The sequence below is a fragment of the Jidongwangia harbinensis genome (genome assembly GCF_020216025.1).
Taxonomy (GTDB): domain Bacteria; phylum Actinomycetota; class Actinomycetes; order Mycobacteriales; family Micromonosporaceae; genus Actinoplanes; species Actinoplanes harbinensis.
The window spans coordinates 1-56,564 of the sequence record NZ_JAIWNC010000034.1; the positions used below are offsets into that span (position 1 = coordinate 1).

At 72.8% G+C, this 56,564-nt stretch carries 56 protein-coding genes and 1 riboswitch (1 of these 57 running past the window's edge); of the genes, 33 read left to right on the plus strand and 23 right to left on the minus strand.

The features are described from left to right. The 6 genes from LDL48_RS32490 to LDL48_RS32515 all read left to right on the plus strand — a co-directional run. Positions 1-290: integrase core domain-containing protein (locus LDL48_RS32490; protein WP_225258952.1), on the plus strand; the 290-nt coding region annotated here is incomplete at its 5' end. Positions 291-1,113: 823 nt separating this feature from the next. Next, positions 1,114-3,630, plus strand: a complete 2,517-nt coding sequence (locus tag LDL48_RS32495) for a primosomal protein N' (RefSeq protein ID WP_225259043.1) — start codon at positions 1,114-1,116, stop codon at positions 3,628-3,630. A 104-nt stretch (positions 3,631-3,734) separates the two neighbouring features. Then, on the plus strand, positions 3,735-4,292 hold the full coding sequence (gene def, locus LDL48_RS32500) for a peptide deformylase (protein ID WP_225258953.1): 558 nt from the start codon (positions 3,735-3,737) through the stop codon (positions 4,290-4,292). A 2-nt stretch (positions 4,293-4,294) separates the two neighbouring features. Then, positions 4,295-5,221, plus strand: a complete 927-nt coding sequence (fmt, locus tag LDL48_RS32505) for a methionyl-tRNA formyltransferase (RefSeq protein ID WP_225259044.1) — start codon at positions 4,295-4,297, stop codon at positions 5,219-5,221. Next, the gene (locus LDL48_RS32510; RefSeq protein WP_225258954.1) at positions 5,218-6,711 is read left to right on the plus strand and encodes an RsmB/NOP family class I SAM-dependent RNA methyltransferase; all 1,494 of its coding nucleotides are present in this window, start codon (positions 5,218-5,220) and stop codon (positions 6,709-6,711) included. The genes fmt and LDL48_RS32510 overlap by 4 nt, the downstream gene beginning before the upstream one ends. Before the next feature lie 44 nt (positions 6,712-6,755). Next, positions 6,756-7,379, plus strand: a complete 624-nt coding sequence (locus LDL48_RS32515) for a sulfotransferase family protein (protein ID WP_225258955.1) — start codon at positions 6,756-6,758, stop codon at positions 7,377-7,379. A gap of 3 nt (positions 7,380-7,382) precedes the next feature. On the opposite strand, the gene LDL48_RS32520 is transcribed toward LDL48_RS32515, so the two are convergent. Then, on the minus strand, positions 7,383-8,231 hold the full coding sequence (locus LDL48_RS32520) for a septum formation family protein (protein WP_225258956.1): 849 nt from the start codon (positions 8,229-8,231) through the stop codon (positions 7,383-7,385). 1 nt (position 8,232) lies between these two features. Beyond that, positions 8,233-9,129 carry a septum formation family protein gene (locus tag LDL48_RS32525; protein ID WP_225258957.1) on the minus strand — a complete coding sequence of 299 codons (897 nt, stop codon included), beginning with the start codon at positions 9,127-9,129 and terminating at the stop codon, positions 8,233-8,235. Positions 9,130-9,233: 104 nt separating this feature from the next. Here LDL48_RS32525 and rpe point away from each other — a divergent pair, with 104 nt between their 5' ends. The 6 genes from rpe (at position 9,234) to ribH (ending at position 14,966) form a co-directional block, all read left to right on the plus strand. Then, complete coding sequence (rpe, locus tag LDL48_RS32530) at positions 9,234-9,911, plus strand: ribulose-phosphate 3-epimerase (protein WP_225258958.1); 678 nt, start codon at positions 9,234-9,236, stop codon at positions 9,909-9,911. A gap of 257 nt (positions 9,912-10,168) precedes the next feature. Next, on the plus strand, positions 10,169-11,176 hold the full coding sequence (locus LDL48_RS32535) for a GGDEF domain-containing response regulator (protein WP_225258959.1): 1,008 nt from the start codon (positions 10,169-10,171) through the stop codon (positions 11,174-11,176). Positions 11,177-11,242: 66 nt separating this feature from the next. Further along, positions 11,243-11,444, plus strand: a riboswitch (FMN riboswitch). 129 nt (positions 11,445-11,573) lie between these two features. Further along, a complete protein-coding gene (ribD, locus tag LDL48_RS32540) occupies positions 11,574-12,647 on the plus strand; it encodes a bifunctional diaminohydroxyphosphoribosylaminopyrimidine deaminase/5-amino-6-(5-phosphoribosylamino)uracil reductase RibD (protein WP_225259045.1) in 1,074 nt (357 codons plus the stop codon). After that, complete coding sequence (locus tag LDL48_RS32545; protein ID WP_225258960.1) at positions 12,648-13,250, plus strand: riboflavin synthase; 603 nt, start codon at positions 12,648-12,650, stop codon at positions 13,248-13,250. Next, positions 13,240-14,445, plus strand: coding sequence for a bifunctional 3,4-dihydroxy-2-butanone-4-phosphate synthase/GTP cyclohydrolase II (locus LDL48_RS32550; RefSeq protein WP_225258961.1), 1,206 nt, complete (start codon positions 13,240-13,242; stop codon positions 14,443-14,445). The genes LDL48_RS32545 and LDL48_RS32550 overlap by 11 nt, the downstream gene beginning before the upstream one ends. A gap of 47 nt (positions 14,446-14,492) precedes the next feature. Continuing rightward, positions 14,493-14,966 (plus strand): 6,7-dimethyl-8-ribityllumazine synthase, encoded by a 474-nt coding sequence (ribH, locus tag LDL48_RS32555; protein WP_225258962.1) that lies wholly within the window; start codon positions 14,493-14,495, stop codon positions 14,964-14,966. 45 nt (positions 14,967-15,011) lie between these two features. On the opposite strand, the gene LDL48_RS32560 is transcribed toward ribH, so the two are convergent. The 4 genes from LDL48_RS32560 to LDL48_RS32575 form a co-directional block, all read right to left on the minus strand. Next, a complete protein-coding gene (locus LDL48_RS32560) occupies positions 15,012-16,463 on the minus strand; it encodes a hypothetical protein (protein WP_225258963.1) in 1,452 nt (483 codons plus the stop codon). 114 nt (positions 16,464-16,577) lie between these two features. Further along, on the minus strand, positions 16,578-17,318 hold the full coding sequence (locus LDL48_RS32565) for an amino acid ABC transporter ATP-binding protein (protein WP_225258964.1): 741 nt from the start codon (positions 17,316-17,318) through the stop codon (positions 16,578-16,580). Beyond that, positions 17,318-18,163, minus strand: a complete 846-nt coding sequence (locus LDL48_RS32570) for an amino acid ABC transporter permease (protein WP_225258965.1) — start codon at positions 18,161-18,163, stop codon at positions 17,318-17,320. Before LDL48_RS32570 ends, LDL48_RS32565 begins: the two co-directional genes overlap by 1 nt. After that, on the minus strand, positions 18,160-19,038 hold the full coding sequence (locus tag LDL48_RS32575; protein WP_225258966.1) for an ABC transporter substrate-binding protein: 879 nt from the start codon (positions 19,036-19,038) through the stop codon (positions 18,160-18,162). The genes LDL48_RS32570 and LDL48_RS32575 overlap by 4 nt, the downstream gene beginning before the upstream one ends. Before the next feature lie 78 nt (positions 19,039-19,116). On the opposite strand from LDL48_RS32575, the gene LDL48_RS32580 reads away from it, so the two are divergent. The 7 genes from LDL48_RS32580 to LDL48_RS32610 all read left to right on the plus strand — a co-directional run bounded on the left by LDL48_RS32580 (position 19,117) and on the right by LDL48_RS32610 (position 23,324). Next, positions 19,117-19,380, plus strand: a complete 264-nt coding sequence (locus LDL48_RS32580; RefSeq protein ID WP_225258967.1) for a phosphoribosyl-ATP diphosphatase — start codon at positions 19,117-19,119, stop codon at positions 19,378-19,380. 47 nt (positions 19,381-19,427) lie between these two features. Next, the gene (gene hisG, locus LDL48_RS32585; RefSeq protein WP_225258968.1) at positions 19,428-20,270 is read left to right on the plus strand and encodes an ATP phosphoribosyltransferase; all 843 of its coding nucleotides are present in this window, start codon (positions 19,428-19,430) and stop codon (positions 20,268-20,270) included. 17 nt (positions 20,271-20,287) lie between these two features. Then, positions 20,288-20,725, plus strand: a complete 438-nt coding sequence (locus LDL48_RS32590) for a PH domain-containing protein (protein ID WP_225258969.1) — start codon at positions 20,288-20,290, stop codon at positions 20,723-20,725. A 311-nt stretch (positions 20,726-21,036) separates the two neighbouring features. Next, the gene (gene infC / locus LDL48_RS32595; protein WP_225259046.1) at positions 21,037-21,681 is read left to right on the plus strand and encodes a translation initiation factor IF-3; all 645 of its coding nucleotides are present in this window, start codon (positions 21,037-21,039) and stop codon (positions 21,679-21,681) included. 22 nt (positions 21,682-21,703) lie between these two features. Next, the gene (gene rpmI / locus LDL48_RS32600) at positions 21,704-21,898 is read left to right on the plus strand and encodes a 50S ribosomal protein L35 (RefSeq protein WP_071807036.1); all 195 of its coding nucleotides are present in this window, start codon (positions 21,704-21,706) and stop codon (positions 21,896-21,898) included. Between the two features lie 37 nt (positions 21,899-21,935). Beyond that, a complete protein-coding gene (gene rplT, locus LDL48_RS32605; protein WP_184991627.1) occupies positions 21,936-22,328 on the plus strand; it encodes a 50S ribosomal protein L20 in 393 nt (130 codons plus the stop codon). Positions 22,329-22,541: 213 nt separating this feature from the next. Next, positions 22,542-23,324 (plus strand): TrmH family RNA methyltransferase, encoded by a 783-nt coding sequence (locus tag LDL48_RS32610; protein ID WP_225258970.1) that lies wholly within the window; start codon positions 22,542-22,544, stop codon positions 23,322-23,324. Positions 23,325-23,492: 168 nt separating this feature from the next. Here the strand turns inward: LDL48_RS32610 and LDL48_RS32615 are convergent, their stop codons facing one another. Further along, positions 23,493-24,929 carry an alpha/beta fold hydrolase gene (locus LDL48_RS32615; RefSeq protein ID WP_225258971.1) on the minus strand — a complete coding sequence of 479 codons (1,437 nt, stop codon included), beginning with the start codon at positions 24,927-24,929 and terminating at the stop codon, positions 23,493-23,495. A gap of 29 nt (positions 24,930-24,958) precedes the next feature. Between LDL48_RS32615 and LDL48_RS32620 the strand changes: the two genes are divergently transcribed. From LDL48_RS32620 to pheT, 3 genes are all read left to right on the plus strand, one after another. Beyond that, positions 24,959-26,002: a zinc-dependent alcohol dehydrogenase family protein gene (locus LDL48_RS32620; RefSeq protein WP_225258972.1), complete on the plus strand. Its 1,044-nt coding sequence runs from the start codon at positions 24,959-24,961 to the stop codon at positions 26,000-26,002. 196 nt (positions 26,003-26,198) lie between these two features. Continuing rightward, a complete protein-coding gene (gene pheS, locus LDL48_RS32625) occupies positions 26,199-27,260 on the plus strand; it encodes a phenylalanine--tRNA ligase subunit alpha (protein WP_225258973.1) in 1,062 nt (353 codons plus the stop codon). 4 nt (positions 27,261-27,264) lie between these two features. After that, complete coding sequence (pheT, locus tag LDL48_RS32630; RefSeq protein WP_225258974.1) at positions 27,265-29,742, plus strand: phenylalanine--tRNA ligase subunit beta; 2,478 nt, start codon at positions 27,265-27,267, stop codon at positions 29,740-29,742. Positions 29,743-29,748: 6 nt separating this feature from the next. Here pheT and LDL48_RS32635 read toward each other — a convergent pair whose 3' ends face one another. The 11 genes from LDL48_RS32635 to LDL48_RS32685 all read right to left on the minus strand — a co-directional run bounded on the left by LDL48_RS32635 (position 29,749) and on the right by LDL48_RS32685 (position 39,725). Beyond that, complete coding sequence (locus LDL48_RS32635; protein ID WP_225258975.1) at positions 29,749-30,264, minus strand: hypothetical protein; 516 nt, start codon at positions 30,262-30,264, stop codon at positions 29,749-29,751. A gap of 180 nt (positions 30,265-30,444) precedes the next feature. Further along, positions 30,445-31,071, minus strand: a complete 627-nt coding sequence (locus tag LDL48_RS32640) for a lytic polysaccharide monooxygenase auxiliary activity family 9 protein (protein ID WP_225258976.1) — start codon at positions 31,069-31,071, stop codon at positions 30,445-30,447. 327 nt (positions 31,072-31,398) lie between these two features. Further along, a complete protein-coding gene (locus tag LDL48_RS32645; RefSeq protein ID WP_225258977.1) occupies positions 31,399-32,175 on the minus strand; it encodes an SAM hydrolase/SAM-dependent halogenase family protein in 777 nt (258 codons plus the stop codon). Between the two features lie 39 nt (positions 32,176-32,214). Beyond that, positions 32,215-32,958: an SDR family oxidoreductase gene (locus tag LDL48_RS32650; protein WP_225258978.1), complete on the minus strand. Its 744-nt coding sequence runs from the start codon at positions 32,956-32,958 to the stop codon at positions 32,215-32,217. Between the two features lie 155 nt (positions 32,959-33,113). After that, positions 33,114-33,584 carry a mycothiol transferase gene (locus LDL48_RS32655; protein WP_225258979.1) on the minus strand — a complete coding sequence of 157 codons (471 nt, stop codon included), beginning with the start codon at positions 33,582-33,584 and terminating at the stop codon, positions 33,114-33,116. Beyond that, positions 33,581-34,360 carry an SAM-dependent methyltransferase gene (locus tag LDL48_RS32660; RefSeq protein ID WP_225258980.1) on the minus strand — a complete coding sequence of 260 codons (780 nt, stop codon included), beginning with the start codon at positions 34,358-34,360 and terminating at the stop codon, positions 33,581-33,583. The genes LDL48_RS32655 and LDL48_RS32660 overlap by 4 nt, the downstream gene beginning before the upstream one ends. Further along, entirely contained in the window at positions 34,357-34,653 is a 297-nt protein-coding gene (locus LDL48_RS32665) for a putative quinol monooxygenase (protein WP_225258981.1), read from the minus strand. The genes LDL48_RS32660 and LDL48_RS32665 overlap by 4 nt, the downstream gene beginning before the upstream one ends. A 41-nt stretch (positions 34,654-34,694) precedes the next feature. Further along, entirely contained in the window at positions 34,695-36,086 is a 1,392-nt protein-coding gene (locus LDL48_RS32670; protein WP_225258982.1) for a M20/M25/M40 family metallo-hydrolase, read from the minus strand. A 38-nt stretch (positions 36,087-36,124) separates the two neighbouring features. Then, on the minus strand, positions 36,125-36,478 hold the full coding sequence (locus tag LDL48_RS32675) for an ArsR/SmtB family transcription factor (RefSeq protein ID WP_225258983.1): 354 nt from the start codon (positions 36,476-36,478) through the stop codon (positions 36,125-36,127). A 19-nt stretch (positions 36,479-36,497) separates the two neighbouring features. Continuing rightward, on the minus strand, positions 36,498-37,457 hold the full coding sequence (locus LDL48_RS32680; RefSeq protein WP_308016519.1) for a phosphotransferase: 960 nt from the start codon (positions 37,455-37,457) through the stop codon (positions 36,498-36,500). A 27-nt stretch (positions 37,458-37,484) separates the two neighbouring features. After that, positions 37,485-39,725: an exo-beta-d-1,3/1,6-glucosidase gene (locus LDL48_RS32685; protein WP_225258984.1), complete on the minus strand. Its 2,241-nt coding sequence runs from the start codon at positions 39,723-39,725 to the stop codon at positions 37,485-37,487. Positions 39,726-39,854: 129 nt separating this feature from the next. On the opposite strand from LDL48_RS32685, the gene LDL48_RS32690 reads away from it, so the two are divergent. The 9 genes from LDL48_RS32690 to argH all read left to right on the plus strand — a co-directional run bounded on the left by LDL48_RS32690 (position 39,855) and on the right by argH (position 49,497). Next, positions 39,855-40,577, plus strand: a complete 723-nt coding sequence (locus LDL48_RS32690) for a GAP family protein (protein WP_225258985.1) — start codon at positions 39,855-39,857, stop codon at positions 40,575-40,577. A 619-nt stretch (positions 40,578-41,196) separates the two neighbouring features. Further along, entirely contained in the window at positions 41,197-42,195 is a 999-nt protein-coding gene (gene argC / locus LDL48_RS32695) for an N-acetyl-gamma-glutamyl-phosphate reductase (protein WP_225258986.1), read from the plus strand. Continuing rightward, entirely contained in the window at positions 42,192-43,361 is a 1,170-nt protein-coding gene (argJ, locus tag LDL48_RS32700; protein ID WP_225258987.1) for a bifunctional glutamate N-acetyltransferase/amino-acid acetyltransferase ArgJ, read from the plus strand. The genes argC and argJ overlap by 4 nt, the downstream gene beginning before the upstream one ends. A gap of 85 nt (positions 43,362-43,446) precedes the next feature. Beyond that, the gene (gene argB, locus LDL48_RS32705; protein WP_225258988.1) at positions 43,447-44,313 is read left to right on the plus strand and encodes an acetylglutamate kinase; all 867 of its coding nucleotides are present in this window, start codon (positions 43,447-43,449) and stop codon (positions 44,311-44,313) included. Then, complete coding sequence (locus LDL48_RS32710) at positions 44,310-45,455, plus strand: acetylornithine transaminase (RefSeq protein ID WP_225258989.1); 1,146 nt, start codon at positions 44,310-44,312, stop codon at positions 45,453-45,455. Before argB ends, LDL48_RS32710 begins: the two co-directional genes overlap by 4 nt. Continuing rightward, entirely contained in the window at positions 45,452-46,381 is a 930-nt protein-coding gene (argF, locus tag LDL48_RS32715) for an ornithine carbamoyltransferase (protein WP_225258990.1), read from the plus strand. The genes LDL48_RS32710 and argF overlap by 4 nt, the downstream gene beginning before the upstream one ends. Then, the gene (locus LDL48_RS32720) at positions 46,378-46,878 is read left to right on the plus strand and encodes an arginine repressor (protein WP_225258991.1); all 501 of its coding nucleotides are present in this window, start codon (positions 46,378-46,380) and stop codon (positions 46,876-46,878) included. The genes argF and LDL48_RS32720 overlap by 4 nt, the downstream gene beginning before the upstream one ends. Then, positions 46,875-48,077, plus strand: a complete 1,203-nt coding sequence (locus tag LDL48_RS32725; RefSeq protein WP_225258992.1) for an argininosuccinate synthase — start codon at positions 46,875-46,877, stop codon at positions 48,075-48,077. Before LDL48_RS32720 ends, LDL48_RS32725 begins: the two co-directional genes overlap by 4 nt. Further along, a complete protein-coding gene (argH, locus tag LDL48_RS32730; RefSeq protein WP_225258993.1) occupies positions 48,070-49,497 on the plus strand; it encodes an argininosuccinate lyase in 1,428 nt (475 codons plus the stop codon). Before LDL48_RS32725 ends, argH begins: the two co-directional genes overlap by 8 nt. Positions 49,498-49,939: 442 nt before the next feature. Here argH and LDL48_RS32735 read toward each other — a convergent pair whose 3' ends face one another. Continuing rightward, complete coding sequence (locus LDL48_RS32735; protein WP_225258994.1) at positions 49,940-50,935, minus strand: sulfite exporter TauE/SafE family protein; 996 nt, start codon at positions 50,933-50,935, stop codon at positions 49,940-49,942. 85 nt (positions 50,936-51,020) lie between these two features. Next, the gene (locus LDL48_RS32740) at positions 51,021-51,641 is read right to left on the minus strand and encodes a maleylpyruvate isomerase N-terminal domain-containing protein (protein WP_225258995.1); all 621 of its coding nucleotides are present in this window, start codon (positions 51,639-51,641) and stop codon (positions 51,021-51,023) included. Between the two features lie 102 nt (positions 51,642-51,743). Here LDL48_RS32740 and LDL48_RS32745 point away from each other — a divergent pair, with 102 nt between their 5' ends. Together LDL48_RS32745 and LDL48_RS44285 are read left to right on the plus strand one after the other, a co-directional pair. Then, positions 51,744-52,523, plus strand: coding sequence for an FkbM family methyltransferase (locus LDL48_RS32745; protein ID WP_225258996.1), 780 nt, complete (start codon positions 51,744-51,746; stop codon positions 52,521-52,523). A 256-nt stretch (positions 52,524-52,779) separates the two neighbouring features. After that, complete coding sequence (locus LDL48_RS44285; RefSeq protein WP_272493112.1) at positions 52,780-53,781, plus strand: LysR family transcriptional regulator; 1,002 nt, start codon at positions 52,780-52,782, stop codon at positions 53,779-53,781. Positions 53,782-53,897: 116 nt separating this feature from the next. On the opposite strand, the gene arfA is transcribed toward LDL48_RS44285, so the two are convergent. The 3 genes in view from arfA to LDL48_RS32770 are tightly spaced (at most 9 nt apart) and all read right to left on the minus strand, a layout consistent with a single transcriptional unit that may run on beyond the window. Then, positions 53,898-55,397, minus strand: a complete 1,500-nt coding sequence (gene arfA, locus LDL48_RS32760; protein ID WP_225258997.1) for an arabinosylfuranosidase ArfA — start codon at positions 55,395-55,397, stop codon at positions 53,898-53,900. Between the two features lie 9 nt (positions 55,398-55,406). Next, positions 55,407-56,258, minus strand: a complete 852-nt coding sequence (locus LDL48_RS32765) for a carbohydrate ABC transporter permease (RefSeq protein ID WP_225258998.1) — start codon at positions 56,256-56,258, stop codon at positions 55,407-55,409. A 3-nt stretch (positions 56,259-56,261) separates the two neighbouring features. After that, on the minus strand, positions 56,262-56,564 hold the 3' portion of the coding sequence (locus LDL48_RS32770; RefSeq protein WP_225258999.1) for a carbohydrate ABC transporter permease. 636 nt of this gene lie beyond the right edge of the window; only the last 303 of its 939 coding nucleotides appear in the window; its start codon lies off the right edge, out of view; the stop codon is at positions 56,262-56,264.

The window sequence follows — 56,564 nt, forward strand, 5'->3', positions numbered from 1 at the left end:
GCGCCCAGCACGCCCGCCTCGCCGCCCGCAACGGGGTACGGCTCTCGGTCGGCCGGCGCGGCCAGTGCTGGGACAACGCCGTCGCGGAGTCGTTCTTCGCCACCCTCAAAACCGAACTCATCCACCGCCAGGCCTGGCCCACCCACACCGCCGTCCGACAGGCGATATTCGCCTACATCGAAGGCTGGTACAACACCAGACGACGACACTCCAGCCTCGGCTACCAAAGCCCCGCCACCTACGAGGACAACACCAACCTCCGACCGCTGACCGCGCTCAAGGTAGCTTGACGATCAACACATAGACCCTGTCCGCCGAATCGGGTCAAGCCCACCGCGTGTGTGGTTTTCGGGTGCGTGGGGCGCCGCAACTCCGCACGTCGGCTCGGGCGTCGCCGCGTGTGTGGTTTTCGGGTGCGTGGGGCGCCGTAACTCCGCACGTCGGCTCGGGCGTCGCCGCGTGTGTGGTTTTCGGGTGCGCGGGGCGCCGTAACTCCGCACGTCGGCTCGAGCGTCGCCGCGTGTGTGGTTTTCGGGTGCGCAGGGCGCCGTAGCTCCGCACGCTGGGCTCGGGCGGTAGAGGAGCGTCGAGTTGCGGCACGCAGCGGGCCACTGTTCCACACGCCATAGCCGACGTGAGGAGGCGGTTGATCCCCATGTCGGACGGGGTTTATCAGCCGCTGACCGTCCCCGGCCAGAGGGAGGCGAAGTCGTGCGGCTGTGGTCGCAATACGACCCCGACTTCACAAGATCTACCGGCAACACGCCACGGTCGGCCGCGCACGGGCGACGAGGCCGACTGCGGTGAGAGCGGACGCGATGGCGCGGACCTCCTGCAACCGCAACCCGCCCCCTGCACCGCTCCTCGCGGCCAACGTCACCCACCAAGATTCCCAGGCGGGATGTCCGATTTAGGGCTTGGTGTGCTCCGGATGGCCGAACCGTGTGGAGCCCGGTGGTCGGCGACCCCTCCGAGAGCCGGTCCCGACGACTGAGTCGCGGCCTTCTTTCCCGGCTCGCGTCCGGCGCCGACGGAAGTGTCAGGGGTGCCCGGCAGAATATGCGGGTGACCAAGGGCAGACGCACCGACCGCGAGCCGGCCGAACGGCTCCCGGTGGCGCGCGTCTGCGTCGACGTGCCGCTGGCCCACCTGGACCGGCCGTTCGACTACCTGGTCGCCGCCGCCGACGACGAGGCGGCTCAGCCGGGCGTGCGAGTGAAGGTTCGCTTCGCCGGGCAACTCGTCAGTGGCTTCCTGCTGGAGCGGGCTGAGTCGTCCCCACACGGCGGCAAGCTCGCCTACCTCGACAAGATCGTCTCACCGGAGCGGGTCCTGGATCCCGAGGTGGCCCGGCTGGCCCGCGCGGTGGCGGACCGCTACGCCGGCAACCTGTGCGACGTGCTGCGACTGGCCGTGCCGCCCCGCCACGCCCGCGTCGAGTCCCAGTCCCGGTTGGCGATTCCGGAGACCCGTGCGCCGGCCCCGGTGACCGAGCCGGCCGCTTCCGAGCCGGCCGCTTCCGAGCCGGCCGCTTCCGAGCCGGTAGCGCCGGGCCGAGGCGAATGCGGTCTTGCGGCTGACCCCGGCCGCCCCGGGGCCGAGGTGGCGGTTCCAGGGCCGGCGGTGTCGGAGTCCGGGTGGCGCGGGCCGGTTCCCGAGCCGGGGCCGTCGGCTGCGGCGCCGCGCGAGCCGGGTCGCGAGGCGGAGGCGCTGACCCCGGCGCGCCACGTGCCTGGCCCCGAGTCGGGATCGCCCTCCGCGCAGCCCCGACCGCTGAACTCTGACCATGACCCGGCCGCGCCGCCCGAAGACACGGGCCATGACCCGGCCGCGCTGTCCGCAGGCACGGGCGACGCGGCCGCTTCCCGGCATCCGGCCCCGCACGCCGCGGTCGCCGCCGCTGACAATCGGTCGCCCGGCGGCGGCTCGGCTGCCGGCCCGTCGCCGGACCCCGACGCTGCCACCGGTTCGCGGCCCGGCGATGCTGCCACCGGTTCGCCGTCTGGTGACGCTGCCACCGGTTCGCCGTCTGGTGACGCTGCCACCGGTTCGCCGCCTGGTGAGGCCGCCATCGATCCGCCGCCCGCCGAACGGGACGGCTGGCGTGACTACCAGGCCGGACCGGCCTACCTCCGTGCGCTCGAAGACGGCCGCCCCGCCCGCGCCGTCTGGTCCGCGCTCCCCGGCGAGGACTGGCCGGCCCGCATCGCCGAGGCCGCCGCCGCCACCGTCCGGGCCGGGCGTGGTGTCGTGGTGGTGGTGGCCGACGCACGCGACCTCGACCGTCTCGACCGGGCGATGACCACCGCCCTCGGCCCCGACCGGCACGTGGCGCTGAACGCCGCCGCCGGGCCGTCCGAGCGGTACCGCCGGTTTCTCGCGGCCAGTCGGCACCGGGTGCCGGTCGTGGTGGGTACCCGGGCGGCGATGTTCGCGCCGGTCGCCAAGCTGGGCCTGGTGGTGATCTGGGACGACGGCGACGACCTGCACGCCGAGCCCAGATCGCCCTATCCGCATGCCCGGGAGGTGCTGCTGACCCGGGCCCAGCTGGCCGACTGCGCGGTGCTGGTGGGTGGCTTCGCCCGGACCGGGGAGGCGCAGCTGCTGCTGGAGACCGGGTGGGCGAAGGAGATCGCGGCGACCCGGGACGTGTTGCGCGGGCGTACCCCGCATGTCGCGCCGACCGGGGACGATCCGCAGCTGGCGTGGGATCCGGGTGCGGTCACCGCCCGGCTGCCCAGCCTGGCCTGGCAGGCCGCACGGCAGGCGCTCCAGGCCGGCACGCCGGTGCTGGTGCAGGTGCCGAGGCGCGGTTACCTGCCGTCGGTGGCGTGCGGCGAGTGCCGTACCCCCGCCCGGTGTCCGCACTGCTCGGGGCCGCTCGGCCTGGCCGGTTCCCGCGCCGTGCCGGCCTGCCACTGGTGTGGCCGGGCGGCGGCCGACTACGCCTGCCCGGCCTGCGGCGGGCGGCGGCTGCGGGCGTCGGTGACCGGCGCCCGGCGCACCGCGGAGGAGCTGGGCCGGGCCTTTCCGGGAGCGGTGGTACGCACGTCCGGCCGCGACGAGGTGCTCGACACCGTGCCGCGGGAGGCGGCCGTGGTGGTGTCGACGCCGGGCGCCGAGCCGGTGGCCGACGGCGGCTACGGCGCGGTGCTGCTGCTCGACACGTGGGCGCTGCTCAGCCGGTCCGACCTGCGCGCCGCCGAGGAGACGATGCGGCGGTGGCTGAACGCGTCCGCGCTGGCCCGTCCGGGTGGCCGGGTGGTGGTGGTCGCGGACGGGTCGCTGGCGCCGGTGCAGGCGCTGCTGCGGTGGGAGCCGGGGTGGTTCGCGGCGCGGGAGCTGGCCGAGCGGCGGGAGTTGCGGTTCCCGCCGGCGGCGCGGATGGCCAGCCTCACCGGGCGGCCGGAGGCGGTCGCCGAGTTGCTGAACGCGGCGGAGCTGCCGGCGGACGCGGAGGTGCTGGGTCCGGTGCCGGCCGACGACGACCAGGAGCGGATGCTCGTCCGGGTGTCGCGTGGCCGGGCCGCGGAGATGGCGCGGGCGCTGCACGCCGCCGCCTCGCAGCGGACCGCGCGGAAGGCGGCGCAGCCGGTACGTATCCAGATCGATCCGGCCGACCTGTTCTAGCCGCGGGCGCCGGTGACCAGCGTGACCGCACGGTGGCTGCCCGGGGCGGGAACGGCCGGGCTCCGTAGACTAGGGATCGTTTCCGGGAGAAGGAGTGCCGTCGCGTGACCGTCCAGCCCATCCGTCTGTTCGGCGATCCGGTGCTGCGCACGCCGGCCGACGCCGTTGTCGACTTCGACGCGGAGCTGCGTCGCCTGGTCAAGGACCTCATCGAGACGATGCGGGACGAGGGCGGCGCCGGTCTGGCCGCCCCGCAGCTCGGTGTCGGCCTGCGCGTCTTCGCGTTCGACGTGGACGACGTCGTCGGGCACATCGTGAACCCGGTGCTCAGCTTCCCGGACGACGAGGAGCAGGACGGGCCGGAGGGCTGCCTGTCGATCCCCGGCGTGTACGTCGACACGAAGCGCCGGCAGAACGCGGTGGCCGCCGGGTTCAACGAGTTCGGTGACCCGATCCGGCTGGTCGGCACGGGCCTGATGGCGCGGTGCGTGCAGCACGAGACGGATCACCTGGACGGCGTGCTGTTCCTGGACCGGCTGGATGCGGCCGGCCGCAAGGACGCGATGAAGCAGATCCGCGCGTCGGAGTGGTACGACGCGGGCGCCCCGCCCAAGGTCAAGGAGAGCCCGCACAGCCGGGGCATCTTCGGCCTGGGGCGGTGAGCATGCGGCTGATCTTCGCCGGTACGCCGGCCGTGACCCTGCCCGCCCTGGACGCCCTCGCCGCCTCGGGGCACGACCTGGTCGCCGTGGTGACCCGGCCGGACGCCCCGGCCGGGCGGGGCCGGCAGCTGATGCGGTCGCCGGCCGGCGCGTGGGCAGACGAGCGGGGCATCGAGGTGCTCACCCCGGCCCGCCCGCGCGAGCCGGAGTTCCTGGACCGGCTGCGTGAGCTGGCACCGGACTGCGTGCCGGTGGTGGCGTACGGCGCCCTGGTGCCGCCCGCGGCGCTGGAGATCCCCCGGCACGGCTGGGTGAACCTGCACTTCTCGCTGCTGCCGGCCTGGCGCGGCGCGGCCCCGGTGCAGCACGCGGTCCTGCACGGCGACGAGGTCACCGGCGCCAGCGTGTTCCAGCTGGAGCAGGGTCTGGACACCGGCCCGGTGTACGGGACGCTGACCGAGGACATCCGGCCCTCGGACACCTCCGGCGATCTGCTGGAACGGCTCGCCACCGAGGGCGCGGGACTGCTCGTGGCGGTGCTGGACGCGATCGAGGCGGGCACCGCCCGGGCCCATCCGCAGCCGGCCGACGGTGTGTCGGCGGCGCCGAAGCTGACCGTCGAGGACGCCCGGGTCCGCTGGGGCGACCCGTCGTTCGCGGTGGACCGCCGGATCCGGGCCTGCACGCCGGCGCCGGGCGCGTGGACCACGCTGCGCGGCGACCGGCTCAAGCTGGGCCCGGTGCGGCCGGTGGCCAACGCGGCGCCGCTGAAGCCCGGTGAACTGCTGGTGGAACGCACCCAGGTGCTGGCCGGCACCGCCACCACACCGGTGGTGCTGGGCGAGATCCGGGCCGCCGGCAAGAAGCCGATGGCGGCCACCGACTGGGCGCGCGGGCTGCGCCTCACCGCAGGGGAGACGTTCGAGTGACGGAGCACGACGCGCACCGGGCGGACCGGCCGCGCGGGTCCGGCCGCCCGACCAAGCCGGGTGGGCCGGGCTACGGGCGGGCGCCCGACCGGGATGCGCGCTCCGGCCGTGCGCCGCGGGCCGGCCGGCCGCCGTCGGACCCGGCGCGGCAGGCCGCGTACGAGGCGGTCACCGCGGTGCACCGGGACGACGCGTACGCGAATCTGGTGCTCTCCGACATTCTGCGCGGTATGCGGCTGCACGGCCGGGACGCCGCGTTCGCCACCGAACTCACCTACGGCACGCTGCGCATGCGCGGCACGCTGGACCTGATCATCGCGTCCGCGGCCGGGCGGGACGTGGCCCGGATCGACCCGCCGGCCCGGGACGCGCTGCGGCTGGGCGCGTACCAGCTGCTGCACACCCGGGTGCCGGCGCACGCCGCGGTCAACCAGACCGTCGACCTGGTGCGGGCGGTGGCGCCGGGCGCGTCCGGCTTCGCCAACGCGGTGATGCGGGAGATCTCCGGCTCCGATCTGGAGGCGTGGCTGACCCGGCTCGCCCCGGCGTTCGACGACGACCCGTTCGGCCACCTGTCGGTGTGGCACAACCACCCGCAGTGGATCGTCCGGTCGTTCGCCGAGTCGCTGGGCGGCGACCTGGACGACACGGCCCGCCTGCTGATCGAGGACAACCAGCCGGCCGCCGTGCACCTGTGTGCGCGGCCGGGCCGGGCCGACGCGGTGGACCTGGCGGACGAGGTGGGCGGCACGCCGGGCGCCTTCTCGCCGTACGCGGTGTATCTGCACGGCGGTTCGCCGGGCGACCTGGCGGCGGTCACCGGCGGGCGCGCGCACGTTCAGGACGAGGGTTCGCAGCTGGTCGCGGCCGCGCTGCTGGCCGCCCCGCTGGAGGGTCAGGACACCCGCTGGCTGGACCTGTGCGCCGGGCCGGGCGGCAAGACCGGGTTGCTCGGTTCGATCGCCGCGTCCCGGGGCGCCGAGGTGATCGCGGTCGAGGTGGCCGAACACCGCGCCCGCCTGGTGGAGCAGGCCACCGAGGGCATGCCGGTGACGGTGCTGCCGATGGACGGCCGGTCCGTGGGCCGGGATCCGGACCTGCCGGAGGAGTCGTTCGACCGGGTGCTGGTGGACGCGCCGTGCACCGGTCTGGGTTCGCTGCGCCGGCGGCCCGAGTCGCGGTGGCGCCGGACGCCCGCGGACCTGCCGCCGCTCACCCGGCTGCAGCGGGAGTTGCTGGTCGCGGCGTTGCGGGCGGTCCGGATCGGCGGGGTGGTGGCGTACGTGACGTGTTCGCCGCACATCGTCGAGACGCAGGTGACGGTGACCGAGGGGGCGCGGCGCAGCGGCGTCGACGTCGACTTCGTGGACGCCCGTCCGCTGCTGCCTCAGGGCATGCCGAAGCTCGGCCCGGGACCGACGGTGCAGCTGTGGCCGCACCGGCACGGCACCGACGCCATGTTCCTGGCGGTACTGCGCCGCACCAGCTGAATATTGGACTTTTTCGATGGACAAGGTCCGGGTAAGAGCCGGGCATGGATGTCATCGGTGTGGGATTCGGACGGACGGGCACGCTCAGCCTCAAAGCGGCCCTGGAACGGCTCGGCCTCGGCCCGTGCATGCACATGATCCCGGTGCTGGGGGATCCGGACCGGGCCCGGCTGTTCCACAAGGCCGCGGAGGGCGACGACGCCAGCCTGGACGCGGCGATGGCGGGTCACCGGTCCACGGTGGACTGGCCCGGCACGTACTTCTGGCGGGACCTGGTGGCCCGGCACCCGGACGCGAAGGTGGTGCTCACCGTCCGCGAGCCGGAGAGCTGGTACGACAGCGCGTACCGGACGATCTACCGGGCCGCGACCGCGCCCCGCCCGGCGGACGACGGCATGGCGGCGGCGATCGGCATGGCGCACGCCGTGGTGTGGGACGGCACGTTCGGCGGCCGGTTCGCCGACCGGGAGTTCGCGCTGCGGGTGTTCACCGAGCACAACGACGCGGTACGCCGGGAGGTCCCGCCGGACCGGTTGCTGGAGTTCCAGGTGGCGCAGGGGTGGGAGCCGCTCTGCGCGTTCCTGGACGTACCGGTGCCGCCGGAGCCGTTCCCGCGGCTCAACGACAGCGCCGCGTTCGCCGAGATGGTGGCGTCCCGCCCCGCCTGATCGCTAATCGCCGACCGGGAACTGGTCCGGGCCGGCGTCCCGGTAGGAGCCGGTGACCGGCCCGTCGTCGGCCCAGAACAGGCACTGCAGGGTACGCAGTCCGAGGTCCCATTCGGCGCGGCCGAGCGCCAGGCCGAGCCAGCCGACGCGGTCCGCCAGCTCGTCGTCGTCCGGCAGGCCCAGGAAGCCGGCGATGGCGCCGCGGCACCCGGACGCGGTGCGCGGGTCGTCGAAGATCCGATCATGGGCCAGGTCGGCGGGCGCGTCCCACGGTCCGGCGAACTCGGCGTCGTGCGGCCGGTCGCACGGCGCCGGGGTCAGCGACTCCAACCGGTCCTCGGCGGTCATCACCGCGTCGAAGCAGCGCAGCCGGAGCGGGGCCGCGCCGGTCAGGGCGCCCCGCAGGCTGTCGGTACGGACGACCGCGGTGCCGTGCAGCAGGTCGATCTGCACCAGGTCGCAGCGATGCCAGCGGGCACCTGCCGTCCGTGCCTCCGCCGAGGGCAGCACCGGTTGCACGGTGAAGGGACCGGTGCGCCACGGGCCGCCGAGGAAGGCGTCCGCGTGGCGGGTGCAGTCCGCAACCGCCGCGCGTTCGGCCGGTTCCCCGGCGGCCGGCCCGCCGACGTGGTACGTCTCGGCGAGGTGCCGGTCGGCGCACCGGACCACGGCGCGCGGGGTGGGCGGGGCGATCGGGGTGACCTCGTCGTAGCAGCCGGCCGCGGCCGGACGGGCCGGCGGCGACGCGGGGGAGGCGACCGGTGCGTCCCGGTCCCCACCGGTGGCCGGCGTGCACGCGGTGACCACGGCGAGCACCAGCGCCAACCCCAGCGTGACCGGACGGCGGGGCATCTCAGTTCACCGGAAGCGCGGACGGGCCGGCGTCGCGCAGCGACCGGGTCAGGGTGCGGTCGCTGAGCCACAGGAAGCAGCGCACCCGCCGTTCGCCGTTCTGCCATTCGGCGCGGGTCGGGTTGAACGAGATCCAGCCGGCCCGGTACTGCACGTCGCCGTCGTCGGGCACGCCGGTGTAGTCGGCTATCGCGCTCCGGCAGCCGGCCGCGGTGCGGGTGCGGTCGGCGCTCTGTTTCGCGTACGAGACGTCCGGCGCCCGCCACAGTCCGACGAACTCGGCGGTGTGTTTCGCGGTGCAGGACGTCGGCTTCATGGTGCGGACCGCGTCGTCGTTCACGGCCGGCGAGAAGCAGCCCAGGCGCAGCGGCGAGTCGCGGGTCAGTTCGCCGGCCAGGCTGCCGGTGCGGCTGGTGTCGTTGTTGCCGTCGAGGTCCGCCTGGACCAGGTCGCACCGGTACCAGCGGGCGCCGCCGGACCACGCCGTGCGGGCCGGCCACGCCACCCGGATGCCGAGCCGGGCCTCCCGCCACGGTCCGCCGAGGAACGCGGCGGCGGCCTCTGCGCACCGGGTGTACGCGGTCCGGGCCGCGGCCGACCCGGCGGTGGGCGGGGCCGCGGCGTCGGCGGCGGTGCCGACGTGAAACGTCTCGGCGACGTGCAGCTCGTCGCAGCCGACCGGGCGGTGCAGGTCCAGCGAGACGCTGTCCGTCACGCTTTCGTGGCACTGCCCGGCGGCGGGGCGGAACGGTTCCGCCGCCGGTGGCACCGCCCAGTCGTCGGTGAGGTCGCCGTCGGTGCCGTACGGCGGTGCCGGCGTGCAGGCTGCGGCGCCGGTCACCAGCAGGACCGCGAGCAGGGCCGGCAGCCGGCGCATCGAGCCTCCGCGAGTGATCATCGGGGGAGCGTGACGAGTGACACCCATGAGTATCCCGGTACGGGTCTCCGGCGCGGCCACGGGACCCGGACACGATCACGCCTCGACGTCATACACTTTCAGCCGTGGAGTCATCGCCGATCATCGCCCCGAGCATCCTCGCCGCGGACTTCGCCCGTCTCGCCGACGAGGTGGGGGCGATCGAGGGTGCGGCCGACTGGGTGCACGTGGACGTCATGGACAACCATTTCGTGCCCAATCTGACGCTCGGGCTGCCGGTGGTGGAGAGCTTGCGGAAGGCGACCACCGTCCCGTTCGACGTGCACCTGATGATCACCGACCCGGAGCGCTGGGCGCCCGGTTACGCGGAGGCCGGCGCGTACAACGTCACGTTCCACGCCGAGGCGTGCGACGACCCGGTGGCGCTGGCCAAGACGTTGCGGGCGGCCGGGTCGAAGGCGGGCCTGGCGATCGACCGGGACACGCCGGTCGAGCCGTACCTCGAGATGTTGCCCTTTGTGGACACGCTGCTGATCATGACGATCAAGGCCGGTTTCGGTGGCCAGAAGTTCCTGCCGGAGATGCTGGACAAGGTGCGTGACGTGCGCAGGCGCATCGCGGCGGGCGGCCTGGAGGTGCGGCTGGAGGTGGACGGCGGCATCTCGGCGGACACCATCGAGCAGGCGGCCGAGGCGGGCGCGGACGCGTTCGTGGCCGGCACCGCGGTCTACGGCGCCGACGATCCCGCGGCGGCGGTCCGCAGGCTCCGCGCGCTGGCCGCGCCGATGGTGGCCGGACAGTGAGCGTAGCGGGGAGGCTACGGCCCGGACCACGATGGCGGACGAGCGCCGAGCCGCGGAGCGGGGGCCGACAGTGAGCGTAGCGGGGAGGCTACGGCCCGGACCACGATGGCGGACGGGTGCCGAGCCGCGGAGCGGGGGCCGACAGTGAGCGTAGCGGGGAGGCTACGGCCCGGACCACGATGGCGGACGAGCGCCGAGCCGCGGAGCGGGGGCCGGCCGCGCGCGGCGCGCGGGCCACGGCGCGGCGGGAGCGAGCGATGAGCACCGGCGTGGTGCGGCACAAGTCCGACGACATCGTCCGCGAGCCGGACGAGGGGCCGGACGTCATCCTGGTGGTGGACGACGACGACGACATCGCCAGTTTCGTCGCGTTCAACCTGAAGGTGCACGGCTTCGAGGTGATCCGGGCGCGGGACGGCCGCGAGGCGCTGGAGATGATCGAGACCAGCCGTCCGGACCTGGCCGTCATCGACTGGATGATGCCGAACATGGACGGCGTCGAGCTGACCCGCCGGCTGCGCGCCGAGCCGCTCACCTCGGCCCTGCCGGTGATCATGCTGACCGCGCGCAGCATGACCGTGGACAAGGTGGTCGGCCTCACCGCCGGCGTCGACGACTACCTGGTCAAACCGTTCGACACCGCGGAACTGATCGCGCGGGTGTCGTCCACGCTGCGGCGCAACAAGGAGTTCCGGGAGGTCTCGCCGCTGACCGGGCTGCCCGGCAACGCCCGGGTGCGGCGGGAGATCGCGGACCGGATGAAGGCCGGCGGCGACTACTCGGTCGGCTACATCGACATCGACCGGTTCAAGAGCGTCAACGACGTGTACGGCTTCGACCGCGGCGACGAGTTCATCACCGCGCTGGCCCGCAGCCTGCACCGGGCGGTGGCCACCTCGGGCCGGCCACCGGTGTTCCTCGGCCACATCGGCGGCGACGACTTCGTCTTCATCTGCACGCCGGACCAGGTGCTGCCGCTGACCAAGCGGGCGGTGACCGATTTCGAGCACTCCGCCGACGAGCTGTACGACGCCGAGGACGCCCAGCGCGGCTACATCGAGGTGCCGGACCGGCGCGGCAACAAGCAGCGGGCGGCGCTGGTCACGCTCTCCATCGGGGTGGCCGAGTCGAAGACCACCGGCCGCCGGTTCAACGACCCGCGGGTGGTGATGGCGGTGGCCTCGGAGATGAAGAAGGTCGCGAAGAGCCAGCCCGGTTCGTACGTGGCGATCGACCGTCGCGGCCTGGAGAACGCCGACGACTGATGTGACCTTCCACGCGCGGCGGGTGGCATCTTCGCGGATCCGTGCAAGACTCGAAGGTAACCCACCACGCGCTGGCGGGACTCGGTGAAATTCCGAACCGGCGGTGATCCTGCGGGCGAGAGCCTCAGGTAAGCCCGCGACCCGGACGACGCACTGCTCGATTCCCGAGCATCGACGGACGGTGGACCTGGTGAGACTCCGGGGCCGACGGTTGATCGACCGGCATTCGTGCCGGCCGGTCAGACAGTCCGGATGGGAGACAGCGCGCGGGAACTGGACCCGGGGCTCGTTGCGGCGTGCTCCGGCAGGGGGCGGCGCTGCCGTACCCCGATGTCCCGTATCCGGCGTTTCCTCGTCTTTTCAGCGCGTGTCTGTACCGCGCGAGGAGGACGCCGAGATGGTCACCGAGGACGAGGCGATGCGCCGCGCCGTTGCGCTGGCCGCCCGGGGCCTCGGCACCACCAGCCCCAACCCGGTGGTCGGCTGCCTGCTGCTCGGCGCGGACGGCGCGGTGGTGGGTGAGGGCTTCCACGCGTACGCCGGCGGGCCGCACGCCGAGATCGTGGCGCTCGCCCAGGCCGGTGAGCTGGCCCGGGGCGGCACCGCCGTGGTCACCCTGGAACCCTGCAACCACACCGGCCGGACCGGCCCCTGCTCGCAGGCGCTGATCGCGGCCGGGATCAAGCGGGTGGTCATCGCGGTGGACGACCCGACGCCGGTCGCGGCGGGCGGCGCGGCCCGGCTCCGCGACGCCGGGGTGCAGGTCGAGACCGGGGTACGCCGGGCCGAGGCGGAAGCCGGCAACCTGGCCTGGCTCACCGCGGTCCGGCGCACCCGCCCGTACCTGACCTGGAAGTTCGCCGCCACGCTGGACGGGCGCTCGGCCGCCGCGGACGGCACCAGCCAGTGGATCACCTCGTCGCCGGCCCGGATCGACGTGCACGAGCTGCGCAGCACCGTCGACGCCGTCATCGCCGGGGTGGGCACGGTCGTCGCCGACGATCCGCAGCTCACCGTCCGGGAGCTGCGGGACGGCCGGCTGGCGATCACCCAGCCGCTGCGGGTGGTGGTGGACACCGCCGGGCGTACCCCGGGGGACGCCCGGATCCGCGACGGAGCCGCACCCACCTGGATCGCCACCGCGGCCGACCTGGGCACCGGCCCGGACGGCCGGGTCGACCTGTCCGCGCTGATGGCCGGCCTGTACGCCCGCGGCGTGCGCGCCGCGCTGCTGGAGGGCGGCCCCACGCTGGCCGGCGCGTTCCTGGCCGCCGGGCTGGTCGACCGGGTGGTCGGCTACGTCGCACCGAAGCTGCTCGGAGCCGGCCGCAGCGCCCTGGTCGACGCCGGCATCGGCACCATCGCCGACGCCGTCGACCTGGACTTCACCGACATCACGCAGATCGGCCCCGACCTGCGTTTCACCGCGTCGCTGCGGCCCAAGCCCGCCGACCGCCCCGAAGGAGCCTGAATGTTCACCGGCATTGTCGAGGAACTGGGTGAGGTCGTGCGCCTCACCGACGTGGGCGGCGACTCGGCCGTCCTCGCGGTACACGGACCGCTGGTCGCCTCGGACGCGCGGCACGGCGACTCCATCTCGGTCAACGGCGTCTGTCTCACCGTGATCGACAACGTCGACGGGGTGTTCACCGCGGACGTGATGGGCGAGACGCTGCGCCGGTCGTCGCTCGGTGTGCTGCGCCCGGGCAGCGCGGTCAACCTGGAACGCGCCGCCACCGTGGGCGGCCGGCTCGGCGGGCACCTGGTCCAGGGGCACGTCGACGGCGTCTCGAAGATCGTCGCTCGGGAGCCCGCCGACGACTGGGAGGTGCTGACGTTCGCGCTGCCCGCGGACCTTGCCCGGTACGTCGTGGAGAAGGGCTCGATCACCGTCGACGGGGTGTCGCTGACCGTGATGGCGGTCTCCGACGACACGTTCCGGGTGGGGCTGATCCCCACCACGCTGAAGCTCACCGTGCTCGGCGGCAAGGCCGTCGGCGACCCGGTGAACCTCGAGGTCGACATCATCGCCAAGTACGTCGAGAAGATGCTGGGGGAACGTCGTGCTGTCTGACATCGAACGCGCCGTCAAGGACATCGCCGCCGGCCGGCCGGTCGTGGTGGTGGACGACGAGGACCGCGAGAACGAGGGCGACCTGATCTTCGCGGCCGAGCACGCCACGCCGGAACTGGTCGCGTTCATGCGCCGCTGGACCTCCGGCTACATCTGCGTGCCGCTGCCCGAGGCGGAGGCGGACCGGCTCGACCTGCCCCCGCAGTTCCACACCAACCAGGACCGGCGCGGCACCGCGTACACGGTCACCGTGGACGCCCGCGAGGGCATCGGCACCGGGATCTCCGCGGCGGACCGGGCGCACACCATCCGCCTGCTCGCCGATCCGGCGACCCGGCCCACCGACCTGACCCGGCCCGGCCACGTCGTGCCCCTGCGCGCCCGGGCCGGCGGCGTACTGCGCCGCCCGGGGCACACCGAGGCCGCCATCGACCTGGCGGTGCTGGCCGGTCTGCGGCCCGCCGGGGTGCTCTGCGAACTGGTCAACGACGACGGCACCATGATGCGGATGCCCGACCTGGAGGCGTTCGCGGGCGAACACGACCTGGCGCTGATCAGCATCGCCGACCTGATCGCCTACCGGCGGCAGCACCAGACCCAGGTCGAGCGGGTGGTGGAGACCCGGCTGCCGACCGAGCACGGTGACTTCACCGCGGTCGGCTACCGCGCCCAGGTGGACGGCACGGAACACGTCGCGCTGGTGTACGGCGAGATCGGCGACGGCGCGGACGTCCTGGTGCGGGTCCACTCCGAGTGCCTGACCGGCGACGTGTTCGGCTCGGTGCGCTGCGACTGCGGGCCGCAACTGGACGCGGCGCTGGAGCGGGTCGCCGAGGCCGGGCGAGGGGTGGTGCTCTACATGCGCGGACACGAGGGCCGCGGCATCGGGCTGCTGCACAAACTGCAGGCGTACCAACTGCAGGACCGTGGCCTGGACACCGTCGACGCGAACCTCGAACTGGGTCTGCCGGCCGACGCCCGGGACTACGGCACCGGCGCGCAGATCCTGTACGACCTGGGCGTGCGGTCGATGCGGCTGCTCACCAACAACCCGGCGAAGCGTGCCGGGCTCGAGGGCTACGGCCTGGAGATCATCGGCCGGGCGGCGCTGCCGGTGCGCACCCACCCGGAGAATGTGCGGTACCTGCGCACCAAGCGGGACCGGATGGGGCACCTGTTCGAGGCGTTGGGCTGACGCCGGCCTCTTCTACGACCAGAATATTTCTCAACCAGGGGGGCGTTATGGCTGGCTTCGGGGATCCGCATCTCGACATCGTCGACGCGGCCGGGCTCAGGCTCGGCATCGTCGGCTCGCGCTGGCACTCCGACCTGGTCGACCACATGGTCGACCGGGCGCAGCAGGCGGCGAAGGCGTGCGGCGTGGACGACGTGGTGGTGACCCGGGTGGCCGGCTCGGTGGAGCTGCCCGTGGTGGCGCAGGCGCTGGCCAAGCGCTGCGACGCGGTGGTGGCGCTGGGCGTGGTGATCCGGGGCGAGACCGCACACTTCGACTACGTCTGCGACGCGGTCACCGCCGGGCTGACCCGGGTCTCGCTGGACGCGGAGACCCCGGTGGCGCACGGCGTGCTCACCGTCGAGTCGCTGGGCCAGGCCCGGGACCGGGCCGGGCTGGAGGACTCGATCGAGGACAAGGGCTGGCAGAGCACGGTGGCGGTGCTGGACGCGGCGCTCACCGTGCGGTCGCTGCGCGGCTAGGGCGTGCGGGCGGCGGCCGGTCGACGCCGCCGCCCCGCACGATGGTCAGCCCTTCGACGGACCCTTCTTCTGCTGCCCGCCCCCCGCGTTGGGGCCGTAGAGGCTGGCGATGAGCCTGGGGTCCACGGCGACCGAACTCACATTCGACCCGGCCGGATTGTTCCGCGGTGCCTGGTGGGTGGTCTGGGACGCGTTCGGGTTCCACGACGGTCCGGCCGTCGTCGGCTGCTGCGGTGGCCGTTGCGGTTGCTGGTACTGCGGATTCACGAGTCCCGCCCGCTGCCTGGCGAAATCCGTCGCGGCCCGGAGGGCCTCTCGTTCGACGCCGTTCTGGTCCAGGCCGAGGCTCGCGGCATTGGTCGCGAAATGGGTCCGGTAGTACTGCAACTCATGCGGAGCGACGTACGGCTGGCGCGAAGCGGGAGTGGGAGCCTGGAACGACGTCTGATATGGGCTCGGAGCGGGCCGCCCGGTGTTCGGAGAGGTGACCGAGAGGTTCGAGATCCGGTCGGACAGAACCTCGTCGTCACTGACCCGGGAGGAGGACTCTACGGAGCCGGCGTACCCGCTGCTGCGTGGGCTGTTGCCCCCGCTGTTGGAACGGGACTCGGTGGCCTGCCGGTCACTGGACCAGGTCGGGGAATCGGTGCCCTGATGACCCCGGTTCGACGCGGAGCCGGAGCTTTGATTCTCGTACGTCTCCAGGGTCTCGGAACGTTGCAGGGAATACAGGGGCTGCTGCATGGGATTGTGCGGATCGCGGTCGACGCGCGAGAAGTCCTCCCGGACGACCTCGGTGCCGAACGGGGTCGTGGCGGGGTGTGCGGACGGGCCGCCGTAAGTGGACATCGGCGCATTCGTCTGCCGGTTGAAGCGGCCGGGCTCGGCCACCAGGACGAAGGCCTGAGAGGCGTCCCTGCGGACGTTGTTGTCCCTGCCGTCCAACTCGATTCGCGCATTCGGGTACTGTGCGCGCCAATCTCTGAAAATTTCGTTGAGGGTTTCTGCGCAGTAATCGCAGGGCTGGTCACCCGCGAACTTGATCTTAATAAGGTCAGGGTCTTTGAGCCCGGGGGCGGCTCCCGGTGCCGCCGGGTTGGCCGGCAACGAAAGCTGTGGGCGGGTGAGCATGAGTTCGCGGAGGTTCTGGCCCGTCCGGGTCTCGGACTCCCGTCCCGTCTTGTCCGCCTGAGGATGCGTGTTACGCCCCGAGTAATGCATTTGCCGAGTCGATTCCAGACCGGCGGGCTCGGCGGGGGTGCGCCATTCGGCGGCCAGCGCATCCCGGCCCTCGGCGTTGGTGTAGTAGAACGAAACGGCCGCCGCGGACCACTTCGTGTTCGCCAGCGCCCTCAGTTCATTTCGCCTTCTTCCGGTGTACTGCGCCCGGTTCTGATCGGCATACTGGTAATCCGCCGTGGCTCGTGCCCTGGCAGCCTGCAGGTCCTGGAAAAGGCTTTCTGAGGTGACCCTGTTGCTTGCCCGTTGATACGGCATGCTCGCTCCTCCGCTAGGACCGGATGCCCTCGCGTGGAAGCGAGGACGACCACCTTCCAACGGACCGAACGGCATCGCGGTTCACGGCGTCGAGTGAGACGGAGCACCCACGCCTCAGAGCCGTCCCGCCTCGATGATGCGGGCCAGGAACTGCCGGGTCCGGGGCTCCACCGGATCGCCCAGCACCTGCTCGGGCGGCCCGGACTCGAGCACCCGGCCGCCGTCCAGGAACACCACCCGGTCGGCGACCTGCCGGGCGAAGCCCATCTCGTGGGTGGCCAGCACCATGGTCATGCCCTCGGTCTTGAGGTCGCGGACCATGGTGAGCACCTCGCCCACCAGCTCCGGGTCCAGCGCCGAGGTCACCTCGTCCAGCAGGAGCAGCCGCGGGTTGTTCACCAGCGCCCGGACGATCGCGACGCGCTGCTGCTGGCCGCCGGAGAGCCGGTCCGGGTACGCGTCCGCCTTGTCCGCCAGCCCGACCCGGTCCAGCCATTCCCGCGCCTGGTTCCGGGCCTCGGCGGCGGCCCGGCGGTGCACCTTGACCGGGGCCAGCGTGATGTTGTCCAGCACCGTCATGTGCGGGAACAGGTTGAACGACTGGAACACCATGCCGATCCGCCGGCGTACCCGGTCCGGGTCGACCCGCGGATCGGTGATGTCCTCGCCGTCCAGCCGGATCGTGCCGTCGTCGATCTCGGTGAGCAGGTTGACGCAGCGCAGCAGCGTCGACTTGCCCGAACCGGACGCGCCGATCAGCGCCACCACCTGGTGTTCGTCGACGTCCAGCGTGAGGTCGTCCAGCACCACGGCGGTGCCGAACACCTTGCGGACCCGGTCCACGGCGAGCAGCATCAGGTCCCCGCGTTCTGGCGACGTGCCGCGCGCAGCGTCACCCAGTCGGTCACCGCGATCAACGGCAGGGCGAGCAGCACGAACAGCACCGCGGCCACCACGTACGGCGTGTAGTTGAAGTTCTCCGCGGTGGCGATCTGCGCCGCCCGTACCGCGTCGATCGGTCCGGCCAGGGACACCAGGCCGACGTCCTTCTGCAGGGCCACGGTGTCGTTGAGCAGCGGCGGCGCCACCCGGCGTACCGCCTGCGGCAGCACCACGTGGCGCATGGTCTGCCGGTAGCTGAGCCCGAGCGACCGGGCCGCGGCGAGCTGGCTCGGGTGCACCGACTCGATGCCGGCCCGGAACACCTCGGCCAGGTACGCGCCGTACGTCACCACCAGCGCCGCCCCGCCCAGTACCAGCACCCCGGGCGTGCCGGTCAGCCGCAGCCCGGGAATGCCGAACGCGAACAGGTAGATCACGATGATCAACGGCACCCCGCGGAACATGTACGTGTACGAGGTGGCCAGCGCGCGGACCGGGAAGAACACCGGGCCGCGCAGGGTCCGCAGCACCGCGACGACCAGGCCGACGGCCAGGGCCAGCGCGGCGCAGACCACGAGCAGCCGGATGTTCAGCCACAGCCCGTCCAGCACCGCGGGCAGCGACTCGCGGGCGATCCGCGGGTCGAAGAACGACGCGCGGACCCGTTCCCAGCCGGGGGAGCCGGTGACCGCGACGACCAGCAGGGTGCCGAGCACGGCCGTGGAGACCGCGGCGAGCAACACCGAACGGACCGCCCGCCGTCGCCGGTAGGCGGTCCGTTGCCGCTGCTGCTCGCTGGGGTGGTACCCGTCGGTCACGACAGTTCGCGAGCTCCGGCCGTACCCGCCAGCCAGGTCTTCTCCAGGACCGCGAGGGTGCCGTCCTGGCGGAGCTGGTCCACCGCCTTGCTCACGCAGCCGGTGAGCGGCGAGTCCTTGTCGAGAACCAGACCGAACTGCTCGGGTACGCCCACCTGCGGCAGCTGGCCCACGATCACGCCGTCGTCGAGTTCCGCCGCGGTCATGTAGAACGCGGTCGGCAGGTCCACCACCAGCCCGTCGACGGTGCCGTTCTGCAGGGCCTTCTTGGCGTCGTCGTTGCTGTTGAAGACCTGCGCCTGCACGTTCGGCTTGATCAGCTCGTTGATCGCCTGCAGGCTGGTCGTGCCGACCTGGGCGCCGAGCTTCGCCTCCTTGAGCGCGGCGATCGTGGTGGCGCCGGCGATCTTCGAGCCCTTGGTGGCGATCACGGTCTGCCGCACCAGGTAGTACGGCGACGAGAAGTCGACGGCCTGCTTGCGCTCCGGCGTGATGGAGAACTGGTTGATGTCGAAGTCGTACGCCTTGGGGCCGGGCGCGATCGCGTTGTTGAACGGCACCTGGGTCCAGGTCACGCTGGTCGCCGGGTAACCGAGGCGTTCCGCCACCTGGTACGCGACGGCGGACTCGAAGCCCTTGCCGTTGTTCGGCTTGTTGTCACTGAACCACGGCGCGTACGCCGGGTTGTCGGTGCCGATGGTGAGCTTGCCGGGGGTCCTCGTCTGCAGCGCGCCCGGTGGGCATTCGGTGGACGCGGTCGCCGAGACGGTCGCCGTCGCCGATGGGGGGTTCTCGTCGGCGGGGGCACACGCCGCGACCGCGGCGAGCATGACGGCCGCGCTGCCCAGCGCGGCCACGGTGTGTCTGCTGACCATGTCGGGCAGCCTAGGCCACGTCCCAACCGTTGGGGCCGTCCGTCGCCATCATGTGATGAGCTGCCACAATCCCATCCTGTGAAGACGTTCGAAGAGCTGTTCGCCGAGCTGCAGGCGAAGGCGGAGCAGCGTACCCCCGGCTCGTCCACCGTCGCGGCGCTGGACCGCGGCGTGCACTTCATCGGCAAGAAGGTCGTCGAGGAGGCGGCCGAGTCGTGGATGGCCGCCGAGCACGAGGGGCCGGAGCGCGCCGCCGAGGAGATCTCCCAGCTGCTCTACCAGGCCCAGGTGCTGATGATCGCGTCCGGTCTCGAACTCAAGGACGTCTACCGACATCTGTGACGTGCGCCGCCACCGCCCGTCACCGATCTCGAAGGAGCACGTCCGAGATGCTGCGCATCGCCATTCCGAACAAGGGCACCCTCTCCGGCCCGGCCGCCCAGCTGCTGCGCGACGCCGGGTACCGCCAGCGCACCGACCCCAAGGATCTCGTCTGCCGGGACGAGGCGAACGGCGTCGAGTTCTTCTACCTGCGCCCGCGGGACATCGCCACGTACGTCGCCTCGGGCGACCTCGACCTCGGCATCACCGGCCGTGACCTGCTGGTCGACTCCGGCGTGCCGGCCCGGGAACTGCTCGACCTGAGCTTCGGCGGGGCCACGTTCCGCTGGGCCGTGCCGGTCGGCGGCAACACCGACGCGGTGGACGTGGGCGGCCGGCGGATCGCCACCGCGTACCCCGGGGTGGTGCAGAACTACCTGACCGAGCACTCGCTGACCGCCGAGGTGGTGCGGCTGGACGGCGCGGTGGAGAACGCCATCCGGCTGGGCGTCGCCGACGTGATCGCGGACGTGGTGGAGACCGGCGCGACGCTGCGCCAGGCCGGCCTGGTCACGGTCGGCGAGCCGCTGCTGCGCTCGTCGGCGGTGCTGATCGCCCGGTCCGGCGAGCCCGAGGACCGCTTCGCCCAGCCGATGCGCCGGCTGCAGGGCGTCCTGGTGGCCCGCAGCTACGTGATGCTGGCCTACGACGTCCGGGCCGACCTGCTGGACAAGGCCACCGCGCTGACCCCGGGCATCGAGTCGCCCACGGTGTCGCCGCTGCACCGGGAGGGCTGGGTGGCGGTGGAGGCCATGGTGCTGCGCAACGACGTGCACCACATCATGGACGAGCTGTACGACCTGGGCGCCCGCGCCATCCTGGTCACCGACATCTCCAACTGCCGGCTATGAGTTCTACCATCGGATCCGTGACGGATCAGACGGTTGAGTACCGCCCGCGGCGGATCCGCTGGGTGGCCGCGATCTCCGCGGCCGCCGTGGTGGTGCTGTTCACCGTGCTGAGCTTCGGCCTGCACGGCGCCACCGGCGAGGGGCCCGGCCAGTTCGCCCGCGGCGACCAGACCGCGATGATCGGGCTCGGCGTGCTCACCGGGCTGGGCATCCTGGCGCTGACCCGGCCCCGGGTGCGCGCCGACGCGGAGGGCGTGCGAGTCCGCAACGTCATCGGCTCCTATCAGCTGCCCTGGTCGGTGGTGCGCGCGGTCCGGTTCGACCGCAACTCGCCGTGGGCCATGTTGGAGCTGCACGACGACGAGACGGTCGCGGTCCACGCACTCCAGGCGGTCGACAAGGGGTACGCGGTCGACGGTGTGCGGACACTCCGGGCCTTCCACGCCGGAACCTGACCTCTGGTAGACTTCACGCCGAGTCGACCACGCCTGCCCTCTCGTCGGAGGATGGGCGCGAAAGAGGAGCCCGCCGGTTCCCACCCTGTCACCGCTTCGGTGTCCGGGTCCGGTCAACCGCCCCGGGAATACCCCGGGGACGGTGCGCGTCCTCATGGACGCCGATGACCGGTCGAGCGGGCCCTGGCATCTGCCGGGGCCTTCTGCTTTCTCGTCGCCCCCGGATTCCGCGGGCGAGCGGGGCCGACCGCCATTGGCAGACAGCGCTTCCCGCCGTGGGAGGCGTGAGTAGATCGTTCTGAGGAGGCCCCATCAGCGTCGAACCACGCGTTAACGAACAGATCCGGGCACGTGAGGTCCGACTGGTCGGCCCGGAGGGTGAGCAGGTGGGCATCGTCCCCCTGGAGCGCGCCCTTCAGCTGGCAGCGGACGTGGACCTGGATCTGGTCGAGGTAGCGCCGATGGCGCGCCCGCCGGTGTGCAAGCTCATGGACTTCGGCAAGTTCAAGTACGAGTCGGCACTCAAGGCGCGCGAAGCCCGGCGCAACCAGCAACAGACCGTCATCAAGGAAATGAAGCTCCGGCCGAAGATCGACCCGCACGACTACGAGACCAAGAAGGGTCACGTGGTGCGGTTCCTCAAGGCGGGCGACAAGGTCAAGGTGACGATCATGTTCCGTGGTCGTGAGCAGAGCCGTCCGGAGCTGGGTTTCCGCCTCCTGCGCCGGCTCAGCGAGGAAATCTCGGAGCTGGGCTTCGTCGAGGCCAGCCCCAAGCAGGACGGCCGAAACATGATCATGGTGCTGGCTCCGCACCGGGCCACCAAGGCCGCCGCGGCAGCCGTCATCGCGGCCAACGCACGCCCACCCCGGGAGCCCCGTGAGGGTGACGTTGCCGACGCACCGCCGGCCGAGGCCGAGGCCGCTGCCGACACCAGCGCCGCAACCGCAGAGTAGTTATCAGAAAGAGGCGTTCTAAGTGCCGAAGATGAAGAGCCACACCGGCATGGGCAAGCGGGTGAAGGTCACCGGCAAGGGCAAGATCGTCCGTGAGCAGGCCGGCAAGCGCCACCTGCTCGAGGGCAAGTCCTCCCATGTCACCCGCCGGATGACCGGCACCGTGGTTGTGGCCAAGGCCGACACCAAGCGAGTAAAGAAGCTGCTGGGCCGCTGACGCGCGCCACACACGTTCCCCTGTTAGGAGTACCGAAATGGCACGCGTCAAGCGGGCAGTGAACGCCCAGAAGAAGCGCCGTACGCTGCTGGAGACGGCCAGCGGCTACCGCGGGCAGCGCTCGCGCCTGTACCGCAAGGCCAAGGAGCAGGTGCTGCACTCGATGCAGTACGCGTACCGCGACCGCCGTGACCGCAAGGGCGACTTCCGCCAGCTGTGGATCACGCGGATCAACGCGGGCGCGCGGGCCAACGGCCTGACCTACAACCGCCTGATCCAGGGCCTGAAGCTGGCCGGCGTCGAGGTGGACCGCAAGATCCTGGCCGACATGGCCGTCAACGACGCCGCCTCGTTCGCGGCGATCGTCGAGATCGCGCGGGCCGCCGTGGCGGCCGAGGGCACCGGCGGCGCTGCCGCGCAGGCTGCCTGAACCAGCAGTACCACCAGTGCAGAGGCGTCTTCCGTCGCGGTTCGTCCCGCGGGGAGGCGCCTCGACGCTTGGTAGGGCCGGGCCCCGCCGATCGCGCCGCGGTCTGCCGGTTCCGCGACCGTGCCGGCCTCCCGAAGCGACCGTGCCGACCACTCCCGAAGCGACCGTGCCGACCACTTCCGAAGCGACCGTGCCGACCACCCGGAGCACCTGATGACGTTCACGCCGCGGACGCCGCGGGTCGTCGCCGCCCGGCGCCTGCAACGCCGCCGGGACCGGGACCAGACCGGCCGCTTCCTCGCCGAGGGACCGCAGGCCGTCCGGGAAGCCCTGGCCGCCGGTGCGGTGCTGGAACTCTTCGGCACCGAACCGGCCCTGGCCCGCCACGCCGATCTGGCGGCCACCGCCCCCGCCGTCTCCCCGGTCACCGACGAGGCGCTGGCCGCGCTGGCCGAGACGGTACAGCCGCAGGGCCTGGTGGCGGTGTGCACGCAGATCGACGTACCGCTGGCCGACGCGCTCGCCAAGTCCCCCCGCCTGGTCGCCGTGGCCGCGGAGATCCGCGACCCCGGCAACGCCGGCACCGTGCTCCGGACCGCGGACGCCGCCGGGGCCGGCGCGGTCGTCTTCGCCGGCGACGCGGTCGACCCCTACAACGGCAAATGTGTACGCGCCTCCGCCGGCTCCCTGTTCCACACGGACGTCGTCCGCGACCGGGCCGGCCTCGGCGTGGTCGCCGCCCTGCGCGACGCCGGACTCCAGGTGCTGGCCGCCACCGGCTACGGCGACGACGACGTGGACGGGCTGCTCGACGACGGCTCCCTGACCCGGCCGACCGCGTGGCTGTTCGGCTCCGAGGCGCACGGCCTGCCGGACGACCTGCTGGCCGCCGCCGACCACCGGGTCCGGGTGCCGATCTACGGCGGCGCGGAGAGCCTGAACCTGGCGGCCGCGGCGGCGGTCTGCCTGTACGCGTCCGCCCGGGCCATGCGCTGACGGGTCGGGCGGCGGGGACCGGCAGTGGCCGCGGGCGCCGGGACTGGCAGTGGCCGCGGGCGCCGGGACTGGCAGTGGCCGGGGGCGCCGGGACTGGCGGCGGCCGCAGGCGCCGGCGCGGGCCGCCTGCCCGGCGGCGAGGGGCCGGGGCGCCGGTGACCGGTGCGGTCAGCAGGCCCGGTCCGCCGCCGGGAGCCGGCCGGTCACCAGATAGGCGGTGGCCGCGTCGTTGACGCACGTCGAGCCGGCGTACGGGAACGGTACGTGGTACTGGCTGTCGACCATGACCATCCGGGAGCCGCGGATCGCCGCCTGGACCGCCCGGGAGTTGCGGGGTGGCACCGACGCGTCGCCCAGGGCCGCCAGGATGAGCGCGCCGTGCGCACGGTTGCCGGCCAGCGGTACCCGGTTGTCGCGGGCGGTGGGCCAGAACGCGCAGGGGGTGATGTTGGCGTTGCTGCTGCCGAAGGAGGGGTACTTCGCGGTGTAGACGTCCAGGTCGGCCCGGTAGTCGGCCGGGTTCCGGGGCCAGGCGTTGTCGCCGCAGCGGACGGCCATGTTCACCGCGGTGTGATTGTCCGGCGGCACGCCGGGCGGTGCGGCCGGCCGTACCGGGAACGGGACGGGTGGCGGGGCGCCGTCGCGGATCGACGCCAGGTCGAGCGCGATCGCCGGGCGCAGGGCGTCGACCATGACGGCCAGGACCAGGTAGTAGCCGAGTTCGTCGCGGGTCCATTCCTCCTCGCCGACCACCGACCCGGTCGCCAGCAGCGCGAGGAGGTTGTCCTTGACCTCGGTGCGGGTGGCCCCGAAGCGGTACGTGGCGTCGCCGGCCGCGACGAGGTCGGCGAAGGTGTCGAAGTTCCGCTCGAACTCCGGCGTCCGGTTCAGTTCGAAGTCGCGCCAGACCGTGTCGCCGTTGACCGGGCTGTCCAGCAGCAGCCGGTCGATCCGCGCCGGGAACAGCGTCGAGTAGGTCGCGCCGACGAAACCGGCGTAGGACGACCCCCAGTAGGAGATCGTCCGTTCGCCCAGGGCGATCCGGATCCGGTCCATGTCGCGGGCGGCGTTCGCGGTGGTCGCGTGGGGCAGCGCCCAGCCGGCGGTCCGGGCGCAACCGGCGGCGTAGCTCTTCGCCTCGGCGACGTCCGCGGCGAAGGGCCGGACCCCGGCGGTACGGACCCAGTAGGCTCCCGCCTCCTCCTCGGCCTGACCGCAGCTGATCGGCGTGCTGCGCTCGATGAACCGGATGTCGAATCCGATCAGGTCGTACCGGGCCAGGACGCCGGGGTCGAGCACGCCGTCGAACTCGGCCGGCCGGGGTACGCCGGGACCGCCGGGGCCGCCGCCCGTGGTGAGCAGCACGCCGTGCCGCAGCGCCGGATCGGTGGCCGGCAGCCGGGAGACGGCGATCTCGATGGTGCGCCCGTGCGGACGGCTGTAGTCGAGCGGGACCCGCACCGTGGCGCACTGCAGCCGCGGGTGGTCGATGCCGTCGCACGGGCCCCAGGCCAGCGTATTGTCCCGATCGGAGGCGATGGCCGGCGCCGCGATCAGGACCAGCACCGCTCCGGCGAACATCGACATCCATCGCTGTATGCGCATGGCGGAACTATACCGAGCGAGGGGGTGCGATGCGGGCGGTCGTGTACGACGCGGTCGGGGCGGCGCCGCGGATGGCGTCGGTGCCGGAGCCGGAGTGCGCCGAGGACGGTGCGGTCGTCGCGGTGCGGGCCACCGGGGTGTGCCGGTCCGACTGGCACGCGTGGCGCGGACATGAGCCGGTGCCGTTGCCGCACACGCCGGGGCACGAGTTCGCCGGGGTGGTGGCCGCGGTCGGTGCGCGGGTCCGGGGGTTCGCCGTGGGGGACCGGGTGACCAGCCCGTTCGTGAACGGGTGCGGGCGGTGCGCGTGGTGCCTCCGCGGCCAGGCGCAGGTCTGCCCGGACCAGACCCAGCCCGGCTTCACCCAGGCCGGCTCGTTCGCCGAGCGGGTGGCGGTGCACGCCGCCGACCTCAACCTGGTCCGGCTGCCGGAGAGCATCGACTTCGTCGAGGCCGCGGCGCTCGGATGCCGGTTCGCCACGGCGTTCCGGGCGCTGCACGGCCACGGCCGGATCGGCGCGGGCGACTGGGTGGCGGTGTTCGGCTGCGGGGGAGTCGGGCTCTCCGCCGTCATGATCGCGGTGGCGTCCGGCGCCCGGGTGGTCGGCGTGGATCCGTCGCCGGCCGCCCGGGCCCGGGCCGCCGAGCTGGGTGCCGAGGTCACCCTGGCGCCGGACGCGCCGCCGTCGGTGGACGCCACGGTCCGGGCGGTCACCGACGGCGGCGCGCAGGTGTCGGTGGACGCGCTGGGCTCGGCGGCCACGGCGGACGCCTCGATTCGCAGCCTGCGGCGGCGCGGGCGGCACGTACAGGTCGGCCTGATGCTCGGCGACGCGGCCCGGGCGCCGATCCCCTGGACCGTGGTGGTGGAGCAGGAGCTGGAGATCGTCGGCTCGCACGGGATGGCCGCGGCCGACTATCCGGCGATGCTGGCCATGGTGGCGGACGGGCGTCTCCGGCCGCGGCGGCTGGTGGGCCGGGTGATCGGACTGGCGGAGGCGGGGGCGGCGCTGGTGGCCATGGACGACCCGGTCGCCGCCGGGGCCGGGATCACGGTCGCCACCACCGCCTGAGCGGTGGGTGGGACCGGCGAAACGCGGTGGCGGCCGGAGGTATGCTGACGGCATGCGCAGACGATGGAGCTTTACCCGGCCCGCTGGTCGCGGGCGCCGGGTCTGACTCTCCTGCGCGCACTCCCCTGACCGGCGGGCGGCGGCCCAGCCGCGCCTCCGTACACTGCCCGATGGTCATCCTTCAGTGGGGGAGTTCATGTCCTACCGCAACGATCCGTACGATCCGAAGCAGGCTGCCCTGCTCGCTCCCGAGGCGCTCGACGACGCCGTCGCGGAGGCCGGGAAGGCGTTCGCCGCCGCGGCCGACCTCGACGCGCTCGGCGCGCTGAAGTCCGTGCATCTGGGCGACCGCTCGCCGGTCTCGCTGGCGCGGCGGGAGATCGGTTCGCTGCCGCCGGCCGCGAAGTCCGACGCCGGCAAGCGCGTCAACGTGGCGCGACAGTCCATCCAGGGCGCGTTCGACGCCCGGCTCGCCGAGCTGCAGCTGGAGCGCGCGGCCCGGGTGCTGGTCGAGGAGCGGGTCGACGTCACGCTGCCCTGGGACCGCCGGCCGCGGGGCGCCCGGCATCCGCTGACCACGCTGATGGAGCACATGGCCGACCTGTTCGTCGGCATGGGCTACGAGATCGTCGAGGGTCCCGAGCTGGAACTCGAATGGGTGAACTTCGACGCGCTCAACATCGGCCCGGACAACGCGGTGCGCGGCTCGATGGACTCGTTCTACGTGGACGTGCCGGGGCTGGTGATGCGTACCCACACGTCGCCCGGTCAGGTGCGGACCATGCTCACCCGGCAGCCGCCGATCTTCGTGGTGAGCCCGGGCCGGGCGTACCGGTCGGACGAGCTGGACGCCACGCACAGCCCGGTCTTCCACCAGATCGAGGGCCTGGTGGTCGACGAGGGCATCACCATGGCGCACCTGCGCGGCACGCTGGACCACTTCGCCCGGGCCATGTTCGGGCCGGACGCGAAGACCCGGTGGCGGCCGCACTACTTCCCGTTCACCGAGCCGTCCGCGGAGTTCGACGTGTGGTTCGAGCAGCACCGCGACGGCCCGCGCTGGGTGGAGTGGGGTGGCTGCGGCATGGTCAACCCGCGGGTGCTGACCGCCTGCGGCATCGACCCGGAACGCTACTCCGGCTTCGCGTTCGGCATGGGCGTGGAGCGCACGCTGATGTTCCGCAACGGCGTCTCCGACATGCACGACATGGTCGAGGGCGACGTCCGGTTCACCCGTACCTTCGGCATGGAGGTCTGACGCCGTGAAGACGACACTGTCCTGGCTGCGTGAGTACGTCGAGCTGCCGGCCGGCCTGACCGCGGAACAGCTCGACGCCGCGCTGGTCGACCTGGGCATGGAGGTCGAGTCCATCGTGGACCAGGCCGCCACCGTCAAGGGCGGCCTGGTGGTGGGCCGGGTGCTGGAGATCGAGGAGCTGACCGGGTTCAAGAAGCCGATCCGGTTCAACCTGGTCGACGTCGGCAACGCGGCACCGCAGGAGATCATCTGCGGCGCCCGCAACTACGCCGTGGGCGACCTGGTCGTGGTCATCCTGCCCGGTGGCGAGCTGCCCGGCGGCTTCGCGGTCGGCGCGCGGAAGACCTACGGCCGGATGTCGGCCGGCATGATCTGCTCGGCCCGCGAGCTGGGGCTCGGCGACGACCACTCCGGCATCATCGTGCTGCCGGCCGGGGCCGCGGAGCCGGGTGCGGACGCGCGCGGAGTGGTCGGGCTCGACAACGTGCTGGTCGAGGTGGAGATCACCCCGGATCGCGGGTACGAGATGAGCCTGCGCGGCATGGCCCGCGAGCTGTCGTACCACTTCGGTACGGCGTACACCGACCCGGCGGACCGGCCGGCACCGGGCGCGACCGCCGAACCGCCGTACCCCGTGCGGGTGGACGACCCGGTCGGCTGTGACCGGTTCGCGGCCCGGGTGGTGCGCGGCATCGACCCGCACGCGGCGTCGCCGGAGTGGATGCAGCGCCGCCTGATCGCGGCCGGCGTCCGGGCCATCTCGCTGCCCGTCGACATCACCAACTACCTGATGCTCGAACTCGGCCAGCCGATGCACGTGTTCGACCTGAACCGGCTGCGCGGCGGCCTGGTGGTGCGCCGCGCCACGCCGGGGGAGAAGCTGACCACCCTGGACGGCGTCGCCCGCGTGCTGGACGCCGAGGACATGGTGATCTGCGACGACTCCGGGCCGATCTCGCTGGCCGCGGTGATGGGCGGGGAGACCAGCGAGTGGCAGCCGGACACGGTGGACGTGCTGCTCGAGGCCGCGCACTGGGACCCGGTGATGGTGGGCCGCACGGCGCGCCGGCACCGGCTGTTCAGCGAGGCCGCGAAGCGGTGGGAACGCGGGGTGGACCCGCAGCTGCCGTTGGTCGCGCTGCAGCGGGCGGTGGAACTGCTGACCGAGTACGCCGGCGGCACGGTGGACGAGCGGGTGCTGGACATCGACCACGTGGTGCCCCCGGCGCCGGTCGAGCTGGACCCGACGCTGCCGGCCCGGCGGATCGGCGTGTCGTACTCCGCGGACCAGGTGGTCGACCTGCTCGGCCGGGTCGGCTGCACGGTCACCGGCACCGACCCGCTGGTGGTCACGCCGCCGTCCTGGCGGCCGGACCTGCTGGCCCCCGCGGACCTGGTCGAGGAGGTCGCCCGGCTGGGCGGCTACCAGGAGATCCCCAGCCTGCTGCCGCCCGCGCCGGGCGGTGGCGGGCTGACCGCGGTGCAACGCCGCCGCCGTACGGTGGGCCGGGCGATCGCCGAGGCCGGGTACGTCGAGGTGCTGTCGTACCCGTTCGTGGCGCCCGAGGTGCACGACGCGTTCGGTCTCGCCCCGGACGACCCGCGGCGCAGCGCGGTGCGGCTGACCAACCCGCTCAGCGAGGAGGAGCCGCAGCTGCGCACGTCGTTGCTGCCGCCACTGCTGGCCACGTTGAAGCGCAATCTCGGGCGCGGGCTGCGCGAGCTGGCGCTGTACGAGGCCGGCCAGGTGTTCCGCCCGCGACTGGTGGAGACGGCGCCCGGGCCGATGGCCGTGGACCGGCGTCCCACCGACGCGGAGTGGGCCGCCGCCAACCGGATCGTGCCGGACCAGCCGTGGCACCTGGCCGCGGTGCTGGCCGGCGACGTCGAGCCGGCCGGCTGGTGGGGTTCGGGTCGCGCGGCGACCTGGGCGGACGCGGTCGAGGCGGCCCGCATCGCGCTGTCCGCGGCGGGCGTACCGGCGGACCGGGTGAGCGTCCGCGCCGCCGAGTACGCGCCGTGGCACCCGGGCCGGTGCGCCGCGGTCCTGGTCGACGACGTGGTCCTGGGTCACGCCGGCGAGCTGCACCCGGCCGTGGTGTCCGCGCTGGAACTGCCGAAGCGGACGTGCGCCATGGAGCTCAACCTGGACGCCGTCCCGCCCGCGCCGGTGGTGCAGGCCGCGGCGCTGTCCACGTACCCGCCGGCCCTGATCGATGTGGCGCTGGTGCTGGACGCGACGGTGCCGGCGGCGGACGTGCAGGCGGCGCTGGTGGCCGGTGCCGGCGAGCTGCTGGAGTCGGTGTACCTGTTCGACGTGTACGCCTCCGACCAGCTCGGCGCCGGGTTGCGGTCGCTGGCGTACAAGCTGACGTTCCGCGCGCCGGACCGGACGCTGACCGTGGAGGAGGCGGTCGCGGCGCGGGACGCGGCGGTGGCATCCGCCGCGGCCCGCACCGGAGCCGTCCTGCGCGGGGCGTGACCGGCCTCAGGCGGACGCGACTGCGGCGTCGAACCGGCGCCGCAGTTCGGCCATGGCCGCCGGCTCCAGCGCACTCGTCAACGCCTGCTGCTGGTATTCCGCCGGGAGCACCTGGAAGATGCGGTCCCGGTAACTGACCGTCTCGGTGGCCTCGACCATCTGCATCGTCGGCGGCGTGGTGTCGAACTTCATGATCAGCGGCGCCACGAACTTGGTGGCGAAGTCCCAGGTGCCCTTCGGCTCGGCGACCGCGCACATGTGGAAGCCGTACACGGTGTCCACGTCGTCCGCGGTCTTCGCGTCCTTCGGTTCGTACCCGTACACCCGGACGCCGCACACCGTGGTGCCCTTCGCGTCGGTGGCGCCGTGCCCGGCGTGGCCGGTCGCGGGCATCTGCTCCAGCGTCGTGGTCATCCGCTGGGTGATGGCGTCGTTGACCGTGGCGGCGCGTTCCTCCGGGGACGGGCCGCCGATCACCTCCAGGCGGACCAGCGCGAACGCGCCGGCGGCGAGGAGCACCACAACCGCGAAGATCCGCGGTAGCCAGGTGCGCCACCGCGGTCGTTGACCGGTTGCCGGGGTTTCTTCCGTCGGGGATTCATCTGTCGGTTGTGCCACGTCGACCTCCGTCGACTCGGGAGCTGACGACCGAGCCGGCCCTCCGCACCGAAGGGCCGGCCCAGCCGGGTCTGACGCCGAACGTCAGCCGGTGAAGTTCACATCGCTGCAGAGGTAGTACGGCTGGTCCAGGTGGCTGGCCTGCCAGATGGTGAAGACGACGTGCCGGCCGGTGCGCGATCCGGCGTTGACCTGAGCGGTGTAGTTGCCCGCCGGGGCGATCCGGCCGGTCGTGGTGACCAGCTCGAGGTTGCCCCAGGTCAGCGCCTGGCTGGTCGGGTCGAAGCCCTGCCGGGTGATGTAGATGCGCAGGTAGTCGGCGCCGTGCCGGGCCTCGTCACGCAGGTTCAGGGTGAACTGGCGCGGCTTGTTCGCGGCGATCCAGTTGCCCACCGTGTCCATCGCGGCGTACCGGCCGCTCTGGGTGCGGCCGCCGCTGCAGAGCTGGCCGTCCGGAACGGCGGCCTGGTGGTTGCCGCCCACGTTCTCCCGGTAGAGGCCGTTCCAGTTCCACATGGCGTTCGGGTCCCGCTGCCACGCCTGGGCGCACATCGGGTCGGTCTGTGCCATGTTGGGGTTGAGGTGGTCGCCGCCCCAGCGTTCGAGGCAGCCGTAGTTCCGGGACGGGGGGTCGACCACGGAACCGTGCGCCGAGGCCGGGGCGGCCAGGGCGGTGGTGCACAGTGCGGCAGCAGATGCGACGACGGTCATGACGCGGATCGCCAGGGACCGTCGGGGATGTGTCGCGGACATCAAGCCTCCAAAGTGACATTGATTGACATCAATGTATAACTTGTGGCGGGCTGGTGACAACCGTAACTTCCATGAAATTTCCGGAAAACACCCTTAGAGCTACCCGAATCGAAACATGGAAGCGCTCCCACGCAGCGATGATAGTCGATCGGCGAGGGTACGGCCGGGGAAGCCGCTCGGCGCTCCTGACGGTGGCCGGGGCGATGTGCCTCTCTGGTCACCAGGCTGGCGGTGGGCGGCGGTGGGCACACCGGACTGGCCGGCGACTTCTAGCGGACCCGCGGGTCAGCCGACGACCTCGACCGGGGTGCCGGAGGGCGGGTTGCCGAACAGCTCCGCCGCGTTGCCGCCGCGGGCGAACAACTCGTAGCTCACCCGGTCGCCGCCGCCGTCGCCGCGTGGCCAGCCGGAACTTCCGGGTGCGAAGGACACCGCGCCGGCCGGGACGGTGAAGACGCCGTCGCTGACGATTGCCTCGACCACGGCGCCGCCGATGCGTACCCGCACCGGGGAGCCGGTCTCGGCCGGTGGGTCGTACCAGGTGGTCTTGAGGTTGCCGTAGCCGTCGGTGTAGGCCACCGCCCGGCGCGGGGCCGGGCGCACCGGGACCGGTTCGCCGAGCAGCTTGTCGTCGCCCGCGACCAGGGCGGCCACCGCGGGCGGGAAGACGTCCCGGGAACGGAACTGGGAGCCGGCGTCGGGCACGTTCACCGCGTGCAGCCGGACTCCCTCGTCGGCCAGGAACGACATGCTGGCGCCGGCGGCCACGCCGACCACCAGGACGCCCGAGTCGAGGCGGGCGGCGACCAGTCGTTCCCCGGCGTTGTCCGCGCGGGGTTCGTCCTCGTCCTGGCGGGGCGCCACGTTCGCGTACACCACCCGGTCGGCCGGGCCCTCGCCGAACGCCAGCTGGGCGACGCAGAAGCCCGCGCTGACCGTGTCGAACGGGGGTACCGGGATGGCGGCCACGTTCGCGTCCGGGAGCAGGAGCGCGAACCGCTGGCGGACCTCGGCGAACGCCAGGTCTCCGAGGCCGTAGTCGGCGACGACGGTGACAAGCATGATGGCAGCCTAGAACGGGCGGCGGAGGGCTGCCGGACTTCAGTCGATCGTGTGCCCGCCGTTGACCGTGATCCGTTCGCCGGTGACGAAGCGGGACGCGTCGGAGGCCACGAACGCCACCACGTCCGCGATGTCCTCGGGGGTGCCGAGGCGGCCCAGCGGTACGTCCCGGACGTACCCGGCGCTGTTCTCCTCGGTGATCTCGCCGTGCCGTTCCACCGGGATCCAGCCGGGCGCGACCACGTTCACCGTGATGCCGTACCCGCCCAGCTCGCGGGCCCAGGTGCGGGCCAGCCCGATCTGGGCGCCCTTGGCCGCGTTGTACGCCGACGCGCCGGGCAGCGCCCGCTCGAACGAGTCGGATCCGATGTGGATGATCCGGCCGCCGCCGAGCCGCCGCATGTCGTCCAGGGTGGCCTGCATCAGCAGGGTCGGGCTCTTGACGAAGAAGGCGAGCTGGTCGAGGTGCTGCTGCCAGGTCACCTCGCCGGCCGGCACCAGCGGCTGCGGCCCGGTGGCGTTGGCCACCACCACCTGCACCGGTGCCAGTTCGGCGCGGATCGCGGCGGCCATCGCCCGGACCTCGGTCTCGTCGGTGACGTCGGCGGCGAAGGCGGCGGCCCGTCCACCGGCGGCGACGATGTCGGCCACCACCCGGGCGGCGCCGTCCGCGTCCGAGCGGTAGTTCACCGCGACCGGCCGGCCGTCCGCCGCCAGCCGCCGGGCGATCCGCGCGCCGAGACCGCGGGACGCGCCGGTGACCAGCGCCGCACCGGGCCGCAACGCAGCATCAGGCTCCGGCGCAGAGGCGGGTCTCGGCGCAACATCCGGCGCCGGCGCAGAGGCGGTCTTCAGCGCAACATCCGGCGCCGGCGCAGAGGCGGGCTTCAGCGCCGGATCAGGCTCCGGCGCCGCGCCGGGTCCGCCGTCACGATCGCTCATTCGCCGACCGTACCGTCGAGCAGTTCCCGCACCGCGTCGGCGTGCCCGGCGTGCCGGGCCGTCTCGTTGATCAGGTGCAGGAGCACGAACCGCAGGTCGGTCCCGTGGCCGTACCGCGACGGGGTGGACAGGTCGCCGATCGACCGCACCGCCCGGTCGGTCCGGTCGGCGCGGTCCCGGTATGCGGCGAGCGCCGCCGCGACGGTGAGCGACGCACCGGGGGTGTACTCGTCGGCCGGCTTGTCCACCGGGCCGCCCCGCATCTGCCCGTCGACCCAGCGCCGCTCCACCCCGGTCAGGTGGTTGACGATGCCGATCAGCGGCAGCAGGCGGCCGTCCGGCCGCCAGCGGGCCTGCTCGTCGGTGACGCCGGACGCCTTGCGCAGCACCGCGCCGCGCAGGAACGCCAGCCAGCGCAGGTACAGCTCCAGCTCGTCGGGGGTGCCGCCGGGGAACTCCGCGGTCACCGCGGGCCGGCCTTGACCGCGGCGAGCAGCGCGAACGTGAGCAGCTCGCCGCGGTCCGCCGCCAGCATGGCGACCACGCTCTCGTTGGTGGTGGACCCGGTCCGGGCCAGCCCCGCCCGGGCCCACCGCAGCCAGTCGTCGCAGCCGTGCTCCTGCAGCCGGGCGGCGGTCACCGTGACCAGTTCGGTGATCTCCCACTGGAAGCGCCACCACTCGGCGGTGTGCCAGGCGATCGCCTCCCAGCCCACGCACGCCTTGATGTGCGGCGGGACGGCGCCGAGGTCGCGGACCTCCCGGCGCATGGCCGGGGTGGCCACGCCGAGCCGGCCACCGGGCCGGAGGAAACCGACGAGGTACGGCAGGTAGTTGTCGGCCGTGCCGAAGTACTCGAACGCGTCGATGCAGACGATCGCGTCGAACGACTCCGCGTCGAACGGCAGCGTGTGCGCCTCCGCCCGGACCGCCCGGACCCGGTCCGCGACGCCGGCCTCGGCGAACACCCGGGCGGCCGTCTCCGGTGCCACCCACAGGTCCGCGGCGACCACCTCGGCGCCGAACTCGCGGGCCAGGAACACCGAGGTGGCGCCCATGCCGGAGCCCAGGTCCAGGATCCGCATGCCGGGCCGCAGGTCCAGGTCCCGGCACAGGTCCTCGAGCAGCCAGAGCGGGTTCGGCCCCATGTCCAGGCTGAGCAGCCACTCCGGGTCGTAGGCCGCGGACCGCGGATAGCGGTCCGGCTGGCGCAGCAGGGTCAGCGCCTCCTCGGCGGCGGTCACGGCAGCCCGCCGACGACCGTGGTCTCCCGGCTGGTGAACTCGCCGGTGAGCATCGGCATGGCCGCCGCGATGGCGGCGCGGGTCTCCGGCAACCGCAGCGAGGCGTCGTGGTCGGCTTTGCTGTCCCAGACCTCGTACACCCAGATCAGGTCCGGGTCGGTGTCCGCGACGCTCACCGAATACACCGAGCAGCCGGCGCCGCGCAGGCCGTCCACCGCGTCGAGCAGAATCGCCACCACGTCGTCGCGGCGGCCGGGAACGGCGCGCATGGTGCCGGCATAGCCATAGGACATGTGCCCAGGCTAGGGCAGGCGGCGCGATCCGGGGTGCCGGGTCAGCCGGACGGCAGCGGCGCGGCGACCGGGCTGCGGTGCCCGTCGCGGTCCACCGCGCGTACCCCGAAGAAGACGTTGTCCTTGGAGATGTCGACCGTCACCGTGTCGACGTCGCCCACGTCCGCCACGTGGGTCCAGTCCGGCGACGTGGTCTCGCGCCACAGCACCTGATAGCCGGCCAGGTCCGGTTCGGTCCCGCGCTGCCAGCGCAGCGTGGTGGCGTTGGTGAGCTGCCGGGTGTCGATGACCACACCCTTCGGGGTGCCCGGCGCCTGGGCCAGCGACCACAGCGCGGCCGCGTTCACCCGGGCCACCCGGGCGATGTACCGGAAGTCGCAGAACTCGGGCAGGTCGCCGTACTGCACGCCGTCCTCGACGCGCACGTCCTGGTGCTGCAGGCGGAAGTTCTCCCGCGGCTCGGTGAACCGGGCGGCCGGGTAGCCGCGCTGCAGGAACGAGATGTGGTCGCTGCCGCGCAGGTAGCGGTCGCGGCGCCAGATCACCCGGACGTCCATGCCGGTCTGCGGGTTCGCGGCCACGTCCCGGACGAAGCGGCCCAGCTGGCGCGACGGGCCGTCGTTCTCGCCGCCGACCGACTGCCGCACCGTGGCCTGCTGCGCGGTCTCGGAGGTGGGCACCCCCTCGACGAACAACCGCACGGTACGCGGGTCGGGCCGGCTGCCGTCGTGGGCGTCGCCGGTGCCCACGATGTCGTTGCTGAACATGCCCTGCACGTCCGCGCCGGCGTCCCGGTACGCCTGGGCCAGGTGCGCCGAGCCGTACAGGCCCTGCTCCTCGCCGGCCACCGCGGCGAACACCAGCGTCGCCTCGGTGCGCCGGGTGGCCAGGACCCGGGCCAGTTCCATCGCGACCGCGACCCCGGAGGCGTCGTCGTCGGCACCGGGCGCATAGCTGGTGGCGTCCATCACGTCGGTGACCCGCGAGTCGTAGTGGCCGGTCAGCACGTAGATCCGGTCCGGGGCGGTGTCGCCGCGCAGGGTGGCGATGACGTTGGTGATCGTGGTCGGCTCCGGGATGCGGGACGACACGGGCTGCACGAACGACTGCCGTTCCACCGTCATCCGGCCGCCGGACGCGGCGGCGTACCCCTGCATCTGCTCGAAGATCCAGTCCCGGGCGGCGCCGATCCCGCGTTCCGGATCGTCCTGGACCGACAGCGTGTGCCGGGTGTGGAACGCGGCGAGCCGCCGCACGGTCCGCTCGATCCGGGCCGGGTCGATCTCCCGCAGCACGTCCCGCAGCACCCGGTCGGGCGCCTGCGGGCGGGGCCGGGCCCGGTCACCGGCCGCGGCCGGCTCCGAGTCGCCGAGCAGGGGCCCGGCGACGGCCGCCGCCGCGGACACGGACAGGAACGCACGCCGGTCTGCCATACCGAAACTCTGGTCCACACCGGCCGCAATGTCCACGGTTATCGATCCCGAACCGTGCGCCCCGGTCCCTCCAGGTGGCCCTGGAGCTGGCTCAGGCGCTGGTCCCACTCGGTGGCCAGCACGGCCAGGAACGACTGGGCCACCGTGATCGGGCCGGACTGCAGCCGGAACCGGACCCGCCGCCGCTCGCCGTGCTCCGCGGCCACCAGCCCGGCGTCGGACAGCAGGGCCAGGTGCTTGGCGATGGCCTGCCGGGAGATCGGCAGCCGGTCCGCCAGGTCGGTGGCGGTGGCCGGGCCGCGCGCGGCCAGCTCGCCGAGCAGCGCCCGCCGGGTCGGGTCGGCCAGCGCGGTGAACACCGCGGCCGCGGTCGCTTCCGGGTCGGTGCCCATGCCTGCCTCCAACGGAGCCCTACCTGGTGGGCAGTCCGGTGATCAGATTCTGCAGGACGGCGAACGCCTGGTCGTCGTCGGCCGTCCCGGTGTGCGGCCGGCGGAACCGGTCCGCTTCCACGGCCAGGTCGGCGATGTCCCAGCGCAGCCGGTACATCTCCAGCAGGTCGGCCCGGGGCACCATGCCGGTGGCCTCCGCGTACGACCGGCGCACCTCGTCGCCGAGCAGCCACAGGTCCCGTTCCGGCGGCGCCACCCGGGCGGTGTCCCAGTCGATCAGGCGCCAGCCGGCGGCGGTGCGCATGGTGTTCCCCGGGTGCGGTTCGCCGTGGGTGAGTACCGAGCGGTCCGGGCCCGCCCCGGCGGCGAGTGCGTCGTGGCGGCTCAGCAACCGCCGCACCGGCCCGGGGTACGCGCCGAACAGCTCCGCCACCCGCCCCGCGTACGGGCCGGTGTCGCCGAGGTCGCCGGCCAGCGCCGCCTCGAGCGCGTCCCGGTGCGGCACCGCCGACTCGCGTGGGGCCCGGTCCCGGACCGGCGGCGGCGCGGCGTGCACCGCCCGGACCATCTCCAGCGCGGCCTGCCGGTGTGCCTCGTCGGGGTACCCGCCGAAGGCGAAGCTCTCGCCGTCCACCAGCGGGTACAGCGCCACCGCGTACCGCTCGCCGAGGCGGGCGACCGGCTCGTCCCCGGCGGTGGTGACCGGTGCCACCACGAACTCGGCGCCGTGCGCCCGCAGCCCGCGCGCCGCGTCCAGCGCCCGCCACAGGTCGCGGTACGCCGGCTCGGCCGGCCCGGCCCCCTTGGTCAGGTCGTCCACCGTGGCGAACCACCCGGTGCCGGCGTGGTCGGTCACCACCCAGTGGTGGCTGCCGAACCCCACCGGCCGGTACGCCATCGACGCCACCGCGACGCCCCACTCCCGGGTCAGGGTCGCGCCGAGCGTCTGCTCGCTCAGGTCCAGCGGCGGAGTCAGCACGCGCCCCTCCTGATCACCCGGTCCGGCTCAGTCGATGCGGAACCGCGCCGCCAGCAGGTCGCGTGAGTTCGGCCCGACCTCCAGGTCGAACTCGCCGGGCTCGACCACGCGCCGACCGTCCGCAGTGACCAGTGTGCACTCCGCGGCCGGCACCTCGATCCGCACCTCCACGGTCTCCCCGGCCGGCACCAGCACCTGCCGGTACGCCTTCAGCTCGCGGATCGCCCAGGTGACGCTGGTGACCAGGTCGCTGATGTACGCCTGCACGGTCTCCAGCGCCGGCCGGGAACCGGTGTTGGTGAGCCGGACCGACGCGTGCACGGTGCCGTCCACGGGCACCCGCGGCTCGTGCACCACCAGGTCGGTGTACTCCACCGTGGTGTAGCTCAGCCCCTCACCGAAGACGAACTGCGGGTCCTGGGTCATGTCGGCGTAGCGGCGGCCGTGCTGGCCGCGGATCTGGTTGTAGTAGACCGGCTGCTGACCGACGTGCCGGGCCACCGAGATCGGCAGCCGCCCGCTGGGCTCGATCAGCCCGAGCAGCAGTTCGGCGATCGCCCGGCCGCCGCACATGCCGGGGTTGAACGCCTGGATCAGCGCGGCCGCGCCGAGCGCCGACGCGGGCAGCACCGCGGGCTTCGAGTTGACCAGCACCACCACGGTCGGCGTGCCGGTGGCGGCCACCGCGTCCAGCAGCGCGATCTGGCCGCCCTGCAGTTCCAGGGTGGCGGTGGACTTGCTCTCGCCGGTGAGCGCGACGGTGTCGCCGACCACCACCACCGCCACGTCGGCGGCGCGGGCCGCGGCCGCCGCCTCGGCGATCATTTCCGGGTCGACCGGCGCGGCCTGCGAGATCGGCGGCCGGGGCTGCCCGTCCGGGTAGCTGGGGCCGACCGGGTCCGGGACGAGTTCCTCCACGTCCGCGCCCCGGGCGTAGGTGACCTGCCAGCCCGGCGGCGCCAGCGCGCGGACGCCGTCCAGCACCGTCTCGATCATCTCCCGCGGCTGGCCGTCCGGCATCCAGTCGACCTGGCCGGAGTTGCCGGCCCAGTCGCCGAGCTGCGCCTGCGGGTCGTCCGCGTTCGGGCCGAGCACCGCCACCCGCAGCGGCTCGCCGCCCGGGTCCAGCGGCAGCAGGCCGTCGTTGCGCAGAAGCACCAGCGAGCGGCGGGCCACCTCCAGGTTGAGCGCGGCGTGCCCGGCGGTGCCGATCACCGCCGCCTGCCGCTCCGGGTCCGGGCCGCGGGGGTCCTCGAACAGCCCGAGCTGGAACTTCAGCCGCAGGATCCGGCGTACCGCGGCGTCGATCTCGTCGGCGGTGAGCCGGCCCTGCGCGACCGCGGCCTGGGCGCCCTCGAAGAAGCCCGGCGTGGTCATCACCAGGTCGTTGCCGGCCCGCACCGCGACCGCGGCGGCCTCGGTGATGTCCGTGCAGACCTGCTGCTCCCAGACCATCCGGCCGACGTTGTCCCAGTCGGTGACGAGCGTGCCGGTGTATCCCCACTCGCCGCGCAGCACGTCGTTGAGCAGCCAGCGGTTCGCGGTGATCGGCACGCCGTCCATCGACTGGTAGCCCAGCATGAAGGTGGCCACGCCCTCGCGGGCGACCCGCTCGAACGGCGGCAGGAACCACGACCGGAGCTTGCGCGGGCTCAGGTCGGCCTCGCTGGCGTCCCGGCCGCCCTGGGTCTCGGAGTAGCCGGCGAAATGCTTCGCGGTGGCCAGGATCGCGGTCGGGTCGGTCAGGCCGCCGCCCTGGTAGCCGCGCACCATGGCCGAGCCCAACTCACCGATCAGGAACGGGTCCTCGCCGAACGTCTCGTCCACCCGGCCCCAGCGCAGGTCCCGGGCGATGCACAGCACGGGGGAGAACGTCCAGTGGATGCCGGTGGCGGCCACCTCGACCGCGGTGGCCCGGGCGACCCGCTCGGTCAGGCCGGCGTCCCAGGTCGCCGCCATCGCCAGCTGGGTGGGGAACACCGTGGCGCCGGGCCAGAACGAGTGCCCGTGGATGCAGTCCTCCGCGGTGAGCAGCGGAATGGCGAGCCGGGTGCCGGCGACCAGGTCGTTCGCCTCCAGCAGGCGCGCCGGCGAGGTGTGCAGGATCGAGCCGGCCAGCCTGGTGGTGACGATCTCCTTGAGGTCGCCGCGGGAGTCGAGCTGCAGCATCTGCCCGACCTTCTCGGCCAACGTCATCCGGGCCATCAGGTCGTCGAGTCGTTGCTCAACGGTCAGCGAAGGGTCCCGGTACGGGAAAGCCTCGGTCACACATGCCTCCGGTTCGCGGTTTTCCGAAGTTTGACAGTTCACCGGCCGGCGCGGGGCCCGTCCCGGTTCCGGAACTCACACGTGTCAGTGGTTCAGCTCACATGTCCGCAACTGGTTACAGTCGCGGCCGTGGACTTCGGCATCGTGATCGTCCTGGCCGGACTGGCCCTGGTCGACAGCACCAGCATCGGCACCCTGCTCCTGCCGGTGTGGATGTTGCTCGACCCGCATGTGCGGCGCACCCGGTTTCTCGCGTACCTCGGCACGGTCGCCGCCTTCTACTTCCTGCTCGGCGTGGCCCTCACCGCCGGCGCCGGGACGCTGCGCGGCCGGCTCGACGACGCGGCCGGCAGCGACGCCCTGAGCTGGGTGCAGCTGATCCTCGGCGGGATCCTGTTCGGGCTGAGCTTCCGGTTCGATCCCAAACGGGTGGCGCGCCGCCGGGCCCGCCAGGGCGGCGGGGGCCCGGCCGAACGGTGGCGCGCCCGGCTCACCACGGCGCGGGCGTCGTACCGCTCGATGGTTCTGCTCGGCCTGGCCGCCGCCGGCCTGGAGGCGCTGTCCATGCTGCCGTACCTGGCCGCCGTCGGCATCCTCGCGGTCGCCGACGTGGGTGCGGCGGTGTGGGTGCCGGTGCTGGCCGGGTACGTGCTGGTGATGGTGCTGCCGGCGGTGGTGCTGCTGGCGGTGCGGCTCGCGATGCACGAGCGGGTGCAGCCGGCGCTGGAGCGGCTGGCCGGCTGGATGGCGCGGCATGCGGACGGCGCCCTGGGGTGGGTGCTGGCGCTGCTGGGGTTCTATCTGGCGGCCAACGCGGCGGTGCGTCTGGGCCTGTTCGGCACCGCGGGGTGACCCGTCCGGTGCGACGTGGCGGGCGCATGGGCCGTCTGCGCGGGACGCCTCCGGGGTGGTGGTCGGTGGTACAGCGATGTCGTCATGGCTGTCGTTGATGGGTCGCGCGTCGTTCGGTCGATGTTGAGTGCGTGTGGTTCTCGGGTGCGGAGCGCACCACTGCTTCACCCACGGCGCGCGGGCAACGGAGGTGTGTTGAGGTCCGGCGCGGAGCGCACCACTGCGCCACACGCGGCACGGGGGCGGTGGGGTGTGTCGAGTTCGGGTGCGGAGCGCACCACTGCGCCACACGCCGCGCGTGGGCGACGGGACGTGTCGAGTTCGGCGCGGAGCGCGCCGCGCTGAGCGGAGTGACAAACCGGGCACATGGTTCGCCCGCGGCGAGGTGGCCAGGTCGTGATGGCGGCCGGTCCTGGGGGTGCGGTCCGGTCGGAGCTGCCCGGTGCGGTAGCGGTCCGCGACGAACCGCGCCAGCCGCGGCGACATGGCGCGCGGTTGTCTCAGCGCGTTGCCGCCGCGGCTCGACACCGTTTGAGGGGAGGGGTGTCGACGGGTGAGGGTGGTTGCCGTCGGAAGGCGGGGTTGATACGGTTCTCTGCATAGTCATGCGGAGGTTGGTATGGGGATTCGGGTCGGGGTTGCCGGCGCCAGTGGGTATGCCGGGGGTGAGCTGCTACGGCTCGTCGCCGGGCACCCGGAGTTCGAGCTCGTGGCCGCCACGGCGCACTCCCAGGCGGGCGCGCCGGTGTCCGTCGTACACCCGCAGCTCGCCGGGCTGGACCTGACGCTCGGTGCCACCGACGCGGCCACCTTGAGCGACGCCGACCTGGTCTTCCTCGCGCTGCCGCACGGGCAGTCGGGTGCGCTGGCCGGGCAGCTGCCGGCCGGGGTGAAGATCGTCGACCTGGGCGCGGACTTCCGGCTGGCGGACGCGGCGGCCTGGACGCGGTACTACGGGGGCACGCACCACGGCACCTGGACGTACGGGCTGCCGGAGCTGCCGGGGCAGCGGGAGCGGATCGCGGCGAGTGACCGGGTGGCGAACACCGGCTGCTATGCGGCGACCATCACGCTGGCGCTGGCGCCGCTGCTCGCGGCGGGGGTGGCCGCACCGGACGACGTCGTGGTGGTGGCCTCCTCGGGCACCAGCGGCGCGGGACGGGCGGCCAAGGCCAACCTGCTGGCCAGCGAGGTGATGGGTGACCTGACGCCGTACAAGGTGGGTGCGCACCAGCACGTGCCGGAGATCAAGCAGGCCACCGGTGCCACCTCGCTGTCGATGACGCCGGTGCTGGCGCCGATGCCCCGGGGCATCCTGGCGACGGTCACCGCGAAGGCGCTCGGCGGGGACCCGCGGGCGGCGCTGCTCGAGGCGTACGCGGACGAGCCGTTCGTGCACGTGCTGCCGGAGGGCGCCTGGCCGCACACCGGTGCCACGGCCGGGTCGAACTCGTGCCACCTGCAGGTCACGGTGGACGTCGACTCCGGCCGGATCGTCGTGGTCAGCGCGCTGGACAACCTCGGCAAGGGCGCCGCCGGGCAGGCCGTGCAGTGCGCCAACCTGATGTCGGGACTGCCGGAGACGGCCGGCCTGTCGGTGTTCGGGGTGACGCCGTGAGTGTGACCGTACCCAAGGGTTTCCGGGCCTCCGGGGTGTCCGCCGGGCTGAAGAGCAGCGGGCCGGACGTGGCGCTGGTGGTCAACGACGGCCCGGACTGCACCGCGGCCGGCGTGTTCACCGGCAACCGGGTCAAGGCCGCGCCGGTGTTGTGGAGCCAGCAGGTGGTCAAGGGCGGCATCGTGCGCGCCGTGGTGCTCAACTCGGGCGGGGCGAACGCGTGCACCGGTTCGCAGGGGTTCCGGGACACCCACGCCACCGCCGAGCACACCGCCGCGGTGCTGCGCGGCGCGCCGAGGCCGGTGCTGATCGGGGCCGGTGACGTCGCGGTCTGCTCCACCGGGCTGATCGGCGAACTGCTGCCGATGGGCAAGCTGCTGCCCGGGGTCGCCGCGGCCGCGCGGGACCTGTCCGCGGACGGCGGTCCGGCCGCCGCCCAGGCCATCATGACCACCGACACGGTCGCCAAGAACGCGGTGGTGCACCGGGACGGCTGGTCGGTGGGCGGCATGGCGAAGGGCGCCGGGATGCTGGCGCCGGGTCTCGCCACCATGCTGGTCGTGGTCACCACGGACGCGGTGGCCGGCAACGACGCGCTGGACGCCGCGCTGCGGGAGGCCACCCGGCTCACCTTCGACCGGATCGACGCGGACGGCTGCATGTCCACCAACGACACCGTGCTGCTGCTGGCCAGCGGCGCCTCCGACGTCCAGCCGGAGCCGGCCGAGCTGACCGCCGCGGTGCTCGAGGTCTGCCACGACCTGGCCCAGCAGCTGATCGCGGACGCGGAGGGCGCCACCAAGCACATCGCGATCGAGGTGCTGGGCGCGGCGAGCGAGGCGGACGCGGTCGAGGTGGGCCGGACCGTCGCCCGCAACAACCTGGTCAAGACCGCGATGTTCGGCAACGACCCGAACTGGGGCCGGATCCTGGCCGCGGTCGGCACCACCGGCGCGGCGTTCGAGCCGGAACGGGTGGACGTGGCGGTCAACGGCATCTGGGTGTGCCGGGGCGGCGCGGCCGCGGAGGACCGGTCGAAGGTGGACCTGTCCGGCCGGGACGCGACGATCCAGATTCACCTGCACGAGGGGGAGATGAGCGCGACCATCTGGACCACCGACCTGTCGCACGCGTACGTGCACGAGAACTCGGCGTACTCGACATGACCGCCTGCACCGAGCGGCACTCGGCCGCACCAGTGGACGGCCTCGCAGGCGAGGGCCAGAAGGGCATGTCAAAGGTGGCTCAGACATGACGCCCGGGGAGAAGGCCGCCGTCCTCATCGAGACCCTGCCGTGGCTGGAGCGGTTCCACGGGGCCACGGTGGTGATCAAGTACGGCGGCAACGCGATGGTCCAGCCGGAGCTGCAGGCCGCGTTCGCCGCGGACATGGTGTTCCTGCGGTACGCCGGGATCAAGCCGGTCGTGGTGCACGGCGGCGGCCCGCAGATCAACGCCATGCTGAACCGGCTCGGCATCGCCAGCGAGTTCAAGGGCGGCCTGCGGGTCACCACGCCGGAGGCCATGGACGTGGTCCGGATGGTGCTCACCGGCCAGGTCGGGCGCGAGCTGGTCGGCCTGATCAACCAGCACGGCCCGTTTGCGGTCGGGCTCTCCGGCGAGGACGCCCGGCTGTTCACCGCGGTCCGCCGGGCCGCGGTGGTCGACGGCGAGCCGGTGGACATCGGCCAGGTCGGCGACGTGGCGTCGGTGGACACCTCCGCGGTGGACGACCTGATCGCGGCCGGCCGCATCCCGGTCGTGGCGTCGGTCGCCCCGGACGCCGACGGCGTGGTGCACAACGTCAACGCGGACACCGCCGCCGCGGCGCTGGCGGTGGCGCTGGGCGCCCGCAAGCTGGTGGTGCTCACCGACGTACCCGGGCTCTACACGAACTGGCCGGACACCTCCTCGCTCACCTCGGAGATCACCGCGGACGAGCTGGAGAAGCTGCTGCCCGGCCTGGAATCCGGCATGGTGCCGAAGATGGAGGCGTGCCTGCGCGCCGTGCAGGGCGGCGTGCCCGCCGCGCACGTGGTCGACGGCCGGGTTCCGCACTCGACGCTGCTGGAAGTTTTCACTTCGGAAGGATTCGGCACCATGGTGATCCCGTCATGACCTCACTGGTGGAGCGCTGGCAACAGTCCATGATGGACAACTACGGCACGCCGTCGCTGGCCCTGGTGCGCGGCGCGGGCGCGGTGGTCACCGACGAGCACGGCAAGGAGTACGTCGACCTGCTCGGCGGCATCGCGGTCAACGCGCTCGGGCACGCCCACCCGGCCGTCGTCGGCGCGGTCTCGCAGCAGATCGCCACGCTCGGCCACGTCTCCAACCTGTACGTCGCCGAGCCGCCGGTGGCGCTCGCCGAACTGCTGCTGGCGCTGGCCGGGCGGCCCGGCAAGGTGCTGTTCTGCAACTCCGGCGCGGAGGCCAACGAGGCCGCGTTCAAGCTGTCCCGGCTCACCGGCCGCACCCACGTGGTGGCCACCCGCGGCGGCTTCCACGGGCGCACCATGGGCGCGCTCGCGCTGACCGGCCAGCCGGCCAAGGCGGACCCGTTCCGGCCGTTGCCGCCCGAGGTCACCCACATCGGGTACGGCGACCCGGCCGCGCTGCGCGAAGCGGTGACCGACCGCACCGCCATGGTCATCCTGGAACCGATCCAGGGCGAGAACGGTGTCGTCGTGCCGCCCCCCGGCTACCTGGCCGCGGCCCGGGAGATCTGCACCGCCACCGGCGCGCTGCTGGTGCTGGACGAGGTGCAGACCGGGATCGGGCGGACCGGCCACTGGTTCGCGCACCAGGCCGACGGCGTGGAACCGGACGTGGTGACGCTGGCCAAGGGACTCGGCGGCGGCCTGCCGCTGGGCGCGTGCCTGGCGTTCGGCCCGGCCGCGGAGAAGTTCGGCCCCGGCTCGCACGGCACCACGTTCGGCGGCAACCCGGTGAGCTGCGCCGCCGCGCTCGCGGTGATCCGCACCATCGCGGGGGAGGGCCTGCTGGACAACGTCAAGCGGGTCGGCGAGCAGATCCGGCGCGGCGTCGAGGCGCTCGGGCTGCGGGTGCGCGGCGCCGGGCTGCTGCTCGGCATCGTGCTGCCGGAGCCCACCTCGGCGGCGCTCTCGGCCGCGCTGCGGGACGCCGGTTTCCTGGTCAACCCGGTCCAGCCGGACGTCATCCGGCTGGCGCCGCCGCTGATCCTGGGCGCCGACCAGGCCGACGCGTTCCTGGCCGCGCTGAAGCGGGCCCTGCCATGACCCGGCACTTCCTCAAGGACGACGACCTCACCCCGGACGAGCAGGCCGCGGTGCTCGACCTGGCGGCCGCGATGAAGGCCGACCGGTACGCGCACCGCCCGCTGGCCGGCCCGAAGTCGGTGGCCGTGCTGTTCGACAAGCAGAGCCTGCGCACCCGGATGTCGTTCGAGGTCGGCATCGCCGAACTGGGCGGCAACCCGATCATCGTGGACACCCAGAACACCCACTTCGGTCGCGGGGAGTCGCTCGCCGACGCCGGCCGGGTGGTGTCCCGGTACGTGTCCGCGATCGTGATGCGCACGTTCGCCGACGAGCGGCTCACCGACCTCGCCTCGGACGCGGGCGTGCCGGTGGTGAACGCGCTCACCGACGGGTACCACCCCTGCCAGCTGCTGGCCGACCTGCTGACCGTGCGGGAACGGTTCGGTGCCACGGCCGGGCGCAAGCTCGGGTACGTCGGCGACGCGGCCAACAACATGGCGCACTCGTACCTGCTGGCCGGCGCGACCGCGGGCATGCACGTCCGGGTCGCCGGGCCGTCCGGCTTCGACCCGGCGCCGTCCGTGGTGGCCCGGGCCGCGGAGATCGCCGCGTGGACCGGCGGCTCGGTCGAGGTGCTCCGCGACCCGTACGAGGCGGTGGACGGCGTGCACGTGGTCGCCACCGACACCTGGGTCTCGATGGGGCACGAGGCCGACGGGCGGGACCGGCGTACCCCGTTCTGGCCGTACCAGATCAACAAGGACCTGCTCGCCGCGGCCGCGACCGACGCGGTGGTTCTGCACTGCCTGCCCGCGCACCGCGGGGAGGAGATCACCGACGACGTCATGGACGGCCCGCAGAGCGCGATCCTGGACCAGGCGGAGAACCGGCTGCACGCCCAGAAGGCGTTGCTGGCCTTCCTGATCGGGCCCGGCGGATCATGACCGGCCCGATCACCCGGGCCGGGCGGCACGCCCGGATCGTCGACCTGATCCGGGACCGGGCGGTGCGGTCGCAGACCGAACTCGCCGAGCTGCTGGCCGCGGACGGCGTCCAGGTCACCCAGGCCACGCTCTCGCGTGACCTGGAAGAGCTGGGTGCCGTTAAGGTCAGCGGCGCCTACCTGATCCCGGAGGACGGCAAGCGGCCGCTGCGGGAGGCCGAGCAGGCGCCGGCCCGGCTCATCCGGCTGCTGCGCGAACTGCTCACCGGCGTGGACGCCAGCGGCAACCTGACCATCCTGCGAACCCCGCCCGGGGCCGCCCAGTTCCTCGCCAGCGCACTGGACCGCTCCGGGCTCACCGACGTCGTCGGCACCATCGCCGGCGACGACACGATCCTCGTCGTGGCCCGCGACGGCACCGGCGGCAAGGCCTTGGCCGACAAGCTCGCCGAATGGGCCGGACACACGTCAGAACACTTTGAGAGGAGTACCCCGTGACCGAGCGGGTCGTTCTTGCCTACTCCGGAGGCCTCGACACCTCCGTGGCCATCCCCTACCTCGCCGACCAGGTCGGCGGCGAGGTCATCGCGGTCGCGCTCGACGTCGGCCAGGGCGGCGAGGACATGGAGGTCATCCGGCAGCGTGCCCTCGACTGCGGCGCCGCGGAGAGTGTCGTGGTGGACGCCCGCGACGAGTTCGCCCGCGACTTCTGCCTGCCGGCGCTGCGGGCCAACGCGCTCTACATGGACCGCTACCCGCTGGTCTCCGCGCTGAGCCGGCCGCTGATCGTCCGTCACCTGGTGGCCGCCGCGAAGCAGTACGGCGGCACCGTGGTCTCGCACGGCTGCACCGGCAAGGGCAACGACCAGGTGCGCTTCGAGGTCGGCATCGGCGCGCTCGCCCCGGAACTGAAGGTCATCGCCCCGGCCCGGGACTTCGCCTGGACCCGGGACAAGGCGATCGCGCTGGCCGAGGAGAAGGGCCTGCCGATCGACGTGTCGCACAAGTCGCCGTACTCGATCGACCAGAACCTGTGGGGCCGCGCGGTGGAGACCGGCTTCCTCGAGGACATCTGGAACCCGCCGATCGAGGAGCTGTACTCGTACACCCAGGACCCGGCCGTGTCCCGGGACCCGGACCAGGTCGTCATCACGTTCGAGCAGGGCAACCCGGTCGCCATCGACGGCGAGACGGTCACCCCGCTGCAGGCGGTGGCCGAGCTGAACCGGCGGGCCGGCGCGCAGGGGGTGGGCCGCCTCGACATGGTCGAGGACCGGCTGGTCGGGATCAAGAGCCGCGAGGTGTACGAGGCACCCGGCGCGATCGCCCTGATCGCCGCGCACCAGGAACTCGAGAACGTGACGGTGGAGCGGGACCTGGCCCGGTTCAAGCGGGGCGTGGACCAGCGCTGGGCCGAACTGGTCTACGACGGCCTGTGGTTCTCGCCGCTCAAGGACGCACTGGACGCGTTCATCGACGACGCGCAGAAACACGTCTCCGGCGACATCCGGCTGACCCTGCACGGCGGGCGCGCGGTGGTCACCGGCCGGCGCTCCGAGGCCAGCCTCTACGATTTCGGGATGGCGACCTACGACACCGGCGACACGTTCGACCAGTCGCTGGCCAAGGGATTCGTGCAGCTGTGGGGTCTGCCGTCCCGGATGGCCTCGGCGCGGAACAAGCGGACCGATGGCTGAGGCGCAGAAGACGTCGCTGTGGGGCGGCCGCTTCACCGGCGGCCCCGCGGACGCGCTGGCCCGGCTGTCGGTCAGCGTCCAGTTCGACTGGCGCCTGGCGCCGTACGACCTCGCGGCGTCCCGGGCGCACGCCCGGGTGCTGGCCGCGGCCGGCCTGCTCGACCCCGAGGAACTCGGCAAGATGCTGGCCGCCCTGGACGACCTGGAGGCCGCCTGCGCCTCCGGGGAGTTCCGGCCCACCGTCGAGGACGAGGACGTGCACACCGCGCTGGAACGCGGCCTGATCGAACGCCTCGGCACGCTCGGCGGCAAGCTCCGCGCCGGCCGGTCCCGCAACGACCAGGTCGCCACGGACCTGCGGCTGTACCTGCGCGACCACGCCCGCGGGCTGGCCGTGGCGCTGCTCGAACTGGCCGACGCGCTGACCGAGCAGGCCGCCGCGACCATCGACACCCCGGCGCCCGGCATGACCCACGTGCAGCACGCCCAGCCGGTCACGTTCGGCCACTGGCTGCTGGCGCACGTCCACCCGCTGCTGCGCGACCTGGAACGCCTCAAGGACTGGGACGCCCGCGCCGCGATCTCGCCGCTCGGCTCCGGTGCCCTGGCCGGGTCGTCGCTGCCGCTGGACCCGGCCGCGGTGGCCAAGGAACTCGGGTTCGCCGCACCGGCCGCGAACTCGATGGACGCGGTGGCCGACCGGGACTTCGTGGCCGAGTTCCTGTTCTTCACGGCGCTGGTCGGCGTACACCTGTCCCGCCTCGGCGAGGAGGTGGTGCTCTGGACGTCGCAGGAGTTCGGCTGGGTCGAGCTGGACGACGCGTTCGCCACCGGCTCGTCGATCATGCCGCAGAAGAAGAACGCGGACATCGCCGAGCTGGCCCGGGGCAAGAGCGGCCGGCTGATCGGCGGCCTGGTGGCGGTGCTGACCATGCTCAAGGGGCTGCCGCTGACGTACGACCGGGACATGCAGGAGGACAAGGAGCCGGCGTTCGACGCGATCGACACGCTGCAACTGCTGCTGCCGGCCCTGGCCGGCATGATCTCCACCATGACGGTACGCACGGACCGCCTGGCCGCCGCCGCCCCGGTCGGCTACTCGCTGGCCACCGAGGTCGCCGACTGGCTGGTCCGGCGCAACGTGCCGTTCCGCGAGGCGCACGAGATCACCGGCAAGCTGGTGGCGCTGTGCTCGTCCCGGGGCTGCGAGCTGGACGAGGTCACCGACGACGACCTCAAGACGGTGAGCGAGCACCTGGACCCGACGGTGCGGCAGGTGCTGTCGGTCGACTCGGCGCTGGCCGCGCGCACCACGCCCGGTTCGACCGGGCCCGGACCGGTGGCCGAGCAGCTGGCCATGGTGCAGCACAGGCTGGACACCTGGCGCCTGTGGGCCATCGAGCAGGTGGTACCGCGCTGATCGCGGGCGGTTGCGGCGCGCGGGTGGGCGTCCACCCGCGCGCCGCGCCGGTCAGCCCAGGGTCAGGCGCTCGATCGCGGTGACCGGGTCGTGCTCGGCGTAGACCTTCGCCAGCCGGGCCGCGTTCTCCCGGAACGAGTCGTCCGTCGCGGCGGCGCCCATCTCGACCAGCAGCTCGTTGAGCCGGGCCCGGTGCCACGCCGGCCTTCTCCCGGCCGATGGCGACGTCTCTCGCGTCGTAGTCGGCGATCCCGGGCAGCGGCGTGAACCTCAGGCCGGCGCTTTCCACCGACTCCCGGAACGAACTGCCCGCCAGCACGGTGATCTGGTGGCCGCACGCGGCCTACATGCGGCAACGGCCCGAACTCGCCGGGCAGCGGCGGTGCCGCCACGATAATTTCGCCATCCGCGGCCTGCCGGTGTCAGTGAGTGTGTGCCGGTGTCAGGTGAGCGTTGCCGGCTGGCGACCGGCCGGCTCCGCCTGATCTGTCCCAGCCGGTTCTGACTCGGCCCGGTGTGACTCGGCCCGGTGTGATTCGGCCGGGTCTGATTCGGCCGGGTCTGATTCGGCCGGGTCTGCTATGGCGGGGCGGCGCATCCGGCCGGCCAGGCCGATTCCGATCGCGGCCAGGACGGCGCCGGCGCTGACCGCGCCCACCACCATGGTCGGCACGTCGAGCAGCTTCAGCGCGCTGGCCAGCAGCACGATCACCAGCGCGGTGCGGACCAGGCCGGCCGGGGCGCGGGAGGAGATGCGCGCACCCAGCAGCACACCCGGGATCGAGCCGACCAGGACCGCCGCCGCGATGTCCAGATGCAGGTCGCCGAAGAGGGCGTGACCCAGCGCGGCCGCGGTGACCAGCGGGATCGCCTGCACCAGGTCGGTGCCGACCAGGTCGTTGGCGCGCAGCTTCGGGTACAGCGCGAGCAGCGCCACGATGATCAGGGAGCCGGAGCCGACCGAGGTGAGGCCCACGATGACGCCGCCGGCCGCGCCGAGCAGCACGGTGGGCAGCGGACGTACGGTGATCGGCGCGGGCGGGCCGTCGCCCCGGCGCTTGCGGGCCGCCCAGGACTTGAGCAGCAGGCCACCGGCGGCGAGCAGCAGGGCCACGCCCAGCGCCACCTTGATGGCGTGCTGCACGTCGGCGTCGTCACCGAGCAGGCGCAGCAGCAGTACCCCGAGGAACGCGGACGGCACGCTGCCCACGCACAGCCAGCCGACGAGTCGCCAGTTGACCGTGCCGCGCCGGGCGTGCACCACACCGCCGAACGGCTTCATCACCGCGCTGGCCGCCAGGTCGCTGGAGACGGCGGCGACCGGTGGCACCCCGAAGACGAGGACCAGCACGGGGGTCATCAGCGCGCCGCCACCCATGCCGGTCAGTCCGACGATGATGCCGACGCCGAGACCGGCGAGCGCCAGGGTCAGATCCATCCGGCAAGTCTCGGCGAGAATCCCTTCCTTGTCTACTAACTTGGTTGACTTTATCGAGTTTTACTCCGTGGGTGTCGCCGCCTACTCACACCACGGAGAAGTCCGGCGGCAGCGTCCCGCGTCCGGTCAGCGCCCGGAGCACGCCGGTGCCGTCGCCCGCCGCCACCGCGATCCGGGCGGCATGCGCGGTGGCCTCGGCCAGGGCCGGCTCCGGCAGGTTGAACGACACCCCGGCCGCGGCACCGATGTCCAGCCCGTGCACCACCAGTTCGAACGTGCGGGTCGGCAGCCAGTCACGTATCCGGATGCCGCCGATCAAGGTGCTGATCACGTCGTCGTCGCGTGCGTCGGCCACCGCGGCGGTCGCCCGGCCGACCAGATCCCGAACGGCGATCGCCGGCGAATCGCCCAGATCCCGGCCGACCGTGCGGGCGTTCTCGGTCGACGCGTGCACCGCGGCCGCGTACACGTCGGCCGGAACCGTCCGGGTGAAGGCCCAGAACCCCTCCGGCGTGTCGACCACCGGAGTGGCGTCCGGGGTGGTGGGCCGCAGCACCTGGTGCAGGCCGGACGTGACGGCGTGGCCGACCAGGTCGCGCACGGTCCACGAGCCGAGGCCGGGACCGTCCCAGCGGTCGGCCGGCACGCGGGCGACCAGGTCGGCGAAGGAGACGGCGGCGGCGCGATAGTTGCGGCGGAAGTCCATCCCGGCACCCTGTCATGCCGGGCGCCGGGACCACGGTCTCGACCCGGGCTTTCGTGGGTTTTCGCCGGGTCGCCCGTACCGTCGTGCGGATAGGGTTCCGGGATGACCATCGGGGAAGCGGCAATCAGGAGCCTCCGGGCGGACCCGGCGGCCGCGGCCATCCACCGCTCGCTCGACTTCTACTACGGCGACCCCGGCCACGACGCCGCGCTGGACGCCCTGTACCGCGCGTTCGTGCGCCCCGGCGACCTGGTGTTCGACGTCGGCTCGCACGTCGGCGACCGGATCGGCAGCTTCCGCCGGCTGGGCGCCCGGGTCGTCGCCGTCGAGCCGCAGCCGCTGTGCATCCGCGCGGTCCGCGCCATCTACGCCGGCGACGACGACGTCATCCCGGTCGAGGCGGTATGCGGCACGGAACCGGGAACCGTGACGTTCTACGTCAACTCCGGAAATCCCACGGTGTCCACCGCATCGCCCGATTTCGTCAAGGCGGCGGACGGTGCCGGCGGGTGGCAGGACCAGGTCTGGGACTCCCAGATCGACGTGCCGTCGACCACGCTCGACGCGCTCATCGACCGGTACGGCGTGCCCGCCTTCGTGAAGGTCGACGTCGAGGGTTACGAGGATGCGGTGCTGGCCGGCCTGAGCCGGGCGCTGCCCGCGCTGTCGTTCGAGTTCACCACGATCGAACTCGCGGTCGCCGGGCGCTGCCTCGACCGGTTGGAGACGCTGGGGTTCGACCGCTTCAACGTGGCGCTGGGCGAGAGCATGGCGATGACCTTCGGCACGTGGGTCACGGCGGCCGAGATGGCGGCGCACCTGGGTTCCCTCCCGCACGAGGCGAACTCCGGCGACGTCTACTGCCGGTCCCGGAACGGCTGAGTCGCCGGGCATCCGGCCGGCCGGGTGCTACTCGGTGGGCTGGATTTCGCGGGCGGAGCCGTCCGCGGGCCGTGACGGCTTGCGGTCCTGCGTGTGCTGCATGTGACCGCTAACAGTCACCCATCGGTGGCGAGCGTCCACAGCGGACGCAGCGATGTTTCTTGGCTGTGACGGCTTGACGACGAGAATGTTAGCGATAACACTCCGAGTGGGGGATCGACCGGTATGAAGGCGTGGTGACCGAGGAGGTCTCGACATGGCCCAGGGAACCGAACGCCTGAGCGAGCGGCGTCCGGGGCCGGTTCCGGTGCGCTCGGTCGTCGAAGGCGTCGCCGGGTCCCGCATCGAGCTGCGTCAGCTGCGGTACTTCGTCACGCTTGCCGAGGAGCTGCACTTCGGCCGGGCCGCCGCGCGCGAGCACATCGCGCCGTCGGTGCTCAGCTCGCAGCTGCAACGGCTGGAGCGGGCCCTCGGCGTGTTGCTGGTCGACCGGGCCACCCGGCACATCGCGCTGACGCCGGCCGGTGCCCGGTTCCTGATCGAGGTGCGGCAGATCCTGGAACATGTGGACCGCGCTGCCACGGTGGCGCAGGGGATGGCGTCGGCGGCGCCGACGCTGCGGGTCGGCATGCTGGACGAGGCGTACGACGCGGTGCGCCCGGTGCTGCAGGCGGTCCAGGCGCGGCACCCGGAGCTGGAGATCCACCAGATCACCGCCGGCGTCCCGGAGCAGTGCCGGCTGCTGGTGGACGGGCGGCTCGACGTGGGCATCGGGCGGGTCAGCGGGGCCTCGCCGGCGGTGGCCTCGGAACTGTTCCGGCTCGACCCGCTCGGCGTGCTGGTGGCGGCCGGACACCCGTTCGCGGCGATGGCCAGCGTGCCGGTGGCGGCGCTGCGCGGCGAGCAACTGCTGCTCGCCGACGAGGAGCGGGCGCCGGAGTTCACCTCGTTCGTGGCCGAGGTGTGCCGGGTGGCCGGGTTCTTCCCGTCGTTGTTCCACGGCAGCGTGCAGACCCTGCGGGCCGCGGTGGACCTGGCCGGGCAGGGGCGTTGCGTGCTGTGCCTGCCGGCCTCGGCGGCGCCGCGCACCGACGAGGTGGTCTGGCGGCCGCTGGTGCCGCAGGTCCCGCGCTATCCGTGGTCACTGCTCTGGCGGGCGCAGGACCCGTCCCGCTACGCGCTGTCCCTGGTGTCCACGGCCCGGCGGCTGGCCGGCGACCGGGGCTGGCGCACCGGCACGGAGGACCTGGCAAGCTGAACCGGCCCGGGCCGAACCGCCGAAACACGGCCCGACCCGGGCAATGATCACCCGGGGTGCCCGGAGCGAGCCACCGCGCCGATCACCCCAGGTACTCAGAGCAAGCCAGAGCAGGCTCAGCTCAGCCGGATCATGCTCCAGGACAGCGGCGGCAGCGCGGCCTGCAACCGGCCCCCGTCGAGCTTGGGATCGTCCAGCCGGCGGGGCACCACCCGGTCCGGATGCGCCATGTCGTTGATCGCGTCCGGGTCGTCGTCGGCGATGCAGGTGTGTTCGGCGCTGGTCAGCGTCGTCCACGCCCGCAGGTCCACGTCCAGCGCGATCGGTTCGGTCAGGTGCCGGTTGACCGCGAACAGCACCACGCCGCCGGTGTCCTCGTCCCACACCGCGACCGCGTCGACCAGCGGGACCTCGCCCTGTTCGGCGGTGTCGTACACGGCGACCTGCGGCTCGACCCGCAGCACCGTGCCCCGGCCGAAGCGGGAGGTGAGCGCGAACGGGTGGAAGGTGGCCTGCCGCCAGGACGCGCCGCCCGGTTCGGTCATGATCGGGGCGATCACGTTCACCAGCTGCGCCAGGCAGCCGATTCTGACCCGGTCGGCGTGCCGCAGCAGGCTGATCAGCAGGTTGCCGACGACGACCGCGTCGGTGACCGAGTAGACGTCCTCGATCAGCCGAGGGGTTTCGGCGATCTCCAGGTTGGTTTCACCGGCGAAGCGGCTCTGGTACCAGACGTTCCACTCGTCGAACGAGATGCCGAGTCGCTTCTTGTGCCGTCCGGTGGCCCGGACGTGGTCGGCGGTGGCCACGACCGCGTCGATGAACCGGTCCATGCCGGCCGCGGCGGCCAGGAAGCTGCCCCGGTCGTCGCCGTGCTGCTGGTAGTAGCCGTGCATGGAGACGTGGTCGACGACGTCGTACGTCTCGGCCAGCACGGTCGACTCCCAGCTGCCGAACGTCGGCATGTCCAGGCTGGAACTGCCGCACGCGACCAGTTCCAGGGTGGGGTCGACCTGGCGCATCGCCTTCGCGGTCTCGTGCGCCAGCCGGCCGTACTCGTGTGCGGTCTTGTGGCCGATCTGCCAGGGCCCGTCCATCTCGTTGCCGAGACACCAGACCTTGATCCGGTACGGGTCCGCGGCGCCGTGCGCGCGGCGCAGGTCGGACCAGTAGGTGCCGCCCGGCACGTTGCAGTATTCGACCAGGGACCGGGCCGCGTCGATGCCCCGGGTGCCCAGGTTGACCGCCATCATCGTCTCGGTGCCGACCGTTGCCGCCCACTTCTGGAACTCGTCGACGCCGACCCGGTTCGTCTCGATCGAGCGCCAGGCCAGGTCAAGCCGGCGCGGCCGTTCGCCGACCGGGCCGATGCCGTCCTCCCAGCGGTAGCCGGAGACGAAGTTGCCGCCGGGGTACCGCACGATCGGCACGCCGAGTTCGCGTACCAGATCCGCGGTGTCCTGCCGGAAGCCGTCGGCGTCGGCGCTGGGGTGACCGGGCTCGTAGAGGCCGGTGTAGACGCACCGGCCCAGGTGTTCGACGAACGAGCCGTAGAGCCGGGGGTCGACGGTGCCGATCCGGAACGCCGGGTCGACGGTGAGGCGAGCTGACTGCATGTTTTCTTCTTAACCTTTCAGGCCGGTGCCGGCGATGCCTTCGACAATGTTGCGCTGGAAGAGGAGGAAGACGGCGACGAGCGGGATGGCGCCGAGGATGGCGGAGGCCATGGTGTCGGCGTACCGGATGCCGAACGCGCCCTGGACCGTGGCCAGACCCACGGGGATCGTCATGATGTCGGGGTTGCTCAGCACCAGCAGCGGCCAGAGCAGATCGTTCCATGATCCGACGAAGGTGAAGATGGCCACCGCGGCCACCGCGGGCCGGGCCAGCGGCATGATCACCCGCCGGTACACCCGGAAGTAGCCGGCGCCGTCGATCCGGGCGGCCTCCTCCAGGTCGCGGGGCAGGCCGTCGAAGAACTGCTTGAAGATGAAGACCGCGATCGCGGTGGGGATCTGCGGGAGGCTGACCGCCCAGTACGTGTTGAGCAGGCCCAGCGCGTCGAACTCGCGGAACTGCGGCACGATCAGCACCTGCCCGGGGATCATGATGCCGGCCAGGACGAACCAGAAGACCACGGTACGGCCGCGGAAGCGCATCCGGGACAGCGCGAACGCGGCGAGGCTGGCCACCAGGACCGTGCCGGCGGCGCTCATCGTGGCGATGATCAGGCTGGAGCCGAACCAGTTCAGGATGGCGGTCTCCTGCAGCTGGCGGGAGAACGCGCCGAGCGTCGGGTCCTGGATCGCCCAGGTGGTGTTCGTGGTCTCGGCGTTCGGCTTCAGCGCGGTGTCCACCGCCCAGGCCAGCGGGACCAGCCAGAGCAGGGCGAAGGCGATGAGAACGCCGGCACAGATGCGGTTGAACAGCCTGACCCGCTTCTGCACCCGTTCCACGGTGACGGCGCCGGTGGCCACGGCTCAGACCTCCCTCTCCTGGCGGCGGACCAGGGTGAACCACACGGCCGAGACCGCGAGGACGATCAGGAAGAACAGCGTCGAGACGGCGGCGGCGTACCCGACCCGGAAGTTGGTGAAGCCCTCGTCGTAGACGTACTGCAGGATCGACCGGGTGGCGAAGTTCGGCCCGCCCTGGGTCATCAGGTACATCTGGTCGAAGACCTTGAGCGAGGCGATCACCTGCAGCACCGCCACCAGGGTGGTGGTCCGGGCCAGCATCGGGATGGTGATCCGGCGGACCTGCTGCCAGGGACCGGCGCCGTC

Coding starts and splice junctions, on each gene's coding strand:
- fmt (WP_225259044.1), top strand. CDS start 4,295: ATGCGGCTGATCTTCGCCGGTACGCCGGCCGTGACCCTGCCCGCCCTG.
- LDL48_RS32515 (WP_225258955.1), top strand. CDS start 6,756: ATGGATGTCATCGGTGTGGGATTCGGACGGACGGGCACGCTCAGCCTC.
- LDL48_RS32520 (WP_225258956.1), bottom strand. CDS start 8,231: ATGCCCCGCCGTCCGGTCACGCTGGGGTTGGCGCTGGTGCTCGCCGTG.
- LDL48_RS32525 (WP_225258957.1), bottom strand. CDS start 9,129: ATGATCACTCGCGGAGGCTCGATGCGCCGGCTGCCGGCCCTGCTCGCG.
- LDL48_RS32535 (WP_225258959.1), top strand. CDS start 10,169: ATGAGCACCGGCGTGGTGCGGCACAAGTCCGACGACATCGTCCGCGAG.
- ribD (WP_225259045.1), top strand. CDS start 11,574: ATGGTCACCGAGGACGAGGCGATGCGCCGCGCCGTTGCGCTGGCCGCC.
- LDL48_RS32545 (WP_225258960.1), top strand. CDS start 12,648: ATGTTCACCGGCATTGTCGAGGAACTGGGTGAGGTCGTGCGCCTCACC.
- ribH (WP_225258962.1), top strand. CDS start 14,493: ATGGCTGGCTTCGGGGATCCGCATCTCGACATCGTCGACGCGGCCGGG.
- LDL48_RS32560 (WP_225258963.1), bottom strand. CDS start 16,463: ATGCCGTATCAACGGGCAAGCAACAGGGTCACCTCAGAAAGCCTTTTC.
- LDL48_RS32565 (WP_225258964.1), bottom strand. CDS start 17,318: ATGCTGCTCGCCGTGGACCGGGTCCGCAAGGTGTTCGGCACCGCCGTG.
- LDL48_RS32575 (WP_225258966.1), bottom strand. CDS start 19,038: ATGGTCAGCAGACACACCGTGGCCGCGCTGGGCAGCGCGGCCGTCATG.
- hisG (WP_225258968.1), top strand. CDS start 19,428: ATGCTGCGCATCGCCATTCCGAACAAGGGCACCCTCTCCGGCCCGGCC.
- rplT (WP_184991627.1), top strand. CDS start 21,936: ATGGCACGCGTCAAGCGGGCAGTGAACGCCCAGAAGAAGCGCCGTACG.
- LDL48_RS32610 (WP_225258970.1), top strand. CDS start 22,542: ATGACGTTCACGCCGCGGACGCCGCGGGTCGTCGCCGCCCGGCGCCTG.
- LDL48_RS32615 (WP_225258971.1), bottom strand. CDS start 24,929: ATGCGCATACAGCGATGGATGTCGATGTTCGCCGGAGCGGTGCTGGTC.
- LDL48_RS32620 (WP_225258972.1), top strand. CDS start 24,959: ATGCGGGCGGTCGTGTACGACGCGGTCGGGGCGGCGCCGCGGATGGCG.
- pheS (WP_225258973.1), top strand. CDS start 26,199: ATGTCCTACCGCAACGATCCGTACGATCCGAAGCAGGCTGCCCTGCTC.
- LDL48_RS32640 (WP_225258976.1), bottom strand. CDS start 31,071: ATGACCGTCGTCGCATCTGCTGCCGCACTGTGCACCACCGCCCTGGCC.
- LDL48_RS32645 (WP_225258977.1), bottom strand. CDS start 32,175: ATGCTTGTCACCGTCGTCGCCGACTACGGCCTCGGAGACCTGGCGTTC.
- LDL48_RS32665 (WP_225258981.1), bottom strand. CDS start 34,653: ATGTCCTATGGCTATGCCGGCACCATGCGCGCCGTTCCCGGCCGCCGC.
- LDL48_RS32670 (WP_225258982.1), bottom strand. CDS start 36,086: ATGGCAGACCGGCGTGCGTTCCTGTCCGTGTCCGCGGCGGCGGCCGTC.
- LDL48_RS32675 (WP_225258983.1), bottom strand. CDS start 36,478: ATGGGCACCGACCCGGAAGCGACCGCGGCCGCGGTGTTCACCGCGCTG.
- argC (WP_225258986.1), top strand. CDS start 41,197: ATGGGGATTCGGGTCGGGGTTGCCGGCGCCAGTGGGTATGCCGGGGGT.
- argB (WP_225258988.1), top strand. CDS start 43,447: ATGACGCCCGGGGAGAAGGCCGCCGTCCTCATCGAGACCCTGCCGTGG.
- LDL48_RS32710 (WP_225258989.1), top strand. CDS start 44,310: ATGACCTCACTGGTGGAGCGCTGGCAACAGTCCATGATGGACAACTAC.
- argF (WP_225258990.1), top strand. CDS start 45,452: ATGACCCGGCACTTCCTCAAGGACGACGACCTCACCCCGGACGAGCAG.
- LDL48_RS32720 (WP_225258991.1), top strand. CDS start 46,378: ATGACCGGCCCGATCACCCGGGCCGGGCGGCACGCCCGGATCGTCGAC.
- argH (WP_225258993.1), top strand. CDS start 48,070: ATGGCTGAGGCGCAGAAGACGTCGCTGTGGGGCGGCCGCTTCACCGGC.
- LDL48_RS32735 (WP_225258994.1), bottom strand. CDS start 50,935: ATGGATCTGACCCTGGCGCTCGCCGGTCTCGGCGTCGGCATCATCGTC.
- LDL48_RS32740 (WP_225258995.1), bottom strand. CDS start 51,641: ATGGACTTCCGCCGCAACTATCGCGCCGCCGCCGTCTCCTTCGCCGAC.
- LDL48_RS32745 (WP_225258996.1), top strand. CDS start 51,744: ATGACCATCGGGGAAGCGGCAATCAGGAGCCTCCGGGCGGACCCGGCG.
- LDL48_RS44285 (WP_272493112.1), top strand. CDS start 52,780: ATGGCCCAGGGAACCGAACGCCTGAGCGAGCGGCGTCCGGGGCCGGTT.
- arfA (WP_225258997.1), bottom strand. CDS start 55,397: ATGCAGTCAGCTCGCCTCACCGTCGACCCGGCGTTCCGGATCGGCACC.